This window comes from Amycolatopsis orientalis DSM 43388 (assembly GCF_000411975.1).
Classification (GTDB): Bacteria; Actinomycetota; Actinomycetes; order Mycobacteriales; family Pseudonocardiaceae; genus Amycolatopsis; species Amycolatopsis orientalis_D.
This window is the reverse complement of the sequence record NZ_ASXG01000078.1, coordinates 55135-109030: the sequence shown is the minus strand read 5'-3', so window position 1 is coordinate 109030 and position 53896 is coordinate 55135. Positions and strand designations below refer to the sequence as shown.

45 protein-coding genes and 2 pseudogenes (1 of these 47 cut by a window edge) are annotated in these 53896 nt (G+C 70.3%); 31 read left to right on the top strand and 16 right to left on the bottom strand.

Annotation, left to right across the window (positions count from 1 at the left end):
- Window positions 1–323: 323 nt before the first annotated feature.
- Both L942_RS15630 and L942_RS15625 read right to left on the bottom strand, forming a co-directional pair.
- A complete protein-coding gene (locus tag L942_RS15630; protein ID WP_081655084.1) occupies window positions 324–1679 on the bottom strand; it encodes an MFS transporter in 1356 nt (451 codons plus the stop codon).
- Window positions 1680–1940: 261 nt separating this feature from the next.
- Window positions 1941–2714, bottom strand: coding sequence for an IclR family transcriptional regulator (locus L942_RS15625; RefSeq protein WP_037360672.1), 774 nt, complete (start codon window positions 2712–2714; stop codon window positions 1941–1943).
- Between the two features lie 122 nt (window positions 2715–2836).
- On the opposite strand from L942_RS15625, the gene L942_RS15620 reads away from it, so the two are divergent.
- The 15 genes from L942_RS15620 (at window position 2837) to folP (ending at window position 20647) form a co-directional block, all read left to right on the top strand.
- Window positions 2837–3178, top strand: a complete 342-nt coding sequence (locus L942_RS15620) for a bifunctional 3-phenylpropionate/cinnamic acid dioxygenase ferredoxin subunit (protein ID WP_037360670.1) — start codon at window positions 2837–2839, stop codon at window positions 3176–3178.
- A complete protein-coding gene (locus tag L942_RS15615) occupies window positions 3178–4353 on the top strand; it encodes an NAD(P)/FAD-dependent oxidoreductase (RefSeq protein WP_037360668.1) in 1176 nt (391 codons plus the stop codon). Before L942_RS15620 ends, L942_RS15615 begins: the two co-directional genes overlap by 1 nt.
- 37 nt (window positions 4354–4390) lie before the next feature.
- Window positions 4391–5524: an aromatic ring-hydroxylating oxygenase subunit alpha gene (locus L942_RS15610; RefSeq protein WP_037360666.1), complete on the top strand. Its 1134-nt coding sequence runs from the start codon at window positions 4391–4393 to the stop codon at window positions 5522–5524.
- 49 nt (window positions 5525–5573) lie between these two features.
- Complete coding sequence (locus L942_RS15605) at window positions 5574–7859, top strand: FdhF/YdeP family oxidoreductase (protein WP_037360665.1); 2286 nt, start codon at window positions 5574–5576, stop codon at window positions 7857–7859.
- 14 nt (window positions 7860–7873) lie between these two features.
- On the top strand, window positions 7874–8962 hold the full coding sequence (locus L942_RS15600) for an S-(hydroxymethyl)mycothiol dehydrogenase (RefSeq protein WP_037360663.1): 1089 nt from the start codon (window positions 7874–7876) through the stop codon (window positions 8960–8962).
- A complete protein-coding gene (locus L942_RS15595; protein ID WP_037360659.1) occupies window positions 8959–9585 on the top strand; it encodes an MBL fold metallo-hydrolase in 627 nt (208 codons plus the stop codon). Before L942_RS15600 ends, L942_RS15595 begins: the two co-directional genes overlap by 4 nt.
- 110 nt (window positions 9586–9695) lie before the next feature.
- A complete protein-coding gene (gene glyA / locus L942_RS15590; protein ID WP_037360656.1) occupies window positions 9696–10994 on the top strand; it encodes a serine hydroxymethyltransferase in 1299 nt (432 codons plus the stop codon).
- Window positions 10991–12220, top strand: coding sequence for a sarcosine oxidase subunit beta family protein (locus tag L942_RS15585; RefSeq protein ID WP_037360654.1), 1230 nt, complete (start codon window positions 10991–10993; stop codon window positions 12218–12220). The genes glyA and L942_RS15585 overlap by 4 nt, the downstream gene beginning before the upstream one ends.
- Window positions 12221–12231: 11 nt before the next feature.
- Entirely contained in the window at window positions 12232–12513 is a 282-nt protein-coding gene (locus L942_RS15580) for a sarcosine oxidase subunit delta (RefSeq protein ID WP_037360652.1), read from the top strand.
- A complete protein-coding gene (locus L942_RS15575) occupies window positions 12510–15224 on the top strand; it encodes a 2Fe-2S iron-sulfur cluster-binding protein (RefSeq protein ID WP_037360650.1) in 2715 nt (904 codons plus the stop codon). Before L942_RS15580 ends, L942_RS15575 begins: the two co-directional genes overlap by 4 nt.
- Window positions 15217–15807 carry a sarcosine oxidase subunit gamma gene (locus L942_RS15570; RefSeq protein WP_037360642.1) on the top strand — a complete coding sequence of 197 codons (591 nt, stop codon included), beginning with the start codon at window positions 15217–15219 and terminating at the stop codon, window positions 15805–15807. The genes L942_RS15575 and L942_RS15570 overlap by 8 nt, the downstream gene beginning before the upstream one ends.
- Before the next feature lie 40 nt (window positions 15808–15847).
- The gene (locus tag L942_RS15565) at window positions 15848–18322 is read left to right on the top strand and encodes a GcvT family protein (protein ID WP_037360639.1); all 2475 of its coding nucleotides are present in this window, start codon (window positions 15848–15850) and stop codon (window positions 18320–18322) included.
- A 23-nt stretch (window positions 18323–18345) separates the two neighbouring features.
- Entirely contained in the window at window positions 18346–18966 is a 621-nt protein-coding gene (locus L942_RS15560) for a cyclodeaminase/cyclohydrolase family protein (RefSeq protein WP_037360636.1), read from the top strand.
- Window positions 18963–19811, top strand: a complete 849-nt coding sequence (locus tag L942_RS15555; RefSeq protein ID WP_037360633.1) for a bifunctional 5,10-methylenetetrahydrofolate dehydrogenase/5,10-methenyltetrahydrofolate cyclohydrolase — start codon at window positions 18963–18965, stop codon at window positions 19809–19811. Before L942_RS15560 ends, L942_RS15555 begins: the two co-directional genes overlap by 4 nt.
- Window positions 19808–20647: a dihydropteroate synthase gene (folP, locus tag L942_RS15550; RefSeq protein WP_051165998.1), complete on the top strand. Its 840-nt coding sequence runs from the start codon at window positions 19808–19810 to the stop codon at window positions 20645–20647. The genes L942_RS15555 and folP overlap by 4 nt, the downstream gene beginning before the upstream one ends.
- 23 nt (window positions 20648–20670) lie before the next feature.
- On the opposite strand, the gene L942_RS15545 is transcribed toward folP, so the two are convergent.
- Complete coding sequence (locus tag L942_RS15545) at window positions 20671–21345, bottom strand: GntR family transcriptional regulator (protein WP_037360631.1); 675 nt, start codon at window positions 21343–21345, stop codon at window positions 20671–20673.
- A gap of 110 nt (window positions 21346–21455) precedes the next feature.
- On the opposite strand from L942_RS15545, the gene L942_RS15540 reads away from it, so the two are divergent.
- From L942_RS15540 to pabB, 3 genes are read left to right on the top strand one after another with little or no spacing between them, the layout of a single operon-like run.
- Entirely contained in the window at window positions 21456–22829 is a 1374-nt protein-coding gene (locus tag L942_RS15540) for an L-serine ammonia-lyase (RefSeq protein WP_037360628.1), read from the top strand.
- A gap of 10 nt (window positions 22830–22839) precedes the next feature.
- Window positions 22840–23688, top strand: coding sequence for a formyltetrahydrofolate deformylase (gene purU, locus L942_RS15535; RefSeq protein ID WP_037360625.1), 849 nt, complete (start codon window positions 22840–22842; stop codon window positions 23686–23688).
- Window positions 23685–24842, top strand: coding sequence for an aminodeoxychorismate synthase component I (gene pabB / locus L942_RS15530; RefSeq protein ID WP_037360624.1), 1158 nt, complete (start codon window positions 23685–23687; stop codon window positions 24840–24842). The genes purU and pabB overlap by 4 nt, the downstream gene beginning before the upstream one ends.
- Before the next feature lie 250 nt (window positions 24843–25092).
- Here pabB and L942_RS15525 read toward each other — a convergent pair whose 3' ends face one another.
- Window positions 25093–26133 carry an AraC family transcriptional regulator gene (locus L942_RS15525; protein WP_037360622.1) on the bottom strand — a complete coding sequence of 347 codons (1041 nt, stop codon included), beginning with the start codon at window positions 26131–26133 and terminating at the stop codon, window positions 25093–25095.
- Window positions 26134–26206: 73 nt separating this feature from the next.
- On the opposite strand from L942_RS15525, the gene L942_RS15520 reads away from it, so the two are divergent.
- A complete protein-coding gene (locus tag L942_RS15520; protein WP_051165997.1) occupies window positions 26207–27130 on the top strand; it encodes a short-chain dehydrogenase/reductase in 924 nt (307 codons plus the stop codon).
- Complete coding sequence (locus L942_RS42505; RefSeq protein ID WP_063695776.1) at window positions 27127–29514, top strand: alpha/beta hydrolase fold domain-containing protein; 2388 nt, start codon at window positions 27127–27129, stop codon at window positions 29512–29514. Before L942_RS15520 ends, L942_RS42505 begins: the two co-directional genes overlap by 4 nt.
- Window positions 29515–29650: 136 nt before the next feature.
- On the opposite strand, the gene L942_RS15510 is transcribed toward L942_RS42505, so the two are convergent.
- Window positions 29651–31174: a succinic semialdehyde dehydrogenase gene (locus L942_RS15510; protein ID WP_051165996.1), complete on the bottom strand. Its 1524-nt coding sequence runs from the start codon at window positions 31172–31174 to the stop codon at window positions 29651–29653.
- Window positions 31171–32004, bottom strand: coding sequence for an SDR family oxidoreductase (locus tag L942_RS15505; RefSeq protein ID WP_037360620.1), 834 nt, complete (start codon window positions 32002–32004; stop codon window positions 31171–31173). Before L942_RS15505 ends, L942_RS15510 begins: the two co-directional genes overlap by 4 nt.
- A gap of 236 nt (window positions 32005–32240) precedes the next feature.
- Between L942_RS15505 and L942_RS15500 the strand changes: the two are divergent.
- The 8 genes and pseudogenes from L942_RS15500 to L942_RS15465 all read left to right on the top strand — a co-directional run bounded on the left by L942_RS15500 (window position 32241) and on the right by L942_RS15465 (window position 40788).
- A pseudogene (locus L942_RS15500) lies at window positions 32241–33034 on the top strand (MlaE family ABC transporter permease).
- Between the two features lie 3 nt (window positions 33035–33037).
- On the top strand, window positions 33038–33907 hold the full coding sequence (locus tag L942_RS15495) for an MlaE family ABC transporter permease (protein WP_037360618.1): 870 nt from the start codon (window positions 33038–33040) through the stop codon (window positions 33905–33907).
- Window positions 33904–35183 (top strand): annotated as a pseudogene (locus L942_RS15490) (MCE family protein). Before L942_RS15495 ends, L942_RS15490 begins: the two are co-directional and overlap by 4 nt.
- Window positions 35180–36214: an MCE family protein gene (locus L942_RS15485; RefSeq protein WP_037360615.1), complete on the top strand. Its 1035-nt coding sequence runs from the start codon at window positions 35180–35182 to the stop codon at window positions 36212–36214. The pseudogene L942_RS15490 and the gene L942_RS15485 overlap by 4 nt, the downstream one beginning before the upstream one ends.
- Window positions 36211–37233, top strand: a complete 1023-nt coding sequence (locus L942_RS15480; RefSeq protein WP_037360612.1) for an MCE family protein — start codon at window positions 36211–36213, stop codon at window positions 37231–37233. Before L942_RS15485 ends, L942_RS15480 begins: the two co-directional genes overlap by 4 nt.
- Window positions 37230–38420 (top strand): MCE family protein, encoded by a 1191-nt coding sequence (locus tag L942_RS15475; protein ID WP_037360609.1) that lies wholly within the window; start codon window positions 37230–37232, stop codon window positions 38418–38420. Before L942_RS15480 ends, L942_RS15475 begins: the two co-directional genes overlap by 4 nt.
- Entirely contained in the window at window positions 38417–39580 is a 1164-nt protein-coding gene (locus L942_RS15470) for an MCE family protein (RefSeq protein WP_235079149.1), read from the top strand. The genes L942_RS15475 and L942_RS15470 overlap by 4 nt, the downstream gene beginning before the upstream one ends.
- On the top strand, window positions 39580–40788 hold the full coding sequence (locus L942_RS15465; RefSeq protein ID WP_037360607.1) for an MCE family protein: 1209 nt from the start codon (window positions 39580–39582) through the stop codon (window positions 40786–40788). Before L942_RS15470 ends, L942_RS15465 begins: the two co-directional genes overlap by 1 nt.
- On the opposite strand, the gene L942_RS15460 is transcribed toward L942_RS15465, so the two are convergent.
- The 8 genes from L942_RS15460 to L942_RS15425 form a co-directional block, all read right to left on the bottom strand.
- The gene (locus L942_RS15460) at window positions 40751–41824 is read right to left on the bottom strand and encodes an AraC family transcriptional regulator (protein ID WP_051165994.1); all 1074 of its coding nucleotides are present in this window, start codon (window positions 41822–41824) and stop codon (window positions 40751–40753) included. The two genes, L942_RS15465 and L942_RS15460, sit on opposite strands and share 38 nt — an antisense overlap.
- 112 nt (window positions 41825–41936) lie before the next feature.
- Window positions 41937–43565, bottom strand: a complete 1629-nt coding sequence (locus L942_RS15455; protein WP_037360604.1) for an AMP-binding protein — start codon at window positions 43563–43565, stop codon at window positions 41937–41939.
- Window positions 43566–43617: 52 nt separating this feature from the next.
- Entirely contained in the window at window positions 43618–44421 is an 804-nt protein-coding gene (locus L942_RS15450) for an alpha/beta fold hydrolase (protein WP_158684474.1), read from the bottom strand.
- 26 nt (window positions 44422–44447) lie between these two features.
- On the bottom strand, window positions 44448–45701 hold the full coding sequence (locus L942_RS15445; RefSeq protein ID WP_235079147.1) for an acyl-CoA dehydrogenase family protein: 1254 nt from the start codon (window positions 45699–45701) through the stop codon (window positions 44448–44450).
- The gene (locus L942_RS15440; protein WP_037360598.1) at window positions 45692–46570 is read right to left on the bottom strand and encodes an SDR family oxidoreductase; all 879 of its coding nucleotides are present in this window, start codon (window positions 46568–46570) and stop codon (window positions 45692–45694) included. The genes L942_RS15445 and L942_RS15440 overlap by 10 nt, the downstream gene beginning before the upstream one ends.
- Before the next feature lie 27 nt (window positions 46571–46597).
- Window positions 46598–47458 (bottom strand): MaoC/PaaZ C-terminal domain-containing protein, encoded by an 861-nt coding sequence (locus L942_RS15435; RefSeq protein ID WP_037360595.1) that lies wholly within the window; start codon window positions 47456–47458, stop codon window positions 46598–46600.
- A gap of 10 nt (window positions 47459–47468) precedes the next feature.
- Window positions 47469–47903 (bottom strand): type II toxin-antitoxin system Rv0910 family toxin, encoded by a 435-nt coding sequence (locus L942_RS15430; protein WP_037360593.1) that lies wholly within the window; start codon window positions 47901–47903, stop codon window positions 47469–47471.
- A 31-nt stretch (window positions 47904–47934) separates the two neighbouring features.
- A complete protein-coding gene (locus tag L942_RS15425; protein WP_037360590.1) occupies window positions 47935–49128 on the bottom strand; it encodes a lipid-transfer protein in 1194 nt (397 codons plus the stop codon).
- 123 nt (window positions 49129–49251) lie between these two features.
- Here L942_RS15425 and L942_RS15420 point away from each other — a divergent pair, with 123 nt between their 5' ends.
- Window positions 49252–50256 (top strand): AraC family transcriptional regulator, encoded by a 1005-nt coding sequence (locus tag L942_RS15420; protein WP_037360587.1) that lies wholly within the window; start codon window positions 49252–49254, stop codon window positions 50254–50256.
- Between the two features lie 245 nt (window positions 50257–50501).
- Here the strand turns inward: L942_RS15420 and L942_RS15415 are convergent, their stop codons facing one another.
- Entirely contained in the window at window positions 50502–51179 is a 678-nt protein-coding gene (locus L942_RS15415) for a TetR/AcrR family transcriptional regulator (protein WP_158684473.1), read from the bottom strand.
- Between the two features lie 102 nt (window positions 51180–51281).
- On the opposite strand from L942_RS15415, the gene L942_RS15410 reads away from it, so the two are divergent.
- Both L942_RS15410 and L942_RS15405 read left to right on the top strand, forming a co-directional pair.
- On the top strand, window positions 51282–52130 hold the full coding sequence (locus L942_RS15410) for an esterase/lipase family protein (protein ID WP_037360585.1): 849 nt from the start codon (window positions 51282–51284) through the stop codon (window positions 52128–52130).
- A 1-nt stretch (window position 52131) separates the two neighbouring features.
- On the top strand, window positions 52132–53463 hold the full coding sequence (locus L942_RS15405; protein ID WP_081655078.1) for a family 1 glycosylhydrolase: 1332 nt from the start codon (window positions 52132–52134) through the stop codon (window positions 53461–53463).
- Between the two features lie 195 nt (window positions 53464–53658).
- Here the strand turns inward: L942_RS15405 and L942_RS15400 are convergent, their stop codons facing one another.
- Window positions 53659–53896, bottom strand: the 3' portion of a protein-coding gene (locus L942_RS15400; protein ID WP_037360583.1) for an AraC family transcriptional regulator. It continues 758 nt past the right edge of the window; only the last 238 of its 996 coding nucleotides appear in the window; the start codon falls outside the window, past its right edge; it ends in the stop codon at window positions 53659–53661.

Sequence of the window (53896 nt, the reverse complement as noted above, 5' to 3'; positions counted from 1 at the left end):
ACTGGGCCAACCGCGACGACCTGACCCTGGCCAAGCAGCTCGGCTGGGTTCCGCCGAGCCCGGTGTTCCTGGTCCGCATGGCGCTGGCCAAACGCCGCGCTTCCGCGTGAACCGCTTGCCGCGCGGAGGCGCGACGAGGCAAGCCGGAAGTCTCGGGAATACCGGGGCGAGCGGCCACAACTACGCGCAGCCAGGCCGCTCGGCATCGAACCGCGGGTCGGCCCGACTGCGCCGCGATGCGGAATTCGGTCCACTGCGAGAGCGCGCACGCGTCTGGCCGTCGCCCTGCCGAGCAAGTTGGCGCGCCTGCCGGTTCCGCGCCGTCAGCGCGCGGATGGGTCTTCGATCGGCACTTCGTCGCTGGTGCGGCCCGGATTGAGCAGCTCCGCGGTGGAGGCGAGGGGAGCGGACCCGGGCAAGGCGCGGCCGGCTGGCTCCTTGAGGCGCAGGGTGGCGACGAGTCCGATCACCCCGGCGCCGATGAGGTAGTAGCCGGGCCAGTCCAGGTTGCCGGTGCCGGTTACCGCGACGCCGATGACGGTCGGGGCGGTGCCGGCGAACGCGGAGACGAAGATGTTGAAAATGATCGACAGGCTGCCGTAGCGGATGAAGGTCGGGAATAGGGCAGGAAGCGTGGACGGTGTCACCGCGGCGAAGCACAGCAGGGTGAAGCCCATGATCAGCAATCCGGCGACCTGCCCGGCCAGGCCGTGGCGCAGCAGCCAGACCGAGGGGAGGCCGGCGACGACGAGCAGGAGACTGCCGGTGAGCAGGATCGGTTTGCGGCCGATGCGGTCGCTCAGCTTCCCGACGAAGAGGATCACGGCGAGCATCGCGATCATGACGATCACCTGGAGCGTGCTCGACACCGACTCGCTGGTGCCGGTCACGCCGTGGCTGGGGAGCGTGCCGGTGAGGTAGGTCGGCACGTAGTTCGTCAGCACGTAGTTCGTGACGTTCCAGGCGATGACGAGACCGCCCGCGATCAAGGCCTCCGGCCGGTGTTTCGTGACCAGGACACCGAACATGCGGCGCAGCGACATGGTGGACATGGCCGGCGACCGTCGCATCAGCTGGCGGAACGCAGGGGTTTCTTCGAGCCGCAGCCGCAGGTAGATCCCGACCGCGCCGACCGGGAGGGCGATCATGAACGGGATTCGCCAGCCCCACGACAGCAGCTCGTGCTGCGGCAGCACGGTGATCAGCAAGGCGCTGATCCCGGCGCCGAGCGTGTACCCGACCAGGGTGCCGAATTCCAGCCAGCTGCCGAAGAAGCCGCGACGGCGGTCCGGTGCGTACTCGGCGACCAGCGTGAGCGCTCCGGCGTATTCGCCGCCCGCGGAGAAGCCTTGCAGCATCCGGATGAACAGCACGATGAGGGGTGCCGCGATCCCGATGGTGCCGTAGCTGGGCACGAGTCCCAGCAGGAGGGTGGCACCCGCCATCAGCAGCACGGTCGCCGACAGCACCCGGGTGCGGCCGATCCGGTCGCCGAGCGGGCCCAGGATGAACCCGCCGAGCGGGCGGACCAGGAACGCCGCGGCGAAGGTGGCCAGCGTCAGCACCGGCGCCCAGCTGCCGGCGTCGGGGAAGAAGACCCGGTCCAGCGCGATGGCGGCGAGATAGGAGTAAATGCCGAAGTCGTACCATTCGGCGACATTGCCGACCGCGGCGGCCATCGAGGCCCGGCGGATCGTTTTCTCGTCTTCGATCGCGATCGCGCCGACGGTGCCTCCGGGGCCCTCCGTTGCCGCGGTCACCGCGCTTCCTCCGTTCGGCCGGTCATGGATTCGGGCGGCGTGCAGCGGCAGGGATTCATGATCGTCCTTGAGTCATGAGGCGGCTGATATATCTATTGACGCTATTAGGTGTGTCAGGGCTGGTCAAGGGCGGGCCGCGAGAAGTCCACTGAGGACAGTCGGGTTACCGGCGGGTTCGGATCAGGTGTCCGCCAAGCGGCGGAGGCGTTCGAGGATCTCTTCGGCGCCGTCGGCGAGAATTCGCGCGACCTCGCGGAAATCCTTGGGGCGCAGGGAGGTTTTGCCGCCTGACACGCTGAGCGCGCCGACGATCCGGCCGCCCGGGCCGCGCACCGCGACGGCGACCGAGTTGAGTTCCGGTTCGAGTTCGCCGCTCGTCGCCGCCCAGCCGCGGTCCCGCGTGCGGTTCAGATCGGCGAGCAGCACGCCGGGTGCGGTGATGGTGTGCGGGGTGAAACGTTCGCGCGGTTGTTCGAGTATTTCGCCGAGTTCTTCGAAGCCGAAGCTGGCGAGCAGGACTTTCCCGCTCGCGGTCGCGTGCAGCGGCGCGCGCAGGCCGATCCAGTTGCGTTCCGTCTCCGGCTCCTGGACGACGGCGGTGACCCCGTCGGCCTCCCGGACGCTCAGGCTCACCGTGCCGCGGAGTTCGGCGGCGAGGCGGGCGCAGACCGGGCGGCTTTCGCGTGCGATGTCCAGTTGTGCGGCAGTCGCTCCGGCGAGCCGGACGATCCCGAAGCCGAGCCGGTATCGGCCGCGGTTTCCGGTTTGCTCGACGAGCCGGAACCGCTCGAGCGCGGACATCATCCGCGACGCGGTGGACTTGTGCACGCCGATTTCGCCGGCGAGATCGGTCAATCGGGACGGTCCGTTCCGGGCCAGCAGCACCAGGATCGACAGGGCTCGTTCGACGGCCTGGGTGGTCGAGCGCGGCTCGGCTCGCTCGTTGTTGTTCATTGCGCAACTCCTCGTCCGGGTGGGCGAAGCCGGAAGTCGATCGTTGACGGATGGGGGCGGCTGCCTCATCGTGTGTTGCGGATAGTGTCACGCGTTCCGCAATACGCAACAGGAGTCGAGCGATGATCTGTGCCGGCGCGGTGTCCGACCTCCCCGACGGAGAGTCCGTCCGGATCGAGGCCGAGGTCCCGATCGCGGTCTTCAACGTCGAGGGCGAGTTCTACGCGATCGACGACACCTGCACCCATCAGGACGCGTCCCTTTCGGACGGATGGGTCGAGGGGTGCGCGGTCGAATGTCCTTTGCACGCAGCGTGTTTCGACTTGCGGACCGGAGTGCCGAGCGGGCCGCCGGCGCGTCGGCCGGTGCGGACGCACGAGGTGATCGTGTCCGACGGCCTGCTCTACGTGAACGTGCCCGCCGCCGCGCCGGCCGCCGGAACGCTCGTGGCCGAGGCCGTGTGATGCGTGCGGTGACCATCGTCGGCGCCTCGCTCGCCGGTCTCAGTGCGGCGAGGGCGTTGCGGGACAAGGGGTTCGAAGGACGGCTCGTCGTCGTCGGGGACGAACCCCACGCCCCGTACGACCGGCCGCCGCTGTCGAAGGAATTCCTCGCCGGCACCGCGTCCGAGGCGGACTTGGCCCTGGCGACTCCGGAAGACGAGTCGCTGCGTGCGGATTGGCGGCTCGGCTGCCGGGCCGTCGCGCTCGACGCCGCCGAGCGCGCGGTCGTTCTCGAGGGCGGCGAGCGCGTCGTTTCGGACGCCGTCATCGTCGCGACCGGGGCACGGGCGCGCGAGCTGCCAGGCTCGATGCCCGACGGCGTCCACACTCTCCGGACGTTCGACGACGCGCTCGCCCTGCGGAAGGCGCTGGTTCCCGGAGCCCGGCTCGTGGTCATCGGCGCCGGCTTCATCGGGTCGGAGGTGGCGTCCACCGCAGCCGCGCTCGGCGTCGACGTCGAGGTGGTCGAAGCCGCCGCGGTCCCGCTGGAGAAGCCGCTCGGCACGGAGATGGGCGCGGTGTGCTCCCGGCTCCACGCCACCCGGGGCGTCCGGCTGCGCACCGGAGCCGGTCTGGCCGAGGTGACGGGTTCTCCGCAGGCGACCGGCGTCCGGCTGACCGACGGCACGGAGTTGCCGGCGGACGTGGTGCTCCTCGGCATCGGTGCGGCGCCCCAAGTGGAGTGGCTCGCCGGCTCCGGACTCGAGCTCGACGACGGGGTGGTCACCGACGCGCGCGGCGCTACCGCCGTTCCCGGCGTGTTCGCGGTCGGCGACTGCGCGCGGTCACACCGGCCGCTGATCGGTGCGGCGACGCGGCTCGAACACTGGACCAACGCGGTGCAGCAACCCTCCGCCGCGGCGGCCGCGCTGCTCGGCCAGGAGCACACCGCGCCGGCGCATCACGAAGTGCCCTATTTCTGGTCGGATCAGTACGGCCACCGCATCCAGTTCGCCGGGCACCGCGGCCGCGCCGTGCGGGTCGAAGTCGTCGAAGGCGACCTGGATTCCTTCGATTTCCTCGCGCTTTACCGCGATCGGGACGGCGATCCGGTCGCGGTGCTGGCCATCGGCCGAGTCCGTTCCTTCGGACGCTGGCGCCGGCAGCTGGCCGCCCCGCGCGCGGCGCGGCTCTGAACCCCGAACTCTTCTCCCACGCACAGAAGGACCGCACATGAGCTCTGTCGAAACCCGCCCCGCGCAGACCGGGTCGAGCCTCATCCCGACGCTGCCTGGCGCGCACTACACCGATCCCGCGATCTTCGAGCTCGAACAGTCGCGGATCTTCCAATCGCACTGGTTCGCGGTCGCGCGCGGTTCGGACCTGCCGTCCGCCGGGAACTTCCGGAAGGTCGACGTCGGCGGCGAAAGCGTGCTGCTCGTGCGCGGCCGCGACGGCGCACTGCGCGCCTTCCTCAACGTCTGCCGCCACCGCGGCGCCCAGCTGTGCGTGGAGGACTCCGGCAGCGTCCGCCGGAACCTGCAGTGCCCGTACCACGCGTGGACCTACGGACTCGACGGTTCGCTCGTCGCTGCGCCGAACCTCAACTCGATGGCGGACGTGGACCGGAAGGAATACGGGCTGATCCCGGTCGCGCTGCGGGAATGGCTCGGCACCGCCTGGGTGTGCCTCGCCGACGAGCCGCCGTCCTTCGAGGAGACGGTGCAGGGCGCGGTGACCGCGCGGCTGGGCGACCCCGCGGCGATCGACGGCTGGGGCATCGACGACCTCGTCGTCGGCCGCCGGATCGTCTACGACGTCAAGGCGAACTGGAAGCTGATCGTCGAGAACTTCATGGAGTGCTATCACTGCGCGACGATCCACCCGGAGCTCACCGAGGTCCTGCCGGAGTTCGCCGACGGGTACGCGGCGCAGTACTACGTGGGCCACGGCGCGGAATTCGGAGACGAGGTCGCCGGGTTCACCGTCGACGGCCGGGCCGGCTTCGACACCCTGTCCGGGGTCGGCGAGAACCACGACCGCCGCTACTACGCGATCACTGTCAACCCGCAGGTGTTCATCAACCTGGTGCCCGACCACGTGATCTTCCACCGGATGCACCCGATGGCCGTCGACCGCACGATCGTCGAATGCGACTGGCTGTACCCGCGCGAGGTCGTCGACAGCGGCGCGGACCTGGCGCATTCGGTGGAGCTCTTCCACCGGGTGAACCAGCAGGACTTCGACGCCTGCGAACGGTGCCAGCCGGCGATGTCCTCGAAGGCCTATGCCAAGGGCGGCGTGCTCGTCCCGTCCGAGCACCACATCGGCGAGTTCCGGGACTGGGTCGCCGCGGCGATCAGCTGACGGCGATCAGGAAACCGATCAGGCAGCACGGAGAGGTCCGAGGTCGACGGTGTCCGACGAATACCCCGAAGAAGCCGGATTGACGGTCCGCCCGCCGGCGACGCACGCGGCCGGGCTGAAGGCGGTCCGGGTTTCGCTCCGCCGCGCACTGGCCCAGATGGGGCCGGCGAAATCGGCGAAGAACCTGTTGTCGCTCAACCAGGTCGACGGGTTCGACTGCATGTCCTGCGCGTGGCCGGATCCGCTGGAGGGCCGGCACACCGCGGAGTTCTGCGAGAACGGCGCCAAAGCCGTCTCGTGGGAGGGGCAGCGCGACACCGTCGGCCCGGACTTCTTCGCCCGGCATTCGATCTCCGAGCTGGCCGGCCGGAGCGGCTACTGGCTGGAAAGCCAGGGCCGGCTGGCGCACCCGATGGTGCGGCGGGACGGCGCCGACCGCTACGAACCGATTTCCTGGGCGGACGCGTTCGCGCTCGTGGGCGAGCATCTGCGCGCGCTCGAGTCCCCGGACGAGGCGCTTTTCTACACGTCCGGCCGGGCCTCGAACGAGGCCGCGTTCGTCTATCAGCTGTTCGCCCGCGCACTCGGCACCAACAACCTGCCGGACTGCTCGAACATGTGCCACGAGTCGACCTCCGTCGGCCTCGCCCGCGCGATCGGCGTCGGCAAGGGCACGGTGACGCTCCAGGATCTGCACGAGGCGGACCTGATCGTGATCTCCGGCCAGAATCCGGGCACGAACCACCCGCGGATGCTGTCCGCGCTCGAGAAGGCCAAGCGCAACGGCGCCAAGATCCTCGCGGTCAATCCGCTGCGCGAAGCCGGGCTGCTCAAGTTCAACAATCCGCAGACGCCGCGCGGGCTGACGATCGGCACCGGCCTCGCCGACCGGTATCTGCGGATCCGGTCGAACGGCGACCTCGCCCTGTGGCGCGGCGTCGCCCGGCTTCTGCTGGAGGCCGAGGACGCGAATCCCGGCACGATCGTCGACCGGGAGTTCGTCCGCCAGTCGACCACCGGCTGGGAAGCCTGGGAAAAGCACGTCCGCGGCGTCGGCTGGGACGAGGTCGCCGCCGCCACCGGGCTGGCCCGCGAGGAGATCGAGGCGGCCGCGGCGATGATGGCCGACTCGCGGCGGACCGTGCACTGCTGGGCGATGGGGATCACCCAGCACCGCAACTCGGTCGCCACCGTGGGCGAGATCGTCAACGTCGCGCTGATGCGCGGAATGATCGGCAAGCCCGGCGCCGGGCTGTGTCCGGTGCGCGGCCATTCCAACGTCCAGGGCGACCGTACGATGGGCATCTGGGAAAAGCCTCCGGAGTCCTTTTTGGACGCACTGGGCGCGGAGTTCGGCTTCGAGCCGCCGCGCGAGCACGGGCACGACGCCGCCGACGCGGTGCGCGCGCTGCGGGACGGGCGCGCGAAGGTGTTCGTCGGGCTGGGCGGCAACTTCGCCGAGGCGATGTCCGACACCGCGGTCACCGAAGCGGCCCTGCGGTCCGCCGCGCTGACCGTCCAGATCTCCACCAAGCTGAACCGGAGCCACCTTGCCGCGGGCAAGGATGCCCTGATCCTGCCCGCGCTCGGCCGCACGGAACAGGACCACACTGGCGGCATCGTGCAGCGGGTCACCGTCGAAGACTCGATGTCGGTCGTCCACGCGTCCCGCGGGCGGGCGAAACCGGCCGCGCCGCTGTTGCGGTCGGAGGTGGCGATCGTCTGCGGAATGGCGTACGCCGCGCTCGGCGACCGGTACGGCATTCCGTGGGCGGAATTCGCCGCCGATTACTCGCGGATCCGCGAGCGCATCGGCCGGGTGGTGCCCGGCTGCGAGGGATACGAAGAGAAAATCAGCCGGCACACCGCTTTCCCGCTTCCGCATCCGCCGCGCGACACGCGAACCTTTCCCACGCCCGAAGGCAAAGCGGTGTTCACGGTCAGCCCGCTCGAGGTGCTGACCGTCCCGGAGGGCCGGCTCGTCCTCCAGACGCTGCGCAGCCACGACCAGTTCAACACCACCGTGTACGGGCTGGACGACCGCTACCGGGGCATCCGCTCCGGACGCCGGGTGGTCTTCGTGAACGAGGCGGACCTGCGGGAGCTGGGGCTGCGCGACGGAGACCACGTCGACCTGGTCTCGGAGTGGCCGGACGGCGAACGCCGGGTGCCGCGGTTCCGTCTCGTCGCCTACGACACGCCGAAGGGGTGCGCCGCCGCGTACTACCCGGAGACCAATCCGCTCGTCCCGCTCGATTCGCAAGCCCTGGAGTCCGGCACGCCGACGTCCAAATCGGTCGTGGTCCGGCTCGAACCCGTTCGACCCGTCAAGTAAGGAGCAGTTGCGCCATGGCACAGCACGTTCAGGGCGTCGTCGCCCTCGCCGAAGGCAAACCGGTGTCGGTCGAGACGATCGTCGTGCCGGACCCGGGCCCGGGAGAGGCGGTGGTGCGCGTCCAGGCCTGCGGGGTCTGCCACACCGACCTGCACTACCGCGAAGGCGGCATCAACGACGAGTTTCCCTTTCTCCTCGGGCACGAGGCCGCCGGGACGGTGGAATCGGTCGGCGAAGGCGTGACCGACGTGGCTCCCGGCGATTTCGTGATCCTCAACTGGCGCGCGGTGTGCGGGCAGTGCCGGGCGTGCCGCAAGGGCAAACCCCAGTACTGCTTCGACACGCACAACGCGGAGCAGAAGATGACCTTGCTGTCGGGGCAGGAGCTGAGCCCGGCGCTCGGCATCGGGGCGTTCGCGGAGAAGACGCTCGTCGCGGCCGGGCAGTGCACGAAGGTGAATCCGCGGGTCCCGCCTCAGGTCGCCGGTCTGCTCGGCTGCGGGGTGATGGCCGGTCTCGGCGCGGCGATCAACACCGGCGGGGTCGGCCGCGGCGATTCGGTCGCGGTCATCGGCTGCGGCGGGGTCGGCGACGCGGCGATCGCCGGTGCGGTCCTGGCCGGCGCCACGACGGTGATCGCCGTCGACCGGGATCCCCGGAAACTGGACAAGGCCAAGGAGTTCGGCGCGACGCACACCGTCGACGCCCGGGATCTCGACGCGGTCGAGGCGATCGTCGGCTACACCGGCGGCTTCGGCGCGGACGTCGTGATCGACGCGGTGGGCCGTCCGGAGACGTGGAAGCAGGCCTTCCGCGCCCGGGACCTGGCCGGCACCGCCGTCCTGGTGGGCGTGCCGACGCCGGACATGACGGCACCGGAACTTCCGCTGATCGAGTACTTTTCCCGCGGCGGCGCGCTGAAATCCTCGTGGTACGGCGACTGCCTGCCGGAACGCGACTTCCCGGCGATGGTGGACCTGCACCTGCGGGGCCGGTTGCCGCTGGACAAGTTCGTCTCCGAGGAGATCGCGCTGGACTCCGTCGAGGACGCGTTCGAGAAGATGCGGCAGGGGGCCGTGCTGCGCTCGGTGGTGGTCCTGTGAACCCGATCGAGCACCTGGTCACCTCCGGCACCTTCTCGCTGGACGGCGGCGCCTGGGACGTCGACAACAACGTCTGGCTGATCGGCGACGACCGGGAGGTCCTGGTCCTCGACCCGGCGCACGACGCGAAGGCGATCGCGGAACAGGTGGGGGACCGGCGGGTCGTCGCCATCGTGTGCACCCACGGGCACGACGACCACATCGGCCAGGCGCCGGTGCTGGCGGACACCTTCGGCGCGCCGATTCTGCTGCATCCCGACGAAGCGCCGCTGTGGGCGCTGACCCATCCGGATCGCCGGCCCGACGGGGAACTCCGGGACGGAGAAGTGCTCACCGCGGGCGGGATCGACCTGCGGGCGTTCGTCACGCCAGGGCATTCGCCCGGCTCGACGAGCCTGTACGCACCGGAGTTGAAGACCGTCTTCACCGGCGACACCCTGTTCCGGGGCGGCCCCGGCGCCACCGGCCGGTCGTTTTCCAGCTTCGGCACCATCATCGCCTCGATCCGGGACACGTTGCTGACCCTGCCCGAGGACACCGCGGTGCGCACCGGCCACGGCGAAAGCACCACGATCGGCGCCGAGGCCCCGCATCTCGCGAAATGGCTCGCGCGCGGGTACTGAGCACCCGGAATCCGCCCGGAACGGCTCTTGACCCGGCTCTCCGCGCGGACTTAGCCTGACCCTTAACTGATATATCAATCGTCTACTACGAAGGAATCGGGGACTGCCGCATGTCCGTCACGGTCGATCGACAGGAGAGCAGCGCCGGCCAGGTGCTGGGGCTTCCGCTGGCTCAAGCGGATCCCGAGGTGCACGCGGCGGTCGGCCGGGAGCTGGGCCGGCAGCGGCGGACGCTGGAAATGATCGCGAGCGAGAACTTCGCGCCGCTGAGCGTGATGCAGGCGCAGGGCTCGGTGCTGACCAACAAGTACGCCGAGGGCTACCCGGGCCGCCGGTACTACGGCGGCTGCGAGCACGTCGACGAGGTCGAGCAGCTGGCGATCGACCGGGCGAAGGCGTTGTTCGGCGCGGAGTTCGCGAACGTGCAGCCGCATTCGGGCGCGCAGGCCAATTCGGCGGTGCTGAACGCGCTGCTGAAGCCGGGCGAGACGTTCCTGGGCCTCGACCTCGCGCACGGCGGGCACCTGACGCACGGGATGCGGTTGACGTTCTCGGGCAAGTACTTCACCCCCGTGCCGTACCACGTGCGGGAGAGCGACCACCTCGTCGACATGGCGGAGGTGGAACGGCTGGCGAAGGAACACCAGCCGAAGCTGATCGTCGCGGGGTGGTCGGCGTATCCGCGGCAGCTGGACTTCGCGGAGTTCCGCCGGATCGCCGACGAGGCCGGGGCGTACTTGATGGTCGACATGGCGCATTTCGCGGGTCTGGTGGCGGCGGGCCTGCATCCGTCGCCGGTGCCGCACGCACACGTGGTGACCTCGACGACGCACAAAACCCTCGGCGGGCCGCGCGGCGGGGTCGTGCTGGCGACCGCGGAGCTGGGCAAGAAGCTGAACTCGAGCGTGTTCCCTGGACAGCAGGGCGGTCCCCTGGAGCACGTGATCGCGGCGAAGGCGGTCGCGTTCAAGCTCGCCGGGGAGCGCGCTTTCCGGGAGCGGCAGGAGCGGACGCTGGCCGGGGCGAAGATCCTGGCCGAGCGGCTGCTGGCGGAGGAGAACGTCGGGGTGGTCTCCGGCGGGACGGACGTGCATCTGGTCCTCGTCGACCTCCGGGAGTCCGCATTGGACGGTCAGCAAGCGGAGGATCGGCTGCACCGCGTGGGAATCACGGTGAACCGCAATGCGGTCCCGTTCGACCCGCGGCCGCCGATGGTGTCCTCGGGCGTGCGGATCGGGACACCGGCGCTGGCCGCGCGCGGGTTCGGCGCCGAGGATTTCGCCGAAGTGGCCGACGTGATCGCACTGGCTTTGCGGCCGGAGACCGGAGAGTCCGAATTGGACGCGTTGGCCGCGCGGGTCTCGGCGCTGGCCGAACGGCACCCGCTCTACCCGGAGGTGGTCGCATGACCGTCGCACCCGGTGCGCACCTGCCCGAGCACCCGGATTTCCTGTGGCGCAACCCGGAACCGAAGAAGGCCTACGACGTCGTGATCGTGGGCGGCGGCGGGCACGGCCTGGCGACCGCCTATTACCTGGCCAAGAACCACGGCATCACGAATGTCGCGGTGCTGGAGCGCGGCTGGCTCGCGGGCGGGAACATGGCCCGCAACACGACGCTGATCCGTTCGAACTACCTGTGGGACGAGTCGGCGGCGATCTACGAACACGCGCTGAAGCTGTGGGAAGGGCTCGAGGACGACCTCGGCTACCCGATCCTGTTCTCCCAGCGCGGCGTCCTGAACCTGGCGCACACCGAGCAGGACGTGCGCGATTCGGTCCGCCGGGTCGAGGCGAACAAGCTCAACGGCATCGACGCGGAATGGCTGGGGCCGGACGAGGTCGCGAAGATCTGCCCGATCGTGAACGTGTCCGGCGACATCCGGTATCCGGTGCAGGGCGCGACGTACCAGCCGCGCGCGGGGATCGCGAAACACGACTACGTCGCCTGGGGTTTCGCGACCCGCGCCGACGAGGCCGGAATCGACCTGATCCAGGACTGCGAGGTCACCGGGTTCACCGTGGACGGCGACCGCGTCACCGGCGTGCGGACCAGCCGCGGCGACATCGGGTGCGGGACGGTCGCGTTGTGCGCGGCCGGGCACACCTCCGTGCTGCTCGACCAGCTCGGCGTGCGGTCGCCGTTGCAGTCGCATCCCTTGCAGGCGCTGGTGTCCGAGCTGCTGGAACCGGTGCACCCGACGATCGTGATGTCGAACGCGGTGCACGTCTACGTTTCGCAGGCGCACAAGGGCGAGTTGGTGATGGGCGCGGGCGTGGATTCCTACAACGGCTACGGCCAGCGTGGCGCGTTCCACATCATCGAGCGGCAGATGGCCGCGGCGGTGGAGCTCTTTCCGGTGTTCGCGCGGGCACACCTGCTGCGGTCGTGGGCCGGGATCGTGGACGTCACGCCGGACGCGTCGCCGATCGTCGGGCACACGCCGTACGAGAACGTGTTCGTCAACGCCGGGTGGGGAACCGGCGGGTTCAAGGCGACGCCGGGACTGGGCTGGTGCTTCGCGCACACCGTCGCGCACGGCGAGCCGCATCGCTACGTCGCCCCGTTCGGCCTCGACCGTTTCGCCACCGGTGCGCTCGTCGACGAGCACGGCGCCGCGGCCGTCGCGCACTGAGAGGACTTGCCATGCAACTGATCCGCTGCCCGTGGTGCGGGCCGCGCGAGGAAACCGAGTTCCACTACGGCGGACAGGCCGAGGTCGCCTATCCCGCCCGGCCCGCGGACCTGTCCGACCAGGAATGGGCCGAGTTCGTGTTCTACCGCGACAACCCCAAGGGGCCGTTCGCCGAACGCTGGAGCCACGCGACTGGGTGCCGCAAGTGGTTCAACGCCGTCCGCGACACCCGCAGCTACGAATTCCTTGCCACGTACCGGATCGGCGAACCGCGCCCGGAGGTGACCGCATGAGCCGAGTCAACGGCTACGGCCGCATCGACCGGAGCAAGACGCTCACGTTCACCTTCGACGGCCGTACCTACACCGGGCATCCCGGCGACACGCTCGCGTCGGCATTGCTGGCCAACGGCGTGCATTGCCTCGGGACCAGCGTGAAACTCGGCCGTCCGCGCGGGATCGGCGCGGCGTGGACCGAGGACCCGACCGGCTTGGTGCAGATCGAGGAACCGTTTCCCGAACCGATGCTGCAGGCGTCGGTCGTGGAACTGGTCGAGGGACTCGTCGCGCGTGGCGTGCCCGGGCAAGGGCGGCTGGCCGAAATCGCCGACACCGCGCGCTACGACCGCAAGCACACCCACACCGACACTCTCGTGATCGGCGCCGGTCCGGCCGGACTGCACGCCGCCCGGTCAGCCGCGCGGACGGGGCGGAGCGTGGTGCTGGTCGACGACCGCGCCACACCCGGCGGGACGCTGACCGGCACCGAAGAGCTGGACGGCAAACCGGCACCGGAGTTCGTCGAAAACGTCGTGGCCGAGCTGGCGGCGAACCCGGACGTGCTGCACCTGCAGCGCACCACGGCGTTCGGACAGTACGACGACGGATTCGTCCTCGCGCTGGAGCGGCGCACCGACCATCTCGGACCGGACGCGGCGGGCGCCCGGCAGCGGGTCCACCGGATCCGCGCGCAGCACGTCGTCGTCGCGACCGGCGCGCACGAACGGCCGATCGTGTTCGAGGACAACGACCGGCCCGGGATCATGCTCGCTTCCTCGGCGCGGGACTTCCTGCACCGCTACGGCGTTCTCGTCGGCCGCGAGATCGTCGTGTTCACCAGCGACGACCGTGCCTACGCGGCGGCGATCGACCTCGCCGGCGCCGGGGCGCGCGTGACCGTCCTGGACGCGCGTGACACGCTGCCGCGCGAGGAAGAGGCGCGGGCGAACGCGCACGGCGTGACCGTGCATCCGTCCACTGTGGTCACCGGAACCGAAGGCGGCACCCGGGTCTCCGCGGTGCTTGCCACGACCCCGGACGGACGGGTGCGGCTGCCCGCGGACACGCTGCTGGTGTCGGGCGGCTGGAATCCGACCGTGCATTTGTTCAGCCACATCAAGGGCGCGCTGGCCTATGACGCGGCGCTCGGCGCGTTCCGCCCGGCCGCTCCGCTGCCCGGGGTCACCGTGATCGGGGCCGCGAACGGGGACTTTGACCCGGCCGCTCCGACCAAGGTCCTCTGGCGCACCGACGGCGATCCGGCACGGCAGTTCGTCGACATCCAGCGCGACGCGACCGTCGCCGACATCCAGCGCGCGGTCGGGGCCGGGCTGCGTTCGGTGGAACACATCAAGCGCTACACCACGATCGGCACCGCGCACGACCAAGGCAAGACGTCCGGCGTGCTCGCCTCGGGCATCACCGCCGAACTGCTCGGCCGCCCGATCGAGGAACTCGGCACGACGACCTTCCGCCCGCCGTACACACCGGTCGCCTTCGCGGCGCTGGCCGGACGCGAGCGCGGCAGCCTGTTCGACCCGGAACGGGTCACCTCGCTGCACGACTGGCACCTCGAGGCCGGAGCGGTGTTCGAGGACGTCGGCCAGTGGAAGCGGGCCCGCTACTACCCGCAGCCGGGCGAGGACATGGACGCCGCGGTGCTGCGCGAGTGCGCCGCGGTCCGCGGCGGGGTCGGCATTCTCGACGGGTCCACCCTCGGCAAGATCGACGTGCAAGGACCGGACGCGGGCGAGTTCCTCGACCGGCTCTACACGAACATGATGAGCACGCTGAAGGTCGGCCGGGTCCGCTACGGCGTCATGTGCGGCAACGACGGCATGGTGCTCGACGACGGCACGGTCCTGCGCATCGCGGAGAACCGGTATCTGGTCACCACGACCACCGGCGGCGCGGCGGCCGTGCTGGACTGGATGGAGGAGTGGCTCCAGACCGAGTGGACCGACCTGAAGGTGTATCTGACGTCGGTCACCGAGCACTGGTCGGTGTTCCCGATCGTCGGTCCGCGCTCGCGCGACGTGCTCGCCGAAGTGTTCCCGGACGTCGACGTCTCCAACGACGCGTTCCCGTTCATGTCCTGGCAGGACACCGTGCTGGACGGAGTGCCGGTGCGGCTGGCGCGGATCTCGTTCTCCGGCGAGCTGGCGTGGGAAGTGAACGTCAGCTCCTGGTACGCGCCGGCGTTGTGGGAGCGGCTGCTGGCGGCGGGCGAGCGGTACGGGATCACGCCCTACGGCACCGAAACCATGCACGTCCTGCGCGCGGAGAAGGGCTACCCGATCATCGGCCAGGACACCGACGGCACGGTCAGCCCGCAGGATCTCGGCATGAGCTGGGCGGTGTCGAAGAAGAAGGAAGACTTCATCGGCAAACGCTCGTTTTCCCGGCCGGAGAACCACAATCCGCTGCGCAAGCAGTTCGTGTCGCTGCTGCCCACCGACCGCAGCACGCGGCTGCCGGAGGGATCGCAGATCGTGGAGCGCTGCCCGGACGGGAAGCTGCCCGCGCCGCCGGTGCCGATGCTCGGACACGTCACCTCCAGCTACCGCAGCGCGGAGCTGGGCCGGCCGTTCGCGCTCGCCCTGGTGAAGAACGGACGCGCCCGCGTCGGGGACGTCGTGCACGTCCCGGTCGGCGGCGTCCTCGTCGAGGCCGAAATCGGCAGCACCGTGCTGGTCGACCCGGAAGGAGCCCGCCGCGATGGCTGACGTCCTGTATCGCACCCCTCCGCTTTCCGCGTGGCAGCCCGCCCTCGAGGCGCTCGGCGAAGAGATCGCCGGCTGCGCTGTCGAGGCCGAGAATCCGGTGGCCGCCGTCGATGTCCGCGTCGACCCGGACGGATGCGGCCTCGCGGCGCTGGGCCGGGTGCTGGGCGCGGCGTTGCCGACCGAACCGAACACCTGGACGCCGACCGGTCAGGGGCAGCTGGTGTGGCTCGGTCCCGACGAATGGCTGGTGACGGACGCGAACGCGCTGCCGCACGAGCTCGAGGAAGACTTGAGCTGGGTCGTGTCCGCCTACGACGGCGCGGTCGTCGACGTGTCCGCGCAACGGACCAGCCTGCGGCTGCGCGGGCCCAAGGCGCGGGAGCTGCTGTCCTTCGGCTGTTCGCTCGACCTGCGGCCGGCGAAGTTCCCCGCCGGCGCCTGCGCGCAGACCGCCGTCGGCCAAGCCGGCGTGCTGCTGCTCGCCCTCGGCGAGGACGACCTGCGGCTCTTCGTCCGGCCGTCCTTCGCCGGCTACCTCGCCGAATGGCTGCTCGACGCGGCCCAGGAATTCCGCGCCCGCTAGCACTTTTCCCGCAGCGGCCGTCCCCTTCAGGAGAGATCCCATGCGCACCACCCCCCGCGTCGTCGTCATCGGAGCCGGGATCGTCGGCGCCAACCTCGCCGACGAGCTCACCGCACGCGGCTGGACCGAGGTCACCGTTCTCGACCAGGGCCCGCTTCCGCTGACCGGCGGTTCCACCTCGCACGCGCCCGGACTGGTCTTCCAGACCAACGGGTCCCGGACCATGACCCGGTTCGCGACCTACACGGTCGAGAAGTTCAAAACCCTCGACGTCGACGGCGCCTGGTGTTTCAACCAGGTCGGCGGACTGGAGATCGCGACCACGCCGGAGCGGCTGGCCGACCTGCACCGCAAGCAGGGCTGGGCGACCTCGTGGGGCGTGCCCGGCGAGGTCGTCGGACCGGAGCGCTGCGCGGAGCTGTACCCGCTGCTCGACCGCGACCAGGTGCTCGGCGGGTTCCACACGCCCACCGACGGCCTGGCCAAGGCGTCCCGGGCGGTCACGGCGCTGGCCCGGCGCGCGCAGTCGCGCGGCGCGGTTTTCCGAGGCTCGACGCGCGTTACGGAAGTCCTCCAGCAGGGCGGGCGCGTCACCGGCGTGCGGACCGCCGCCGGGGACGAGATCCCGGCCGACATCGTCGTGTCGTGCGCCGGGTTCTGGGGACCGGCGGTGGGCGAACTCGTCGGGATGCGGGTGCCGCTGCTGCCGGTGGCGCACCAGTACGCGCGCACCGGGCAGGTCGCCGGGCTCGTCGGCCGCAACGACGAGCAGAGCGAAGCGCGTCTGCCGATCCTGCGCCACCAGGACCGCGACCTGTACTACCGCGAGCACAACGACCGGCTGGGCATCGGCACGTACGCGCACCGCCCGATGCCGGTGCGGCTGGGCGACTTGCCCGAGGTCGAGGACGGCGACCTCACCGAGGCGGCGATGCCGTCGATGCTGCCGTTCACCGAGGAGGACTTCGCGCCGTCGTGGGAGGCCAGCAAGCAACTGCTGCCCTCGCTGCGGGACAGCAAGATCGACACCGGGTTCAACGGGATCATGTCGTTCACCCCGGACGGCGGCCCGCTCGTCGGCGAATCCCCGGACGTGGCCGGGTTCTGGATCGCCGAAGCGGTGTGGGTGACCCATTCCGCCGGCGTCGCGCGCTCCGTCGCGCAGCTGCTGGTCGACGGCCGCAGCGAGATCGAGCTGCACGGCTGCGACGTGCACCGGTTCGACGAGATCGAAACCACTCAGTCCTATGTGGACGAAACCGCGCAGCGGAACTTCGTCGAGGTCTACGACGTGCTGCACCCGTTGCAGCCCAAGCTGTCGCCGCGCGACCTGCGGGTGAGCCCGTTCCACGCGCGGCAGAAGGAACTCGGCGCGTTCTTCCTCGAAGCGCACGGGTGGGAGCGGCCGCACTGGTACGAGGCCAATGCCCGCCTAGTCAAGGAGCTGCCGGCCGAATGGCAGCCGCCGTCGCGCGACGCATGGTCGGCGATGTTCCATTCGCCGATCGCCGCGGCCGAAGCGTGGAAGACGCGGACGGCGGTGGCGATGTACGACATGACGCCGCTGAAGCGGATCGAGGTCTCCGGCAGCGGCGCGGTGGCGTTCCTGCAGCGGCTGACCACGGGGAAGATGGACAAGTCGGTCGGGTCGGTGACCTACACGCTGGCGTTGGACGAAGCCGGCGGGATCCGCAGCGACCTGACCGTCGCGCGGCTCGGCGAGCAGCTGTTCCAGGTCGGCGCCAACGGAAACCTCGATCTGGACTACTTCCGCCGGCAGGCGCCCGCGGACGGCAGCGTGCAGCTGCGCGACATCACCGGCGGCACCTGCTGCGTCGGGGTTTGGGGGCCGTTGGCCCGGGACCTGGTCCAGCCGTTGACCGGCGACGACTTCTCCCACGAGGCGCTGAAGTACTTCCGGCTCAAGCACGCGACCATCGCCGGGATCCCGGTCGTCGCGATGCGACTGTCCTATGTGGGCGAACTGGGCTGGGAGATCTACACCAGCGCCGAATACGGGCAGCGGCTGTGGGACGCGCTGTTCGAAGCCGGTCGTCCGCTCGGAGTGATCGCCGCGGGCCGGGCCGCGTTCAACAGCCTGCGCCTGGAAAAGGGCTACCGCGCCTGGGGTTCGGACATGAACACCGAGCACAACCCGTACGAAGCCGGCCTGGGTTTCGCGGTCAGCGCCAAGAAGACCGGCTATGTCGGCTGCGGCGCGGTCGCCGAGCTGAGCAACGACACCGTGTCCCGTCGCCTGGCCTGCCTGACCGTCGACGACGGCCGCAGCGTGGTCCTCGGGCACGAGCCGGTGTTCCTGGACGGCGAACCGGCCGGGTACGTCACCTCCGCGGCGTTCGGGCACACGATCGGCAAACCGGTCGCGTACGCCTGGCTGCCCGCGTCGGCGACGGTCGGCACCCAGGTGGAAATCCAGTACTTCGACCGGCGGGTGCGGGCGACCGTGACCGCGGAACCGCTGGTCGACCCGGAAATGGCGCGGATCCGTCGCTGAGCGGCGAGAACAGGACGACACCCATGCGCACGGAAACCCTCGACGCGTTCCTGGATTCGCTGGCCGGGCGGGTGCCCGCGCCGGGCGGCGGAGCGAGCGCGGCACTGCACGCCGCTCAGGGCGCCGCGCTCGCCGGCATGGTCGCCCGGTACAGCGACGGCCCGAAATACGCCGAGCACGCCGGAGCGATCGCGAAAATCCGCGACTGCGCCGACGACCTGCGCGAGCAGGCCTCGGTGCTCGCCGAACAGGACATCGCCGTCTTCAGCCGGGTCGGTGCGGCCTACGCGCTGCCTCGCGCGACCGACTCCGACAAGGCGGCCCGCTCCGCCGCGATCGCGGACGCACTGATCGCGGCGGGGCGAGTCCCGGCCGCGGTGCTCGCGGTCGCGGAGCAAGTGCTCGGGCTCGCCGAGCAACTGCTGCCGATCGGCAACCGGAACGTGGTCAGCGACGTCGCGGCGTCCGCCGACGCGGCCCGGGCCGCGGCCTCCACTGCCCGGGTGAACGTCGAGATCAACCTCGCCGGCGTCACCGACGCCGAGGCGCGCGCGGAACTGTCCGGTGCGCTCGCGCCGGTCGACGATCTCCTCGCGCGTGCCGACGCGCTGACCGTCGCGGTGCGGGAGGTGATCGCCCGATGACCGCGGTGCTGAGCGGGACCGAACTGGCCCGGAACCTCCGCGCGGAAGTCACCGCGGCCGCGGCGGAGCTGACCGGGGCCGGGACCTCGGCCCGGCTCGCGGTGGTCGTCGCCACCGACGACGAGTCGAGCGCGTGGTACGTGCGCTCGATCGCCGGCGCGGCGCGGAAAACCGGCATCGACTGCGAGGTCGTCGATCTCGGGCCGCAGGCGAAGCCCGGGCAGATCCGCGCCGCGCTGGCGGCCTTGAGCGAGGACCCGGCTGTGCACGGGATCATGCTCCAGACGCCCCTGCCGGACGGCGCTCATTTCGAGGACCTCGCCTCGGCGATCGCCCCGGAGAAGGACGTCGACGGAGCGAATCCGCTTTCGCTCGGCAGGCTGAGCGCGGGGCTTCCGGCGTTCGCGCCCGCGACCGCCGCCGCGGTGCTCGCGCTGCTGGACCACTACGACGTCCCGCTCGCCGGGCGCACCACGGTCGTGGTCGGGCGGTCGAACGTCGTCGGGAAGCCGGCCGCGCAGCTGCTGTTGCGGCGGGACGCGACCGTGGTCGTCTGCCACCGCCACACCAAGGACCTCGCCGCGCTGACCCGCCCGGCCGACGTCCTCGTGGTCGCGGTCGGCCGACCGGGCCTGATCAAGGCCGAGCACGTCGGCCCGGACGCGATCGTCGTCGACGTCGGCACCAATCCGACGGCCGACGGCGGGCTCGTCGGCGACGTGGACGAACGGGCCGTCTCCGGACGGGCGGGCGGGCTCACCCCGGTGCCCGGCGGAGTCGGACCGGTGACGACCGCGCTGCTGCTTCGGCAGACCATCCAATCGGCAGCCGGGAGATTCCCGTGACGACCGGAACGCTGCGGTCTCCCGCCCACGAGACCCTGCTCGGGAAGCTGCGCCGGCCGGGGCGCCTGGTCTGCGGAATCGTCAACGTCACGCCCGATTCCTTCTCCGACGGCGGGCGCGACCCGGCCGCCGCCCTCGACCACGCGCTCCGGCTCGCCGACGAGGGCGCCGACCTGCTCGACATCGGGGGCGAGTCCACCCGGCCGGGCGCGCATCCGCCCTCGCCCCAGGAAGAATTGGACCGGGTCACCGGCGTCGTCGAGCAGCTGGCCGCCCGCGTGCCCGTGCCGTTGTCGATCGACACCTCCCGGCCGCAGGTGATGGACGCCGCGGTCCGGGCGGGAGCCGTCTTGATCAACGACGTGCGGGCGCTGCGGTACCCGGACGCGGTGGCGACGGCGGCCCGGCTCGGCGTGCCGGTCTGCCTGACGCACATGCTGCGGCCGCCGCACGCGATGCAGCAGGACCCGCGCTACGGCGACGTCGTGGCCGAGGTGCGCGAATTCCTGCGGGACCGGATGGCGGCGTGCCTGCGGGCCGGGATCCCGCGCGAGCACCTGGTCGTCGACCCGGGGTTCGGGTTCGGCAAGACGCTGGAGCACAACCTGGCGCTGCTGCGGTCCCTCGACCGGTTCGCCGACCTCGGCGTGCCGGTCATGGCCGGGCTCTCCCGCAAAGCGATGCTGGGCCAGCTGACCGGCCGCCCGGTCGCGCGGCGGGAGGCGGCCTCGGTCGCCGCGGCGATGGTGGCGGCGCAGCGCGGGGCCAAGATCCTCCGCGTCCACGACGTGGCCGCGACAGCCGACGCGCTCACCGTCCTGGCGGCGGCGACATGACCACGGCAGCCGCGCCGGCGGCCTCAGATGACCGCGCGGACCGCTTTCTCGAAGCCGGTCACGTGCTCGCGAGCCAGCCGTTCGGCGGTCTTCGCCTTGCCGCCGGCGATCGCGCGCAGCAGGCCGACGTGTTCCTCGACGTGCTGGTCGAAATGCGGCATCCGGTCGAGGAAGAGACAGAAGATCCGGGTCGCGAGGTTGTTGTACCGGACCAGGGTGTCCTCCAGATGCGGGTTCCCGGCCGCCCGGTAGATCGCGCGGTGCACGCGCAGGTCCCACTTCATCAGGGTGTCCCGGTCCAGGGCGCGGGCGTCGGTGTCCTGGAGGTCGTCGGCGAGCTCCGCGAGGCGGGTCCGCACCGGTCCGGCCGCGCTGTCCGCGGCCCGGCGGGCGGCCAGCGGCTCGAGCTGGACGCGGATTTCCGAGATGTAGGCCAGGTCCGTGATGTCCACGGCGGTGGCGAACGTCCCGCGGCGCGGGTAGGACACCACGAGCCGGTCGGTCTCCAAGCGCTTGAGCGCCTCGCGGACCGGCGTGCGGCCGACGCCCAGCGAGGCGCTCAACGCGGCGTCGTCGATCGCGGACATCGGCGGGATGTCCAGCATGATCAGCTGGTCCTGGATGGCCGCGTACGCGCGGTCGGCGAGCGACGCGGGCAGCTGGTCGGGTTCATCGCGAGCAAGGGTCACGAAACCCATGGTAAGCCCGGGAAACCCGGGATCGGCGGCGTGATGTCCACCGCGGCGAGTGTTGATACATCAATCCGGTATCCGCGGGAACCGGTGCCGCCCGAACTCCGGGAGCGACGATGACGATCAGCGTGTTCGATCTGTTCAAGGTCGGGATCGGCCCGTCGAGCTCGCACACGGTCGGGCCGATGCGCGCGGCGTACGAGTTCGTCGAGCGGCTTCGCGCGGCCGGCGAGCTGCCGCGGGTGCGGCGCGTCCGATGCGAGCTGTTCGGCTCGCTCGGCGCCACCGGGCACGGACACGGCAGCGTGCAGGCGGTGGTGCTCGGGCTGTCCGGGGAACAGCCGCATCTCGTCGACCCGGTCGCGGCCGGGCCGGCGGCGGACGCGGTGCGCGCCGAGGGGCTGCTCTGCCTCGGCGGCGAGCACAAGATCGCGTTCTCGCCCGAAGACGACGTGGTGCTGCATCGCCGCGAACGGCTGGACTTCCACAGCAACGGCATGGTGTTCGAGGCGTTCGACGCGGACCGGACGCGCATCGAGCGGCGGGAGTACTACTCCGTCGGCGGCGGATTCGTGCTGGACGAAGACGAGGCGGGCCAGCCGGTTCTGGTCGCGGACGCCACGCCGGTCCGGTATCCCTTCACGACCGGCGACGAACTGCTGGCGCTGACCGCCGAGTCCGGGCTGCGGATCAGCGATCTGATGCTCGCGAACGAGCTCGCGTGGCGCACCGAGGACGAGATTCGCGCCGGACTGCTGGAGATCTGGGCGGTCATGCGCGAATGCGTCGACCGCGGTACGCGCGCCCGGGGAGTGCTGCCCGGCGGGCTCAAGGTCCGGCGGCGCGCGGCGCGGCTGCGCGAACGGCTCGAATCCGGAGTGGACGAAGACGATCCGTTGCGCGCCATGGAATGGGTGACCTTGTTCGCGCTCGCGGTGAACGAGGAGAACGCCGCGGGCGGCCGGGTCGTGACCGCGCCGACGAACGGCGCCGCCGGGATCGTGCCCGCGGTGCTGCACTACGCCGCGAAGTTCCTGCCGTCGTTCTCGCCTGAGCAGGCGGTGCGCTTCCTGCTCACCGCGGGCGCGATCGGCCTGCTGTTCAAGGAGAACGCGTCGATCTCGGGGGCCGAGGTCGGGTGCCAGGGGGAGGTCGGTTCCGCGTGCTCGATGGCCGCCGCGGGACTCGCCGAACTGCTCGGCGGCACGCCCGAGCAGGTGGAGAACGCCGCCGAGATCGGGATCGAGCACAACCTCGGCCTCACCTGCGACCCGGTCGGCGGGCTCGTGCAGATCCCGTGCATCGAACGCAACGCGGTCGCGTCGGTGAAGGCGATCACCGCCGCGCGGCTGGCCGTGCGCGGCGACGGCGCGCACCACGTGTCCCTGGACAAGGCCATCAAGACCATGCGCGAGACCGGCGCGGACATGAAGGACAAGTACAAGGAGACCGCCCGCGGCGGGCTGGCCTTGAACATCGTCGAATGCTGAGGAGCTTCCGATGACCCATTCGTTCACGCTCACCCTGAGCTGCCCCAACCGCACCGGCATCGTGCGCGCCGTCAGCGGCTTTCTCTACGAGCACGGGTGCGACATCGGCCAGCACCAGCAGTTCGACGACGCGATGAGCGACCGGGTGTTCATGCGTACCCAGGTCAACGCGCCCGGGGAAACGGACCTGGCCGAGCTGTCGCGCGGCTTCTCCGACATCGCTGCGGAATTCCAGATGACCTACGCGTTCAACGCGAACCGGAACGCGCGCGTGCTGGTCATGGTCTCCAAGCTCGGGCATTGCCTCAACGACCTGATTTTCCGCTGGCGCGCGGGAAGTCTCGGGGCGGACCTGGTCGCCGTGGTGTCCAACCACGAGGACCTGCGGCCGATGGCGGAGGCGGCCGGGCTGCCGTTCGTGCACGTGCCGGTCACGCCGGAGACCAAGGCCGACGCCGAGGCGCGGCTGCTGCGGCTGGTCGACGAGTTCGACGCCGAACTCGTCGTCCTGGCCCGGTACATGCAGATCCTGTCGGACGAGACCAGCAAGGCGCTGTACGGCCGGGCGATCAACATCCACCACTCGTTCCTGCCCGGGTTCAAGGGCGCCAAGCCCTACCACCAGGCGTACGGCCGCGGCGTGAAGCTGGTCGGCGCGACCGCGCACTATGTCACCTCCGACCTCGACGAGGGGCCGATCATCGAGCAGGAGGTCATCCGGATCGACCACACCTACGATCCCCGCGCGCTGCAGACAGTCGGCCGCGACGCGGAGGCACTCGCGTTGTCGCGGGCCGTGCGATGGCACTGCGAGCGACGAGTCCTGCTCAACGGCCACAGCACGGTCGTCTTCCCATGACGCCGCCCGGCCCGGCACGCTTCGACGACCTGCGCGCCGGGACCGGACTGCGGTTCAGCGCGCCCAGCCGGGTCCTGGCCGCGTACCGGCCGGCGGATGTGGTGCCGGTGCTGGAAGCTGTCGAAGCGGCGACTGCGCGGGGAAAGTGGGCCTACGGGTTCGTTGCGTACGAGGCCGCGGCCGCGTACGGGCTGGACGTGCATCTCCAGCCGCCGGAAGGCCTGCCGCTGGTGTGGTTCGGGGTGACCGACCAGCCGCAGGAGGCGATCTCGCCGACGTCCGTCGGCGAGTACGACGTGCATTGGCGTGAGCATTGGTCGCGTACCGAGTACTGCGGCTTGGTACACCGAGTGCGCGAGAAGATCGCCGCGGGGGAGACGTACCAGACCAATCTGACGGTGCGCATGCGCGGACCGTTCTTCGGCGACCCCTATGCGTTGTACCGGGATCTCTGCTCGGCACAACGCGGTTCCTGCCACGCCTGCCTCGACACCGGCCGGTTCGTGATCGTCAGCGCCAGTCCCGAGTTGTTCTTCGAACGCCGCGGCGACGAGCTGCTGCTGCGGCCGATGAAGGGAACCGCGCCCGCCGGGCCGGCCCCGTCCGACGATCGGGCCCGAGCGCGCGAGCTGCGCGGCGACGAGAAGGAACGCGCCGAGAACATCATGATCGTGGACCTGATGCGCAACGACATCGCCCGCGTCGCGGTGCCGGGCAGTGTGGCGGTTCCGTCGTTGCTGCGAGTGGAGCGGTATCCGACCGTGCTGCAGCTGACCTCCGAAGTGACCGCGAGACTTCGGCCCGGGACGGGATTGCCGGACCTGTTCGCCGCGCTGTTCCCGTGCGGATCGGTCACCGGAGCTCCGAAAGCCCGCACCATGACGCTGATCCGGGAACTGGAGAACACGCCACGAGGTGTCTACTGTGGAGCAATCGGCTGGGCGGCGCCGCCGAGCGCCCCGGTCCGGTCCCGGTTCGGCGTCGCGATCCGCACCGCGGTGATCGACCGGAAGGCCGGCACGGCGGAGTACGGAGTGGGCGGCGGAATCACCTGGGGATCGAGTGCGGACCCGGAACATCGCGAGCTGCTGGCCAAGGCACGGATCTTGCGGTCGGGCGAATGGGTTGCGCGGCTGCCCGTCGCCGGAGGCTGAACGGGGCCTAGCCGGGCGAAAGCCGGAACCACCGGGGCGGCGGGCCGATATTCGCTCGGCGAGCGGGCGACGTGGCTGACCGGGTGGTGCCAACGGCAGCCAGCTGGGCACGTCCTGGCTTCCCGGAATAGCTCGACGGGCGACGGTTCGGAGTCTCGAGTCCGCGCCTCGCGACCAACGGGTTGCCCGGGCTGCGCCGCCGGCAATGGTCGGACGTGTCGCGCCCGGCGAGCCGGTGGCTTCTCGCTGGTCAGTCTCGGGCCGGTGCCCGTCCGTCCCGGTAGCGGCTCGGCGGAATCCCGTACCAGCGGGTGAAAGCGTGCGTGAAGCTCGCGGTTTCGCTGTAGCCGAGCCGCCGGGCGACCTCTTCCACGGTGAGGCCCACCTGGTCCAGCAGTGCCTGGGACATCGTCGCCCGCACCTCGTCGACCAGCGAGCGAAACGAGGTTTGCTCGGCGGCCAGCCGTCGCCGCAGGGTGCGGGGGTCGATGTGCAGTTCCGTCGCCACCTGCGCCATCGAAGGCAGTTCGCCCGGGTCGCGCAGGAGGCGGGAGCGGATCTGCCCGGCGAGTCCTCGGTGATCCGTCCGGCGGCGGAGGAGGTCGGCGCACTGTTCCTCGCAGATGCGCGCGGTGTGTTCGTCGGCCTGCGGCAGCCGTTCTTCCAGCAGCGCGCGGGGGAACACCAAAGCCGAACGTTGATGGCCGAAGCTGACCGCGGCGAGCGGGGCGATCTCTCCCAGCGCCTCGGCCGTTTCGAGGGAGAGCTCGACCCGCGCGTCCGCGGCGTAGCGTTCCAGCCGCGGGCCCAGCAGGCTCGGGACGAACCCGGTGAGCGCGGCGATGTCGCGTTCGAGCAGGAACCGGCGGACGTCGGGCGGGATTTCCCGGTCGTCGAGGACGATCCGGGCCTGTTCGCCCGATTCTTCCAGAGACACGCGGATGAACGCGTAGCTGAGCGTGAGGTAGCGCAGGCCCACGACGAGCGCGGCGCGCAAGGTGGGACTGGACAGGACCGCGAAGCCCAGCAGGCCGTAGTTGCCCAGTGCGAAACGGCTGCCGATCTCGGCGGCCAGCCCGGGCCGGTCGCCCAGCGCAGCCACGAGGTTGCGGACGACCGTCAGCTCTTGGCGCGCGTCGATCTCGACGCCGGGATCATCGAGATCGCTCGCGGCAAGTCTCGTCCCGGCCAGTGCCTCGCTGACGGCGAGACCGTGCTCGGCGGCCACTTCGGTCATGATCCGGACCGCGACCGGGTTGCGCCGGAAGTCCCACCACGCGCCCGCTTCCATGCGTCCGAAAATAACAAATCCGTGTCCCGCGCGAGCATTCGATCGGCGACGCCGCTCCCTTAGCGTCGCAAAGATGCGAACGCTGGGCAAAGCCATCACCGGACTCGGGCGGCGGCCGGACGGCCGCTTCCGGCGGGCGAAATTCGATCTGACCGGCCGAGTCGTGTTCCTGACCGGCGGCGGCCGGGGCATCGGCGCGGCGACGGCCGAACTGCTGGTCGGCCGGGGCGCGCGAGTCGCGCTCGTCGACCGGGACGCGGACGCGGTTCAGCAGCTCGCCACGAGGCTGGGCGCACGCGCTCGCGCTTATGTCGCGGATGTGCGCGACCTCGACGCGCTCGAGAACACGGCTACGGCCGTCGTGGACCAGTTCGGCGGAATCGACGTCACCGTGGCGAACGCGGGCGTGCTCGGTCCGGTGCGCACGATCGGGTCCATCGACCCGGCAGCGTTCCGGCAGGTGATCGAGGTCAACCTGCTGGGTGTCTGGCACACGGTGCGCGCGACGCTCCCGCACGTCCTGGAACGCGACGGCTATCTCCTTTCAGTGGCGTCGGTGGCGGCTGCGCTTCCCACGCCCTCCGCGGCGGCTTACGGCACCAGCAAGGCGGCGGTCGAGGCCTTCGGCCGGGCGCTCCGCCTGGAACTCGCCGCCACCGGCACCCGGGTCGGCATCGCCTATTTCGGGCTGATCGAGTCCGATCTGGTGCGCGGCGCCCGCACCCAGCCGGCCGGCGCGACGATGCTCGACGTGGTACCGGCGGTGATGCGGCCAGCCCCGACAAGGGTCGCGTCCGCCGCGATCGTGCGCGGGATCGAACGGCGCTCGGCCCGGGTCCACGCGCCCGGCTGGGTGCCGGGCCCGCTCGCCGCGCGAACGCTCCTCGAACCGGTGCTTTCCGTCTTGCCCGCAGTGCCGCGCCTGGTCGCTTCGGCGCAGGCGAGCCGCGAATCAGCTGTCACTGAACGGACCAATGCTGAACGGACTAACGCATGACCACCAATTCGGGGACGCGCGCTCCCCGCGTCGCCATCATCGGCGCCGGGATGTCGGGCATCTGCATGGCCGTCAAGCTCAAACAGGCGGGCATCGACGATTTCCGGATCTACGAAAAGGCGGACCGCCTCGGCGGAACCTGGCGCGACAACACGTATCCCGGCTTGCACTGCGACATCCCGTCGCGGATCTACCAGTACTCCTTCGCGCTCAATCCCGACTGGACGCAGTTCTTCTCCGGCGGAGCCGAAATCTGGTCCTATTTCGATCGGGTCGCCGACGATTACGACGTCCGCAGGCATATCTCTTTCGGAACCGAGATCAGCGAAGCCCGATACGCCGACGGGCGTTGGCATTTGCGCGCCGTGGCGGGCGACGAGGACACCGTCGACTTCCTGATCGCGGCCACCGGCATCCTGCACCATCCGCGCTATCCCGACATCGAAGGCCTCGACAGCTTCACCGGCGACGTGTTCCATTCCGCCCGCTGGGACCACGACGTCCCGCTCGAGGGCCGCCGGATCGCCGTCCTCGGCACCGGCTCGACCGGCATCCAGATCGTGACCGCGCTGGCCGGGACCGCGGGCAGGCTGAAGATGTTCCAGCGCACGCCGCAGTGGATCGTGCCCGCGCCGAATCCGTCGACTTCGGCGGCACTGCGCGCCGCATATCGGCACGTGCCCGGGCTTCAGCAGGCGAGCTACCGCGGCATGGAGAAAGTCTTCGGCCATCTGACGCAGGCGGTCGTCCGGGACGGCTGGCAGCGCCGGCTCATCAACTGGACGGTGCGCCGGAACCTCGCCACCGTGCGGGATCCCGAACTGCGCCGGAAGCTGACGCCGGACTACCAGCCCATGTGCAAGCGCTTGGTCCTCTCGCCGTCGTTCTACTCCGCGATCCAGCGGGACAACGTCGACCTGGTGACCGACGCGATCGACCGGATCGAACCGGACGGCCTTCGCACCCGCGACGGCGTCCTGCACGAGGTCGACGTGCTCGTTCTCGCCACTGGCTTCGACGCACACGCCTACGTCCGTCCGATCGAGCTGATCGGGGAGGGCGGCCGCACCCTTTCCGAGGCCTGGCGGGACGGGCCGCGCGCTTACCAAACCGTTGCCCTGCCCGGATTCCCGAACTGCTTCCTGCTGATGGGACCGCACAGCCCGATCGGGAACTTCCCGCTCACCGCGATCGCCGAGAGCCAGGCCGGTTACGTCCTGCGGTGGATCGAACGCTGGCGCGCGGAAGAGTTCACCGCGGCGGCGCCGACCGCACAAGCCACCGACCGGTTCAACCGGGCGATGCGGGCGGCGGCTCCCACGACGATCTGGTCCAGCGGCTGCACCAGCTGGTACCTGGACAAGGACGGAGTGCCCGAGCTGTGGCCGTGGCATCCGGGCAAGCACCGGAAGATGCTGCGCACGATCGAGGACGGGGACTTCGCACTGACCGGCGCGCGGGCGGCGCGCCGCGGCCCGCGTTCGCTGCCGCCGATGAAGCTCGCCGCCCTCGGGGTTCGCCTGGCGAGCACGTTCGTGCTTTCCCCGGCGCTGCCAGTGGGGGTGCAGCGCCGGATGTGCGACCTGGCGGGGGCCGGGCGGCTGCCCCGGGACGTCAGCGTGGCACGGGCCGGTCTGGGCGGCCGCGCCGCACTGCGGGTCGAACCCGCTGGTGCCGACCCGGCGAAGGCCGTGTTGCTGCTGCACGGCGGCGGGTACCACCTCGGCTCGCCGCGCTCGCACCGCGCGCTGGCCGCGCATTTGGCCGCCGGGGCTGGCGCGCCGGTCTACGTGCTCGACTACCGGCTGGCACCCGAACACCCGCATCCCGCCGCGCTCGACGACGCCATCGCGGCGTACCGGGCGCTCCTGGAGTCCGGTGTCGAGGTTTCGCTGGCCGGCGATTCGGCCGGTGGCGGGCTCGCGCTCGCGCTCGCGATACGGCTGCGCGAGGAGAGGACCGAGCTTCCGGCGGCGCTGGCGCTGATCAGCCCCTGGGCCGACCTCAGCCAGGGCTCTTCGGGCAGCTCCGGACGGGATCTCCTGCTGCGCTCGTCGTCGCTGCGCGCCTGGGCACGCCGCTACGGGGCCGGCCGGGACCTTCAGGAGCCCGCGGTCTCCCCGTTGTACGGCGATCTGACCGGGCTGCCGCCGACCCTGATCCATGTGAGCGCCGGGGAAATCCTCGAGCCCGACGCACACCGGCTGGCCGACCGCCTCCGCACGGCCGGCGTCGCCGTGCGGTGCCGCACCATTCCGGACGCCTGGCACGACGTCCACTTGCACGCCGGTTTGCTCGCGCCTGCCGGGGAAGCGGTGCGCGAACTCGGGTCTTTTCTCGCGGACCCGCGGGCAGCCGCTCGCGAGTGGCAATTCCGGTGCTGACCGGTGCCATGTTTCACGAATTCGTGGACGGGGGTGTTCCTCGTCCGGTATTAGTCGAGAAGCCGTTGCAGGCCGGCCCAGGCTTCCTCGGTGCGAGCAGCCGTGGGGGTCGGCGTCCTCGAACCGGCACCGCCACTCACGACCGCCTCCCCAGCAGAGCGGTTCCTTCCGCCACCCCTCGGCCGTACCAGCCGCGGGGGAGTCCGAAGCGGCTGTCCATCGAGACGAGCCGCTGGGTGGCCACGGTCTGGGATTCGGTGTAGCGCAGCAATCCTTGCTCGCCGTGCCGCCGTCCCAGACCGGAGGCTTTCCAACCGCCCATCGGCGCCGGATGGGACGCGAAGGCCGCCGAGTAGCAATCGTTGACGCCGACTCCGCCGGCCTCGATCCGGGCGGCGAGCTGTTCGCCCGCCCGGACGTCGCGGGTCCATACGCTCGCGGTGAGTCCGTACTCGGAGTCGTTGGCCCGCGCGAGGACATCCGGGATGTCGTCGAACGGGTACACCGACACGACCGGCCCGAACACTTCCTCCCGGTGCAGCCGAGCCGCAGCGCTGACGTCGGTGAGCACAGTCGGTTCGTAGAACAGCGGTCCGAGATCTGGCCGGGGACGTCCGCCGGCCACGATTGTCGCGCCGCTCGCGCGCGCCTGGTCGACATACTCCTGCACCCGAGCGAGCACCGCGGGGGTGGTGAGCGATCCGACATCTTTGCTGAAATCGAGTGCCGCGCCCAGCCGGACGCCGCGCACCCGTTTCCGGAGCAGCGTAAGGAATTGTTCGTACACTGTGGACTGGACGTAAAGCCGTTCCGCGGTCATGCACAGCTGCCCGGCGTTGGCGAAACTGCCGCGGACGACCGCGCGGGCAGCTCGGTTCAGGTCCGCGTCGGCCAGCACGATCATCGGGTTTTTCCCGCCCAGTTCCAGCGAAGCGCCGATGAGCCGCGCACCGGCGCGGGCGCCGATCTGGCGTCCGGTCGCGGTGGAACCGGTGAACGCGACGTAGTCGGCTCCGTCGATCAGGGCGTCGCCGATGTCCGCGGGCTCGCCGGTGACGACCTGGAACACCCCGGGCGGGCAGCCTGCCTCGGCGAGCAGCCGATCGAGCAGAAGTGTCGAGAGGGCGGTCTGGTTGTCGGGCTTGACGATGACCGCGTTTCCGGCAAGCAGGGCGGGCACGGCGTCGATGACCGCCAGCGCCAGCGGGAAGTTCCAGGGCGCGATCACCGCCACTACGCCGCGCGGGTGGCGGATCTCGACGGTCTTCGTCAGCCCGGGAACCGCGCCGCGGTGTCGTCGGGCAGCCAGCAGCCGCTCGGCCTGCCGGGCGTGGTGGACACTGCCGAGGACGGCCTCGCCGAACTCGAACACCGCGTCGATGCGGGCTTTCCCGGTCTCCTGCTGGAGCACGTCGAAGACAGTTTCCCGGTGCTGCTGCAGCAAATGCACCAGCCTGCGAACCACGGCGCGACGGTCGCGCACCGGCGCGGCCGCCCAGGCGGGCTGCGCCTGCCGTGCTCGCTCGAACGCGGCGCCGACGTCTTCGGCGGTCCACTGTGGAATCTTCGCGAGCGGCTCCGCGGTGCAGGGCGCGAGAATCTCCACGGGGATGCCGTGCGCGGGCGGAGCGTTTTCGACGAGGCAGGTGAAGTCCTTCATCCGAGGTCTCCTTGGTTCGCCGCGCGCGCGTGGTACCGATCGCGGGCTGCCTGGTCGACGTTGAGGTACAGCCGGTCGGTCCGCAGCAGCGAATTAGCCTTGTGCCGCACCGGTTCCGGCAGGGCCAGCATCGCGCGAAGGGCGAGCCCGAGCCGAGCGGGGGTATACGTGCGGGCGCGGTTCCGGTCGACGGCGCGCAGGACGGACGCCGCGATGTCTTCCGGGTCGCAAGAACCGAACATCTCCACCAAGGGGGAGAGTTTCAGCCCGGCGGACAGCTCGGTGCGGACGATCCCGGGCAGGACCGCCGACACCCGCACCCCGGACGGCCGCAGCTCCTCGCGCAGCGCATGGGACAGCCCGACGACCGCGAATTTGGTGGCGCAATAAGTGGCGACGCCGGGGAAACCGGCGACGCCCGCCATCGACGCGATGTTGACGAGGTGGCCGCGTCCGCGGGCGGCGAACCGGTCCGCGGCGAGCCGGCATCCGGTCAGCACCCCGCCGAGATTGACCGCGAGCATGCGGTCCGCGTCGTCGGGCGCTTCCTCGAGGAATCCGCCGCTGAACATCAGCCCGGCGTTGTTCACCAGCACGTCCACCGGGCCGAGGACCGCCTCGGTTTCGTCGAGAAAGCTCCGGAACGAGGCCGGGTCCGCGACGTCCAGCCGTACCGCGACGGAACCGGCCGGCAGGCCGGCCGCGGCCTGCTTCGCGAGATCGAGGTCGAGGTCGCCGATCGCGACGCGGGCGCCGCGTGCGGCGAATGCCCTGGCGACTGCGTTTCCGATTCCCCTGGCGGCGCCGGTCACGGCGACGGTGTCGGTCACGAGCGATTCCTTTCGGCGGCGGAAAACTGGGCGCACGCCCATCGGTCGAGGCTAGGCAGCACCGCGTGGCCGCGGAATGTCCTCAGCAGACAGATAATTGACAATGCCGGACACCCGCGCCGCCGCGGGAACCGCCGTGCGCGGTCCGGTCATCGACAGGCGCGATCGAGTCCTCGGAAACCGCAGTTCCCCGGCCTAATCTCGGCTCACTGCGCACCTGAGGAGGTACCGGCCCGATGAGCACGCGATCGAACGGCACGGCTTTTCCCGGCGCCGCGGCATTCGGCAGATCGGGCGGTTGGCCGCGTTGTTTCTCGACATCGCGCGCTGCACATTCCGGCGTCCGTTCCAGACGCGCGAGTTCCTCCACCAGTCCTGGTTCTTCGCCAGCGTGACGATCCTGCCCGCCGCGCTCGTTTCGATCCCGTTCGGCGCCGTCGTGGCGCTGCAGCTCGGTTCGCTGACCACGCAGATCGGCGCGCAGTCCTTCACCGGCGCGGCGAGCGCCCTCGCCATCGTGCAGCAGGCCAGCCCGCTGGTCACGGCATTGCTCGTCGCCGGGGCGGGAGGAAGCGCGGTCTGTGCCGATGTGGGCGCCCGCACCATCCGCGAGGAGATCGACGCGATGGAAGTGCTCGGGGTCAACCCGGTGCAACGGCTGCTCGTGCCGCGCGTGCTGGCGGCCATGGTCGTCGCCGTGCTGCTCAACGGGCTGGTCAGCGTGGTCGGCGTGATCGGCGGGTACGCCTTCAACGTGCTCGTCCAGGGCGGCACGCCCGGCGCGTACCTGGCCAGTTTCAGTTCGCTCGCGCAGGTGTCGGATCTGTGGATCTCGTCGGTCAAGGCGGTCCTCTACGGGCTCGTCGCCGGGGTCGTGGCCGCCGACCGCGGCCTGCATCCGAAGGGCGGGCCCAAAGGCGTCGGCGACGCGGTGAACCAGTCCGTGGTCGTCACCTTCCTGCTGCTGTTCCTGATCAACGTCGTGCTGACCGGGATCTACCTGCAGGTCGTCCCGCCGAAGCTGGGGTGAGCGATGACTGCCAGCCCACCCCTGCCTCCGGTCGTCGCGCGCCTGACCCGGGCGGCCGGCCGGGCCTTCGGCGGCCCGTCGGACAGCCTGGCCGACCTCGGCAGGCAATTCGCCTTCTACGGCAAGACGATCGCCTGGATCCCGCGCACTCTGCGCCGTTATCTGCGGGAAACGCTGCGGTTGCTCGCCGAGGTGACGTTCGGCAGCGGCGCGCTCGCGGTCATCGGCGGGACCCTCGGCGTGATGATCGGCATGACGTTGTTCACCGGGACCATCGTCGGCTTGCAGGGCTACTCGGCGCTCAACCAGCTCGGCACCGGCGCGCTGACCGGATTCTTCACCGCCTATTTCAACACCCGCGAGGTCGCTCCGCTCTCAGCCGGGCTGGCGTTGTCGGCCACGGTCGGCTGCGGGTTCACCGCGCAGCTCGGCGCGATGCGGATCTCCGAGGAAATCGACGCGCTGGAGGTCATGGCGATCCCCAGCCTGCCTTACCTCGTCACGACGCGGGTGCTGGCCGGGCTGGCCGCGGTGATTCCGCTGTACGTCGTCGGCCTGTTCACCTCCTACCTGGCGTCGCGGCAGATCACGGTCTGGATCTACGGCCAGTCGGCCGGGACCTACGACCACTACTTCACGCTCTTCCTGCCGCCGCAGGACGTGCTGTGGTCCTTCGGAAAGGTGCTCGTCTTCAGCCTCGTGGTGATCCTCAGCCATTGCTATTACGGCTACAAAGCGTCCGGCGGCCCGGCGGGCGTCGGCGTCGCGGTCGGCCGGGCGGTGCGGACCTCCATCGTGTCGCTGACTGTTCTCGACTTCTTCCTCAGCCTGGCGATCTGGGGCGCCGACACGACCGTGCGGATCGCCGGATGAAAGCGGTGCGGCGAATGCGATACCACCTGCTGGGCGTAGCCTTCCTGCTCGTCATCTGCTGCTTCGTCACGCTGACGATCGCCCTCTACCGCAAGGCTTTCACCGCCACGGCGCCGGTGACGGTCCGGACCAGTCACATCGGCAACCAGATGCGCGTCGGCTCCGACGTCAAACTGCGCGACGTCGTCGTCGGGACCGTTTCCGGGGTGTCGACCGACGGCCAGTCGGCGGAGCTTTCCCTGGCGCTGCAACCGGATCAGCTCCGCCACATCCCGGCGAACGTCCAGGTGCGGCTGCTCCCGAAGACCTTGTTCGGCGAGCGGTACGTCGCGCTGGAGATCCCCGGCCAGGCCGCCCCGGAGCCGCTCCAGGCCGGTGCGGTGATCGGGCAGGACCGCAGCCAGGACGCGATCGAGACGGAGAAGGTGCTCGACGATCTGATGCCGGTGCTGCAGGCCGTGCAGCCGGAGAAACTCGCGGCCACGCTGCCGCGGTGTCCAGCGCGCTCGACGGACGGGGCAAGGACATCGGCAGCACCGTCCGGTCTCTCGACGAGTACCTCCGCCGGGTCATGCCGGGACTGCCGGACCTGACCGCGATCGTCGCGGATCTCCCTGCTGTCGCCGACACCTACGACCAGGCCGGCCCGCAGCTGCTGCAAGCCCTCGCCGATCTGACCGTGCCCAGCCGGACCCTGGTCGAACAGCAGAACCGGCTGCGGGAGCTGTATTCGGCCGCCACCGCCGCGACGAACGACCTCGACGCCTTTCTCGCCGCCAACAAGGACAACATGATCAACCTGATCGCGGCCAGCCGGCCCGCCGCCGAAGTGCTCGCCAAGTACGCGCCCGAGTATCCGTGCGTGCTGCGGCAGGTAGCCGACCTGGTTCCGCGCGCCGACCAGTTCGTCGGCAAGGGAACCGACCATCCCGGCGTCGCTTCGTTCACCATGGAGATCACCCAGAGCCGCGGCCAGTACCTGCCCGGGGTGGACACCCCGCGTTACGACGACAAACGCGGGCCGCGCTGCTATCAGCTGCCCGCGCCCGGAACCAAGCCCCCGGCCTTCCCGCCCGACGGTCCGTTCGCCGACGGCACTTCCCATCCGGCCGGTTCCGGGGGCGGCGGTGGCGCGCCCGCGGCCTCGGCGGGGGAGCAGCACCTGCTCGACACGCTGCTCGGCGCTCAGCTCGGCGTGCCCCCGGCTCAGGTGCCGGGCTGGAGCGGGCTGCTCGTCGGGCCGCTGTACCGCGGGACGGAGGTGACGGTCCGATGAGGGCGTCGACCGGCCCGGTGCTGAAGCTCGGGATCTTCGTCGCGGTCACCGTGCTGTGCTCGGGACTGCTGGGCATCACCCTCGCCAACACCCGATTCGGCCCGGAAAACGCCTATGTCGCCCAGTTCAGCGATGTGCTCGGCCTCAACCCGGGCGACGACGTGCGCATGTCCGGCGTCAAAGTCGGCTCGGTGACCTCGGTCGAGCCGAAGGACCCGAAGTATGCCGAGGTGCGGTTCACCGTCGACGAGAACCGGCCGCTGTCGGTCGACGCCCGCGCCGCACTGAAGTTCCGCGACCTCATCGGCCAGCGTTACCTCGCACTGGACTCCGACGTGCCTTCCCCGGGCCGGGAACTCCCGCGCGGCGGCACGATCCCGCTGTCGCGGACCACCCCGGCGGTCAATCTCACCGCGCTGCTCAACGGGTTCCGCCCGCTGTTCCAGGCCATTCGGCCGAACGACGTCAACCAGCTCGCCAACGAGATCATCCAGGTGCTGCAGGGCGAGGGCGGGACGATCGACAGCCTGCTCGCGCACACCGCGTCGCTCACCTCCGCGCTCGCCGACCGCGACCAGGTGGTGGGCAAGGTCATCGACAACCTCAACGCCGTGCTCGACTCGGTCAACGCGCACGGCGGCGAACTGGGCACGCTCATCGACCGGACGCAATCGCTCGTGTCCGGTCTCGCCCAGCAGCGCGGGCCGATCGGCAGCGCGATTTCCGGGCTCGGCGAGCTCACCGGGGCCACCGCCGGTCTGCTGGACCAGGCCCGGGCCCCGCTGAAGGACAGCATCGCCGGGCTGGGCCAGCTGAGCTCGAACCTCAACGATTCGTCCCCGCTGGTCGAGAAATTCCTGCAGACGCTGCCCGGCAAGCTCTCGAAGCTGACCCGCATCGTCGACTACGGCAGCTGGCTCAACTTCTACCTGTGCGATCTCACCGGCACCGTCGGCATCGATTCGCTCGGCGTGAAGGTGCCCATGCTGCCCCTGCCCGCGACCGCGGCCGCCCCGAGGTGCCGATCATGAAACCCTTCAAGGACCGCAATCTTCCCGTGCTCGGCGTGCTCGCGACCGCGGTCGTCGGGCTGTGCGTCGTCACCGCGCTGAACGCGGACAAGCTGCCGTTCCTCGGCGGTGGCGGCACCACCTACGCGGCCGACTTCGCCGAAGCCGCCGGGCTCACCGACAGTGCCGAGGTCCGGGTGACCGGCGCGAAGGTGGGCACGGTCGACCGCGTCTCGCTGGACGGCGACCACATCCGGGTCGAGTTCACCGTGCGCGGCGTCGCGATCGGCGATCAGAGCACGGCGTCGATCGAGGTCAAAACGCTGCTGGGGCAGAAATACCTGTCGGTCAGCCCGGCCGGCGGCTCCCCGCAGGACCCGCGCACGCCGATCCCGCGCGACCGGACTCGCGTGCCGTATGACCTCAGCCCGGTACTCAACGACCTCAGCACCACTGTCGGGCAGATCGACACCGGCAAGCTCGCGCAGAGCTTCCAGGTGCTGTCCGAGACGTTCGCGGGCAGTTCTCCCCAGGTGCGCGGCACCCTCGACGGGCTGTCCCGGCTGTCGGAGACGATTTCCTCGCGGGATTCCCAGCTCGCCACGTTGCTGCACAACACCCGCCAGGTCAGCTCCGCGCTCGGCAGCCGGGACGAGCAGTTCCGCAAACTCCTGACAGACGGCAACGCGCTGCTGACCGAGGTGCAGCACCGCAAGGACGCGATCGACCGGATGCTGACCGCCACCGTGTCGCTGTCGGCGCAGCTGCACGGCGTGATCGCCGACAACCAGAGCCAGCTCGGACCCGCGCTCGGCGAACTGGACAAGGTCACCGCCCTGCTGCAGCGCAACCAGGACAACCTCGCCCAGGGCCTGCACAACCTCGCCCCGTTCGCCCGGCTCTCCGCGAACGTGCTCGGCAGCGGCCGCTGGTTCGACGTCTACATGTGCGGGCTGCTCCCGCCGACCGCGGGCGCGGGGCCGCTCTCGGTCAACCCGCAGGGATGCCAGCCGCCGTCGGCCAAGGGAGCCGGGAAATGACCGCGCGAACCCGCAACACCGTGCTCGCCTACCGCCTCGGCGCGCTGCTCTGCGTCACCCTGCTCGTCGTCGCGACTGCGCTCTGGTGGTTCGACCGGCAGTCCGCCGGAACCAAGGTGACCGCCTACTTCGGCCAGGCGGTCGGCGTGTACCCCGGGTCCGACGTGCGGGTGCTCGGGCTCAAAGTCGGCAGCATCGACGCCGTCGTGCCGGAAGGCGCCCAGGTCCGGGTGGACATGACCGTCGACTCGGGGGTCGATATCCCGGCGGCCGCCAGCGCCGTCGTGATCGCGCCCAGCCTGGTCTCCGACCGGTACGTGCAGTTCACCCCGGTCTACACCGGCGGTCCGGTCCTCGCCTCCGGAGCGGTCGTGCCGCGCTCGCGTACCGCGACGCCGGTGGAGGTCGACGATCTGTCCCGCAGCCTCGAACAACTCTCGAGCGCGCTCGGGCCCAACGGAGCCAACAAGAACGGGGCGCTGTCGAACGCGCTCGACACCGGCGCGCAGAACCTCGCGGGCAACGGGCAGAACCTCGGCGCCACGCTGGACAAGCTGTCCGGGCTGGCATCCACTTTGGACAAGTCCAAAGGAGACTTGTTCGGCACGGTGGACGGCCTGGCGCAGTTCACGAAAACGCTGGCCGCGTCCGACGAGCAGCTGCGCACGGTTTCCGGCCAGCTCGCCGACGTGACCGGATTCCTCGCCGACGAGCGGCAAACTCTCGGCACCGCACTGGGTTCTCTCGCCGGCGCGCTGGGGGAGGTTCGCGACTTCATCACCCGCAACCGAGGGCAGATCCAGTCCAACGTGGCGAAAATGACCGGGATCACCCGGGCGCTCGCGGACCAGCGCGCGGCACTGGCCGAGGTGCTCGACGTCGCGCCGCTGGCCGCGTCGAACGCGGTGAACACCTACGACCCGGTGTCCGGAACGGTGCAGGTGCGGGCGAATCTCAACGAGCTGACCGGACCGCCCGTCCTGATGGTGTGCCGGCTGCTGCGGCAGTCCGCGCCCGCCCAGATCCCGCACGTGCTGTCCGACGCGTGCGACAAACTGGCCCCGGTCCTCGACGGCACGCTGAAGCTGCCCTCCGTCGCGGAGACCCTGCGCGGGATCCAGGAAGGGAAACTGCCGCCGTTGCCGCTCGTCGAGTCGGCGAATCCGCCCGCCGGAGGCGGACGGTGAACCGGGCGCGCACGCTGGCCGCGCTCGGCATGGCCGCGGTGCTCGCCACGACCTCGGGCTGCGGCGGCGGTTTCACCGGGGTCTACGACCTCCCGCTGCCCGGCGGGGCCGACCTGGGGAACCGGCCGTACCGGGTCGACGTCGAGTTCTCCGACGTGGCCGATCTCGTCCCGCAGGCCGCGGTCAAGGTGAACGACGTGCCGGTCGGCCGGGTCAGCGCCATCGCGCTGGGCAAGGACAACCACACGGTCACGGTGACGCTCTCGGTCAACCGGTCGGCGGTGCTGCCGGCGAACGCGACCGCGCGGCTGCGCCAGTCCAGCTTGCTGGGCGAGAAGTTCGTCGACTTGTCTCCGCCCGCGAACGAGCCGCCCGAGGGCCGCCTCTCCGACGGCTCGGTCGTCAAGCTCGACCGCACCGCCAAGAGCACCGAAGTCGAGCAGGTCCTCGGCGCGCTGTCGCTCCTGCTGAACGGCGGCGGCCTGGAACAAGCCCGGACCATCACCACCGAGCTGAACAAGGCCTTGGCGGGCAACACCGGACACGTCCGGTCGCTGCTGTCCTCAGTGCACACCCTGGCGTCCACTTTGGACGCGCAGAAGGCCGGGATCACCCGCGCGCTCGACAGCGTCGCCAAACTGTCCGGCACACTGTCGGCGCAACGCGCGAACATCACTACCGCGCTGAAAGACCTCGCACTCGGCATGAAGGTGCTGACCGATCAGCGCGACCAGCTGGTCGGGCTCTTGCAGGCGATGGACCGGCTCTCCGGCACCGCCGTCGACACGATCAACAAGAGCCAAGACGACCTCGTGGCCGATCTCCGCGCGCTCGCTCCCACGCTGCACCAGCTGGCCGCGGCGGGCGACGCGCTCCCGAAGTCGCTGCAGCTGTTGCTGACCTTCCCGTTCCCCGACGCCGGTCTCGACGTCGTCAAGGGCGACTACGCCAACGCCAAGATCAACGCCGACCTCAAACTGGATTCGATCCTGGCCAACCTCGGCCCGGCGAAACCGCAGCCGGTTCCGTCGGCTCCGGCTTCCGGTCCCGGGGCTCCGACGGCAGCACCGCCGCCCCCGCTGGGCACTGCGCCCGGACCCGCTTCCTCGCTCGGCGGACCGCTCGGCGGCTTGCTCGGCACGATCCTCGGAGGCGCGTGATGCTGCTGCGCAGAATCAAGATCCAGATCACCGTGTTCGCAGTGCTCGCGGCGGTCGGGGTCGGCTACGCGGGGTGGCGTTACGCGGGCCTCGACCGGCTCTTCGGGCACCGCGGCTACCAGGTCACCGTGCAGCTGAGCACCGGGGGAGGCCTTTTCGCCGGTGCGGACGTCACCTACCGCGGCGTGGGTGTGGGCCGGGTGAGCGCGCTCGAGCTCACTTCCGCCGGGGTGGACGCCCGCCTGGACATCGACCCGGACGCGCCGCGGATCCCGGCGAAAACCCAGGCCGTGGTCGCCAACCGGTCGGCAGTCGGCGAGCAGTACCTCGACCTGCGCCCCAGCACCGACGCCGGTCCGTATCTCGCCGACGGTTCCCGCATCGCCCAGCAGGACACCGCCCTGCCGGTCCGCCCGGAAACACTGCTGTCCAGCGCCGACGCCCTGCTCAGCCATCTCCCCGCCGATTCGCTGCGCACCGTGGTCGACGAACTCGACAAAGCCTTCGCCGGCAAAGAACACCAGCTCAGGCAGCTCCTCGACGCCACCGGCTCCCTGGTGGCCGCCGGAACCGAGCACGCGCCCCAGACCCGCTCGCTGCTTTCCGACGGCCGCACCGTCGTGCAGACCCAGAAAGACCTCGCCGAACCCATCACCTCGTTCGGCTCCGACCTGCACGCCCTGGCCGCGCAGCTGAAGACGTCCGATCCCGACTTGCGCAAGCTCATCAACGTCACCCCCGACGTCGCCCGGCAGGTTTCCGACGTCCTCCGGCAGTCCGGCTCCGACCTGTCGGTGCTGACGGCGAACCTGCTGACGACGGCGAACGTGGTCAAGACCCGGGTGAACGGGATCGAGCAAACGCTCGTCGTCTCCCCGTATCTGCCGGTGCTCGGCTCGGCTTTGCTGCCGGGCGACGGCACCGCGCACATGGGCTTCATCCTCAACTTCTTCAACCCGCCAGCGTGCACGAAAGGCTACGAGAACACGACCGCCCGGCCCGGCTCGGACACCCGGGAAGCCGCGCCGAACCAGCAGGCGTACTGCGCGGAACCGCCCGGCAGTCCGGTCAACGTCCGCGGCGCGCAGAACGCGCCGTACGGCGGCCAGCCGCAAGCAGCGGCCGCGCCTGCCGCCCAGCCCGCCGCGCCCCCGGTGCCGGTCGCCCCGATCACCAGCCTGGGCGGTCTGCTCGGCCTGCCAGGCTGAGCTCGTGCACCCGGCGATACGACCCCGGAGAACTCCCGGTCCACCGGCGAAACGCCCTCCGGAACGCGCTGGGTTCGGAGAAACCCAGCCGTTGCGACAGCGCGGAAATCGGTTCGTCCCCGCGGACCAGGCTCGCGATCGCCGCGTCCCGGAGGATGTTCTCCTTGAGCTGGCTGATCGACGTTCCTTCTTCGCGCAGCAGCCGCCGCACGTGCTGCAGGCTGAACGAAAGGCGGGCGGCGACTTCCTCGGAAGTGGGCCAGCCTTCGCACAGTCCGCGCTCGAGGAGCTTGCGCACCTCGCCGGCGATGCCGGGGTCGCCGTCCCGTCCGGTCAGCAGCCCGAAGGGAGACCGGCGCAGGAAAGCGAGGAGTTCGGCCTCGGTCCGCACGACCGGCACCGCCAGCAGGCCGGTGTCGAACAGGAGCGCCGCCGACGCGGCATCGAACCGCAACGGGCAGCCGAAGACGAGGTCGTACTCGATCGGGCGCAGCGGCTCCGGATGCGGCAGCTCCACCCGGTCGACGCGCACCGTTGTCCCGGTGAGCCATCCGGCGAACCGGCAGAGGGTGAACAGGACGATCTCGGTCGCGAGCTGGTCGGCGGCGGACCGGGCCGTCGCGAGTTCGAGCCGGGACCCGGTCTCCGCGATCCGGAGCCGCGCCGAGGGCAGGCCCGGCAGGACCCGGGAGAACTCGCAGAGCCTGACCAGCACCGAACCGAGGTCGCGCAGCTGGATGAGGCCGAGCGTGACCAGCCGGAGCGAACCGAGCGGCAGCGGGTGCGCGCCGAGCCCGAACAGGTCGTCGCCGGTGACCTGCCACAGCTTCCGGATCACGGCGCACGCCTGCCCGATCGTGAGCCGTGCCCGATCGAACTCGAGCACCTCGTGCGGGATTCCGGCCCGCTCGAGCACCGCCGCGACGTCCACCCCGAGCTGCTCGACGGCGCCGATCAGGGCCCGGATGAAGTGGACGGCCACCGTCCGGCTGCCCGCGCCCGGCTCCCGGTCGAGAATCTCCGCGGCTGTCGTCATCCCTCCGTCTCCTTACGCGACGTCACACCCGCCGGCTCCGCGCCGTGCCGGATCGTCCTCGAGGGCCACCTTCGCCCGCCTCCGCTGTCCGCTGCAACCTGAAGCCGCTCCGTCACCCGGGAGGGGCGGCGAGCTCGCGCTTGATGATCTTGCCGGTGGCAGTGCGCGGCAGGTCCGCCAGGAAAACGACCTCGCGGGGCACTTTGTAACGGGCGAGATTGTCTTTCACATACGCCTGGACGGCGTCGGCCGCCAGGCGGTGTCCAGGCCGGAGGACCACGAACGCGCGGAGCCGCTCGCCGAACTCCGCGTCGGGCACGCCGACCGCCGCGGCGTCCGCGATCGCCGGGTGGCTGACGAGCAGCTCTTCGATTTCCTGCGGGAAGACGTTTTCGCCGCCGGACACGATCATGTCGTCGTCGCGGCCGTCCACGTGGAGCCTGCCCGCCTCGTCGAAATGGCCGACGTCGCCGGTGGCGATGAGCCCGTCGACGGTTTCCTTGCTCCCGCCGCCGGTGTACCCGTCGAACGGCAGCGTCGAGCCGACGAAGATCCGCCCGGTCCGCCCGCGCGGAACTTCCTTCCCGTGGTCGTCGAGGAGCTTCACCCGCGATCCGAGCGCTGGTTTGCCGACCGACGACGGGGCTGCTCGCACGTCCTCCGGGGTCGCGAGCGTGGCGACCGAGCATTCGGTGGAGCCGTAGAGGTTGTAGATCACGTCGCCCAGCAGCCCGGTCACCTTGCCCGAGACCTCGGCGGAAAGCTGCGAGCCCGCGCAGAACACCACGCGCACCGCGGAGAGATCGTGCTGCCGGACAACGTCTTCGCCGAGCGCGAGCATCCGCTGGAGCATCACCGGCACGACGCACCAGGCAGTCGCGCCGGTCGCCTCGCTGTCGGCAAGGAACTGCGCGGCGTCGAAGCTGCGCCGCAGCACGATCTCGGAACCCAGCGCGATCGAGAGCAAGGACGTGGTCAGCCCGGTGCCGTGGAAGAGCGGCGGGCCGATCAGGGTGGTCTCGCGCGCCCGCAGCGGCATCCGCTCGAGCAGCGCGCCGGCGGTGCTCAGCGACTTCGGTTCGGCCCGCGGCGCGCCCTTCGGCGTCCCGGTCGTCCCGCTGGTCAGCAGCACGACCCGGCCGGGCTTCGCGGGAGGCGGCGGGGCGGTCGCGGCACCCTCGGCCAGCAGGGCGTCGAACTCGTCTGCTTCGTCCGGGCCGAACTGGCACGCGTAGCGCGCGCGAGCGACCTTGACGCCGTCCGCGGCTTCGGCCAAGTCCGCGTCGTACACCAGTACGTCCGCGCCCTCGCGTTCGGTGACCTCGCCGGCCTGGCGGGGAGAGAACCCGGTGTTCAGCCAGACGGTGGTCATGCCGAGGCGCGAGGCGGCGAACGCGGCGAGCAGCGGGCCGCGGTGGTTGCGGCACAGGATCGCCAGGCGCGTACCAGGCCCGTAACCCCGCGCCCGGAACGCGCCGGCGAGCCGGTTCACTCGCTCGTCCAGCTCGTCGAAGGCGAGCACCCCGCGGTCGTCGCGGATCGCCGTGCGGCCGCCGTGCCGGATCGCGGCGACCCGAGGGGCCGCGCCGAACGGGCCGTACTCCCGAAGGGCACGCACGACTTGCCCTGTCTTCCTTGGCGAGTCGAATCCGACCGCGCCAGCCCGGACCAGGGCGGCGAGCGAGCGCGCCTCGAGCGACGCCCGGCGCGCGGTGCCGGACACCTTCCGAACCAAGTCCACGGCAGATCTCCTCGCAGTCGCCGGAGGGGTTCTCCGGCAGAGCCGGAAACGGTCAGGAACCAGAGCGGAGAAACGGGGCCACCACGGCGTGCAGCTCGCCCGGCCGCTGCAGCTGCGGCAGGTGGCCGCACCCCGGGATGATCCGCACCTCGCAGCCCGGTCGCATCCGCAGCAGCCGGGCGTGCCGGGCCGGGGCCGGCAGGTCGTGGCGGCCCCACACCGCGAGCACCGGAACCGGGGCCGATTCGACGAGTTCGGGCAGCCGCAGTTCCGCGACCGACCGGACGGTCCGGTGCAGCTCGGCGAGCAGCGCCTCCGGCGTGCCCAACCCGTCGAGGTAGCTGTCGCTGATGCCGGGAGGCAGCGGCCGCCGGCCGAATCCGACCGCGCCGTACCCCCTCGCCAGGATTCCGCGGATCAACGCCGGGCTCAGCCGCCGGGACAACGCCGCGAGCACCGCGGTCGTGCGGCTGGCGGTCAACGCCTGCCAGTACCACCGGATGCCCGCGACCCCGGGCATCCCGATGAGCACGACCCGCTGTACGCGCTCCGGAGCCCGGTGCGCGTACAGCAGCGCGGTGATCGCGCCGAGGGAGTTGCCGACCACGCTGACCGGCCCGTCGACGCCGGCCTTGCCGAGGACTTCGTCGATCGCGTCGAGATAGCCGTCGAACTGCGGGCCGTCCCGGCGCGCCGAACCACCGAAACCGGGAAGATCCAGCGCCAGTACGCGATGATCTTCCGCGAGCCTCGGCGCCATCCGGTTCCAGGTGGCCAGGTTGTCGGAGAATCCGTGCAGCAGCACGACCGCCGAGTCCCCGGCGCCGGTGTCGGTGAAGCAGACCGGTTCGCGCACGATGTGCCCCTCCCGCCGCGGCCCGGTCACCGGCCGAGCAAGCCCTTCGCGATGTGCGTGACCTGGATTTCGTTGCTGCCGGCGTAGATCATCAGCGACTTGGCGTCCCGGGCGAGCTGTTCGACGCGGTATTCGGCCATGTACCCGTTGCCGCCGAACAGTTGCACCGCCTCCATCGCCACCTCGGTAGCCGCCTCCGACGCGTACAGCTTCATCGCCGAGGCCTCGGCCAGCGACGGCAGCGACTTCTCCCGGACGTGCTCGAGGGTCTGGAAGACCATGTTCTGCACGTTGACCCGGGCGATCTCCATCTTCGCGAGCTTGAGCTGGACGAGCTGGAAATCGGCGATCGGCTTGCCCCACAGCTCGCGCTGCTTCGCGTACTCGACCGAGAGCCGCTGGCACTCGTTGATGATGCCCAGCGCCAGCACCGCCACGCCCATCCGCTCGCCGGCGAAGCTGGCCTTGACCGCGCCGCGGCTGTCGCTGCGGCCGTCCGGTTCGCGCTCGCCGAGCAGCCGGTCGCGGCCGAGGCGGACGTTGTCGAAGAACAGTTCCCCGGTGGGGGAGGACATCATGCCCATCTTCTTGAACGCCTTGCCCTGCACCAAACCCGGCATGCCCTTGTCGAGCACGAACGGGAGCACCGTGCGGTCCCGGACCGGCGTGCCGTCGCCCTCGTCGAGCTTGGCGTACACCACGAGCACGTCGGCGTCCGGGCCGTTGGTGATGAACGTCTTCTGTCCATTGAGGACGAACCCGTCGCCGTCCCGCCGGACCGAGGTTTTCATCCCGCCGAAGGCGTCCGAACCCGAATCCGGTTCCGTGATGGCCCACGCGCCGATGTGCTCGAAGGTGGCCAGCTTCGGCAGCCAGCGTTCCTTCTGCGCGAGGGTGCCCTTGGTGGCGATGGTCGCCGCGGCGAGCCCGAGCGAAACGCCGACCGAGGCGACCAAGCCCAGGCTGACCCCGGCGAGTTCGCTGACCACGATCGCGGCGAGGCTTTCCGCGCCGTCCAGCGGCATGCCCCCGCCATCGCGTTTCGGCTTGGCCTCGCCCGCGGCCTTCGCCCGCTCCGCGGACAGCAGTTTCTGCACTCCTTCGGCGGCCATCGCGTCCACCCCGAACGCGGCGAACAGCTTCCGGATCGTTTCGTACGGCGGCAGTTCGCCGGATTCGAGAGCGTCGGTGTTCGGCCGGATCTCCTTGTCCACGAACTCGCGGACCGCTTCCTGGACGGCCAGATCGGATTCGGACCAGCGGATCATGCTCAGCCCCATTCCTCGACGCTGTCGCGGATCCCGTCGATCGTCCACGCGTCCTCGGTTTCGGCCGTGCGGTCGACCGACCAGCCGGTCAGCCGCTGCACGGATCCGCCCTGCACCGCGTAGACGCGGCCGGTGATCGGGCACTTCTCGGTGGCGAGGTAGGCCACGAGAGGGGAGATGTTGGCCGGGTGGAAGGCGTCGACGACCCCCTCCTCGATCGTCGAGCGCATGACGTCGCCGAAGCCCGGGGTGGCTTCGGTCAGCCGGGTGCGCGCGACCGGCGCGATCGCGTTGACCCGGACGCCGTAACGCGCGAGTTCGTCGGCGGCGATCAGAGTCAGCGCCGCGATCGCGGCCTTGGCCGCGCCGTAGTTCGCCTGCCCGGCGTTCGGCAGTGTCAGCCCGGAACCCGACGCCGTGTTGATCACCGACGCCACCGGCTGCTCCCCGGCTTTGCTGCGCTCCTTCCAGTACGTCGACGCGTGGTGCAGCACGGCGAAATGCCCGCGAAGGTGCACGGTGAGCACGGAATCCCACTGCTCTTCGGTGAACCCGGGAATGAACCCGTCCCGCAGGATGCCCGCGTTGTTGACCACCACGTCCAGCCTGCCGAACTCGGCGACTGCCTGGTCGACCAAGCCCTTCGCGCCGTCCCACGTCGCGATGTTGCCGGTGTTCGCCACGGCGGTGCCGCCCGCGGCGGTGATTTCGTCGACCACCTGCTGGGCGGGGCCGGCGTCGGCGCCGGAGCCGTCGTTGCCGCCGCCGAGGTCGTTGACCACGACACTCGCGCCCTCGCGGGCGAACAGCAGCGCGTGCTCGCGGCCGATGCCCCTGCCCGCGCCGGTGATCACCGCGACGCGTCCGTCTAGCTGTCCCATGTGTTCGACTCCTTGGAAAAAGGTGGATCAGTCGGCGATTTCGGCGAGGCCGTCGGTGAGCACGATCGTGTCGCCGGCGGTCGTTTCGAACGCGTAGGTCGTGGCGCCGTTCGCGGTGCCGGTGCGCCACACGCGGGTGGCGAGGTCCTGGCCCGGGAAGACCATCTTCGAGAAGCGGACCGCCAGCCGCCGCAGCCGCGTCACGTCGGACTCGCCGACCGCGGAGAGCACGCCCCAGGAAGCCATCGCCATCGTGCACAGCCCGTGCGCGATGATCCCCGGCAGTCCCGAATCCTTGGCGACCTGCTCGTCGAGGTGGATCGGCATCGGGTCGCCGGAGGCCTCCGAATACCGGAAGGTCTGGTCGTCGTCCACGTGCGCCTCGACGGTGGCGACGGCGGCCTGCTCGCGAAGGGCCGGGTCGAGCTTGTGCGGCGGACCCGCTTCCCCGACCTTGCGCCCGGCGTCGTGGCCGCGGATGAAACACGTGACGTACTGCTCGTTGACCAGGGCGTCGGTGTCGTCCCGGCACTCGAGCCGGATCGTCAGCCGCGTGCCGTTGGAGAGGCCTTCGTACCCGATCACGCAGGCCCGCGAGCTCAGCACGTCGCCGGGCCGGATCGCGCGGTGCACGACGAAGTCCTGCTCGCCGTGCACCACCAGGCCGAACAGCGATGTGGGGACCACGTCGACCACCGGCTCCAGCATCGATTCGAACACCGGGACGATCGCGAACACCGGCGGTGCGACAGTGCCTTTGCGATGGTCCTCGATCGGGTCGTTGGTCGCCGCCGCGTAGGCCGCGATCCGGTCCGCGGTCACCTCGAAGGGCACCGGGTCGGTCCAGACGCCGATCGCGCTGTCGTCGAACGAAAGATCGTCAGTCATGACCGCCGCCTCAGGCGGCCGCGAAGGTCGCGAGCTTGTCCAGGCTCGTGACCAGGTTCTTGTTCGCGTCCTTCTCCACCGCCTTGCCGAGCGCGCCCACGACCAGCGATCCGGAGAAGTCGGCGTCGATGCTGACGAGGGAGCCGGAGCCGGCGGCCTCCAGCGCGAAGACGAACTGGCAGGTCACCCCGGCCATGCCGACGCCGGAAATGGTCGCCTGCTTGCCTTCCTCGATGGATTCGACGGTCCACTCGATCTTGTTCGCCATGCCGAGCATGACGACCTTCTGCACCAGCTTCGTGCCCGGGGCGAGCTGGGCGGGCGGCTCCGACAGCCAGCCGCCGTGGATCGTCAGCCAGTTCTCCCAGGTGGACGTGTCGGAGAGGACCTCCCACGCCTTGTCCGGCGAAACCGGCAGTTCCTTGGTCGCGCTGGTGTGTCCCATGATGCTTCTCCTTTTCGGTGGGTTTTCCGGTTCAGCGCACGGCGCGCTGGTAGATGCTCACGACGGCGGTGCCGCCGATCCCGATGTTGTGCTGCAGGGCGGCCTGTACTCCGTCCACCTGCCGCTTGCCCGCGTCGCCGCGCAGCTGCCAGGTGAGCTCGGCGCACTGGGCCAGGCCGGTCGCGCCCAGCGGGTGGCCCTTGGAGATCAGGCCGCCGGAAGGATTGACGACCCACTTTCCGCCGTAGGTCGTGTCGTCGTTGTCCAGCAGCTTGCCCGCTTCTCCTTCGCCGCAGAGCCCGAGCGCCTCGTAGAGCAGCAGCTCGTTCGCGGAGAAACAGTCGTGCAGTTCGATGACCTGGATGTCCTCCGGGCCGAGACCCGCCTGGTCGTAGGCTTTCCGGGCCGCCTGGACGTTCATGTCGTGGCCGATCAGGTGTTTGCAGGTGCGCGCTTCGAACGTCGAGGCGTAGTCGGTGGTCACCGCTTGCGCGACGATCTCCACCGCCCGGTCCGCGAGCCCGTGCCGCTCCACAAAGGACTCGCTGGCGAGCACCGCGGCACCGGACCCGTCCGAGGTCGGCGAGCACTGCAGCTTCGTCAGCGGCTCGTAGATCATCGGCGAGTCCATGATCTCCTGCAAGGTGTAGGAATCCTGGAACTGCGCGTACGGGTTGTTGACCGAGTGCCGGTGGTTCTTCTGCCCGATCTTGGCGAAGTGCTCGAGGGTGGTGCCGTGCTCGCGCATGTGCTCCCGGCCCGCCGCGCCGAACATCCACGGCGCGGGCGGGAATTTCACCTCGGAAATCTCCGCCAGCAGCTGGAAGTGGTTGCCGTTGGGCTGTTCCCGGTCCTCGAAAGTGACCCCGAGCGAGCCCGGCTGCATCTTTTCGAAGCCCAGCGCCAGCGTCAGGTCGCTTTGCCCGGTGCGCACCGCGTTGGCCGCGAGGTAAAGGGCGCTCGATCCGGTGGAGCAGTTGCTGTTGACGTTGAAGATCGGGATGCCGGTGAGACCCAGTTCGTAGACCGCCCGGTGGCCGGAACAGCTCTCCCCGTAGACGTAGCCGACGAACGCCTGCTCGATCTGCTCGTAGCCGACGGCCGCGTCGGCGAGCGCTTTGGCGCCCGCTTCCTTCGCCATCTGCGGGTAGTCCCAGTTTTCCCGGCGGCCGGGCTTTTCGAACTTCGTCATGCCGACGCCGATTACGAAGACCCTGTTGCTCACGTTTCGACTCCTTGTCCCTGCCGTCTGCTCCGACGCTACGAGTCGCGGCGGCCGCGGCCGATGACCGCGGCCCACGGCTTCGTTGACCGAAATCCACAGCGCCGGCTGATAACGTCACGAGCCGTGAGTCCCCGCACGTTGCCGATCGACCTGGTGCAAGCCGCGGTGGCGTTCGCGCGTGCCCGCGGCTGGGACATCGACCGGATGCTGGCCGAAGTGGGCGTCTCCCCGCTGCTGCTCGGCCAGGACCAGGCGCGGGTGACCGAGGACCAGCTCGTCCGCCTGGTCCAGAAGCTGTGGCGGGAAACCGGCGACGAACTCCTCGGCCTGGGCACGCATCCGCTGCCCCGCGGGTCGTTCCGCCTGCTCGTCTACGGCCTGATCGGCGCCGCCGACCTGCGCGAGGCGCTGGAACGGCTGCAAGGTTTTCTCGGCGCGTTGCCGGCTTTGACGCTCCGCGTCGAGATCGGGCCGGACACCACGCGGGTCGGGCTCTCCGCCCCGCCGCCCGCGCGGGTCGACCCGGACGCCGTGCTGACGCTGGTCGGCCTCTCCGCCGCGCACCGGGTGCTGGCCTGGCTGGTGAAGCGGCCGATGCCGCTGGAGCGCGTCGAGCTGCCTTCCGGCGGACGCGATCCCCGGCCGTCCGCGGAAGCGCTTTTCGGGGTGCCGATCCGGTTCGGCGCGTCCTCGCCGGGCATCGTGTTCGACAGCGCGCTCCTGTCGTCGCCGGTGCTGCGGCACGAGCGCGACGTCGACGAGCTGGTGGCCCGCTCGCCGCGGGACCTGCTGTCCGCGCCGCGCTACACGGTCACCCTGGCCGAACAGGTCCGCCGGCTGCTGGAACCGGGGCTGACGACCGGCGTCTGGCCCTCCGCCGAGGAGATCGCGCGAAGGCTGGCGATGAGCCAGGAAACGGTGCGGCGCAAACTCGCCGACGAAGGAACGTCGGTGCGCCGCCTCACCGAGGACCTCCGCCGCGACACCGCGATCGCGAGCCTGGTGCAGGGCGGAGAATCGACCGCGGAGCTCGCCGCCCGGCTCGGTTTCTCCGAAGTCAGCGCGTTTTCCCGGGCGTTCCGCCGCTGGACCGGAAGCACTCCGGGCGCCTACCGCCGGGCGGGCTGACGCCGGCCGGTCCGGGGGTCCTCGTCGCTGGTGCGGTGGGACGGTTTGCGTGGGGTGGTTGCGGTGCCTGCCGCCGGGCGGGCTGACGCCGTGATCGGTCCGGCGTGCCGGGCACCCGAGGTCCTCGTCGCTGGCGCATTCGGTGCGGTACAAGGGTTTCCGCAGAGCATTCGCAGAGCCTGCCGCCGCTGTCCGGCAGCCGGACTGGCCGCCCGGGTCTGCCTCGCCGGGCGCGGTACGCCCGATCAGCTCTCCGGAGCGCTCCGGCGTCGCCTGGACCGCTTCCGTTCTCCCTGCGGGTTTTCCGCCTCTCGGGTCTTGGCGAGGGCGGTGAGTGCCTCGGTGAGGAGCTGCAGACCGTCCAGAAAGGAATGCTGGGGGATAGCCTCGGGGTCGGCGTGCGAGAGGGTGGCGATGCCGTTCTCCAGCGCGAGGACCATGAGCGCGATGGTGTCGGCCGGGGCGGGCGGAGTGAGCCCGGCTTGCTCGAAGGCTTCGGCAACGGCGGTGCGGTACCACTGCCGGGAGGCCTTTTCGTATTCGCGGAGCCGGTCGGCGATGTCGGGGTGGCGCAGTGCGTAGAGCCGGAACTCGGTGATCAGGAGGTACCGTCGCCGGTCGGCGAATCGGTTGCCGCCGTGGCCGCGGAGCGCCTCGATGGTGGCTTCGGGCGTGCCGTGCCGGTCCCGGAGATCGCGGCCTTCGGCGATGTCGTCGGCGAGCCATCGGTCGAGCAGGGCGAGGAAGAGCTCGGCCTTGTTGGCGTAGTTGGCGTACACCGCGCCCCGCGTGAAGCCGGCTTCATCGGCGATCTGGTCGAGGGTCGCGTCGGTGAATCCTCGGTCCGCGAACACCTTCTCTGCGGCGTCCAGCAACAGTTGGCGGGTGCGTGCCGCGCTCTCCGCCCGGGTCAGTCGAGCCACGATCGCCTCTCTGTGGATGTTGACACCGCCACGGTAGTACATGAATAGTACTCACATGCATGGGTGTATCTGAATACCCGCGCGAATGTGAGGGACGGGATCATGCGAACGAGCCTGACGGTGCTGGTGCTGCTGCTGATCGCGGCCCTGAGCGTGGCGGCACCCGGCGCCGCGTCGGCGGCCGACGACTGGTCCTGCCGTCCATCGGACGCGCATCCGTACCCGGTGGTGCTGCTGCACGGAACCGCCGACAGCACGGCCGCCTGGCGCGATCTCGAACCACCGCTCGCCGCGCGAGGGTACTGCGTATTCGCGGTGAATTACGGCGCTGACTGGTTCACCGCTTACCAGGTCAACGCCATGGGGCCGGTCGCGCGCTCGGCCCGGCAGGTCGCCGTGTTCATCGACCGAGTGCGCGCGGCGACGGGCGCTTCCGCTGTGGACCTCGTCGGCCATTCCCAGGGCGGGATGATCGCGGAGTACTACGCCCAGCAGTATCCCGGCCGGGTGCACGCCGAAGCCTTGCTCGCCCCGGTCACCCACGGCACCACGCTGAACGGGCTGGTCACCTTCGCCGATACGTCGGTCGTGCTGCGCCCGCTGGTCGATCTCGGCATGTACCTGACCGCCTGCCCGGCCTGCGCGGACATGGAACAGGGCTCGCAATTCGTGCGCGCGCTCAATGCCGGGCCGATCACGCGGTCCGGCGTGCGGTACTCCGTGCTCGCCACGCGCGCCGACACCACTGTCACTCCGGCCGGCACCGCGTCGTTCATCCGCGAACCCGGCGTGCGCAATCACTTCGTCCAGGATTACTGCCCGGCAGCCACCACCGAACACGCGACCTTTCCGCAAGACCCGATCGCGATTTCCTGGGTGCTCAACGCACTCGATCCTGCCCACTCCCAGCCGATCCGCTGCCCCGCGACCGCGCGACAAGACGGGAACTGACATGGCCTCACGCATCCGGCAAGCCCTCCTGGCGATCGTCCTCGCCGCCACCCCGCTCGCGGCGATCGCTCCGACGGCCGCGGCTGACGAAAGCGGATGGGCGCGCTCGTTCTACTGGGGCGTGGCGACCTCCGGTTTTCAAAGCGAGGGCGATGCCCCGGACAGCAACTGGAAACGCTACGTCGACGCCAACGCCGGCAAGAACAACATCGACCCGTACGGCAACGCCGTCGATTTCCGGCACCGCTATCCCAGCTATATCCAGCTCGCCAAGAACCTCGGAGTGAACACCTTCCGGCTCGGCATCGAATGGGCGAGGGTCGAACCGAAACCCGGGGTGTGGGACACCGCGGAACTGGCCTATTACGACGATGTCATCAAACACGTCACCGACGCCGGCATGACCCCGATGATCACTCTCAACCACTTCACCGAACCCGGCTGGGTCACCGACCAGGGAAGCTGGGCGTCCGGCGAAACCATCAGCGCCTTCCTCGACTACACGCGGCACATCGTGCAGCGCTACCGCGACCGCAACATCCTGTGGATCACCTTCAACGAGCCGGTGGTCTTGCTGCAGGACGAAATCAAAGTCGGCGCCATCCAGGCCTGGCAGCTTCCCTGGGCCGACGCGAACGTGATCACCGCGCACCGGCGCGCCTATGACCTGATCCATCAGCTCGATCCCCGGGCGAAGGTCACCTCCAACCAGGCCTTCATCAGCGGCTTCAACGCGTTGACCGACTTCGCTTTCCTCGACCACGTCAAAGACAAAATCGACTACGTCGGCATCGACTACTATTACGGACTGAGCCTGGACAACCTTTCCGCCATTTCCGCGGCCTCCGGAGAATTCTGGAAGGTCAAGCTCCAGCCGGAAGGCATCTACTACGCACTGCGCGAATACCACAACCGATTCCCCGAGCTGCCGCTGTACGTCGTGGAAAACGGCATGCCGACCGACAACGGAAAACCCCGCGACGCCGACTACGCCCGCGCCGACAACCTGCGCGACACCGTCTATTGGGTCCAACGCGCCAAAGCGGACGGCATGAACGTGATCGGCTACAACTACTGGAGCCTCACCGACAACTACGAATGGGGCAGCTACCGGCCCCGGTTCGGGCTCTACACCATCGACGTCCTTACCGACCCCACTCTCACTCCGACCCCGACTGACGCCGTCACCGCGTACACGGAGATCACCGCCCAAGGCGGCGCACCCGGCGACTACCGGCTCAAACGCCAGCCAGGCGCTTGCTCGCTCGTCGAACCGCTCAGCAGTTGCCTCAACCCCGCGGACCCGAACGGCCCGCGCGAACCCCTCAAGTAGCCAAGCGCTGCGGGCCGGTGCGATCACTGATTACGCGGTTTACTGGCGTGACGACAGCAGACCGCGCCAAGCACTAGCACTGTGCCGTTTGGGCCGCACCCGTGGCTGTGCCTGCGAAAGCTCGGACGGGAGGACGCTCAGAAGCTGGCGGTCGACTCGATGACGCGAGAATCGGAGACCGGGCTGCCCCCAGGCCTAGCTGCGCAGCGTGTGCGAAGGAAGCTGCCCGTAGCGTTCCCGGTAAGCGGCGGCGAAACGGGGCACGTGCCCGAATCCCCAGCGGAAGGCGATGTCGGCGACCGAGAGTCCGTCGCCGGGTGATGCGTTTTGCAGGTCTTGGTGGGCTCGGGCGAGCCGTACCCGGCGGAGGTATTCCGTCGGGGTGAGCCCGAGGTGTTCGGAGAAGGCGCCCTGCAGGGACCGGACGCTGGTT

Bases quoted from the DNA above. Each gene is read 5' to 3' on its own strand.
- L942_RS15630 (WP_081655084.1), bottom strand. From the start codon at position 1,679: ATGGCCGCCGCGGTCGGCAATGTCGCCGAATGGTACGACTTCGGCATT.
- L942_RS15625 (WP_037360672.1), bottom strand. From the start codon at position 2,714: ATGAACAACAACGAGCGAGCCGAGCCGCGCTCGACCACCCAGGCCGTC.
- L942_RS15620 (WP_037360670.1), top strand. From the start codon at position 2,837: ATGATCTGTGCCGGCGCGGTGTCCGACCTCCCCGACGGAGAGTCCGTC.
- L942_RS15615 (WP_037360668.1), top strand. From the start codon at position 3,178: ATGCGTGCGGTGACCATCGTCGGCGCCTCGCTCGCCGGTCTCAGTGCG.
- L942_RS15610 (WP_037360666.1), top strand. From the start codon at position 4,391: ATGAGCTCTGTCGAAACCCGCCCCGCGCAGACCGGGTCGAGCCTCATC.
- L942_RS15600 (WP_037360663.1), top strand. From the start codon at position 7,874: ATGGCACAGCACGTTCAGGGCGTCGTCGCCCTCGCCGAAGGCAAACCG.
- glyA (WP_037360656.1), top strand. From the start codon at position 9,696: ATGTCCGTCACGGTCGATCGACAGGAGAGCAGCGCCGGCCAGGTGCTG.
- L942_RS15585 (WP_037360654.1), top strand. From the start codon at position 10,991: ATGACCGTCGCACCCGGTGCGCACCTGCCCGAGCACCCGGATTTCCTG.
- L942_RS15580 (WP_037360652.1), top strand. From the start codon at position 12,232: ATGCAACTGATCCGCTGCCCGTGGTGCGGGCCGCGCGAGGAAACCGAG.
- L942_RS15575 (WP_037360650.1), top strand. From the start codon at position 12,510: ATGAGCCGAGTCAACGGCTACGGCCGCATCGACCGGAGCAAGACGCTC.
- L942_RS15570 (WP_037360642.1), top strand. From the start codon at position 15,217: ATGGCTGACGTCCTGTATCGCACCCCTCCGCTTTCCGCGTGGCAGCCC.
- L942_RS15565 (WP_037360639.1), top strand. From the start codon at position 15,848: ATGCGCACCACCCCCCGCGTCGTCGTCATCGGAGCCGGGATCGTCGGC.
- L942_RS15560 (WP_037360636.1), top strand. From the start codon at position 18,346: ATGCGCACGGAAACCCTCGACGCGTTCCTGGATTCGCTGGCCGGGCGG.
- L942_RS15555 (WP_037360633.1), top strand. From the start codon at position 18,963: ATGACCGCGGTGCTGAGCGGGACCGAACTGGCCCGGAACCTCCGCGCG.
- L942_RS15545 (WP_037360631.1), bottom strand. From the start codon at position 21,345: ATGGGTTTCGTGACCCTTGCTCGCGATGAACCCGACCAGCTGCCCGCG.
- L942_RS15540 (WP_037360628.1), top strand. From the start codon at position 21,456: ATGACGATCAGCGTGTTCGATCTGTTCAAGGTCGGGATCGGCCCGTCG.
- purU (WP_037360625.1), top strand. From the start codon at position 22,840: ATGACCCATTCGTTCACGCTCACCCTGAGCTGCCCCAACCGCACCGGC.
- pabB (WP_037360624.1), top strand. From the start codon at position 23,685: ATGACGCCGCCCGGCCCGGCACGCTTCGACGACCTGCGCGCCGGGACC.
- L942_RS15525 (WP_037360622.1), bottom strand. From the start codon at position 26,133: ATGGAAGCGGGCGCGTGGTGGGACTTCCGGCGCAACCCGGTCGCGGTC.
- L942_RS15520 (WP_051165997.1), top strand. From the start codon at position 26,207: ATGCGAACGCTGGGCAAAGCCATCACCGGACTCGGGCGGCGGCCGGAC.
- L942_RS42505 (WP_063695776.1), top strand. From the start codon at position 27,127: ATGACCACCAATTCGGGGACGCGCGCTCCCCGCGTCGCCATCATCGGC.
- L942_RS15510 (WP_051165996.1), bottom strand. From the start codon at position 31,174: ATGAAGGACTTCACCTGCCTCGTCGAAAACGCTCCGCCCGCGCACGGC.
- L942_RS15495 (WP_037360618.1), top strand. From the start codon at position 33,038: ATGACTGCCAGCCCACCCCTGCCTCCGGTCGTCGCGCGCCTGACCCGG.
- L942_RS15485 (WP_037360615.1), top strand. From the start codon at position 35,180: ATGAGGGCGTCGACCGGCCCGGTGCTGAAGCTCGGGATCTTCGTCGCG.
- L942_RS15480 (WP_037360612.1), top strand. From the start codon at position 36,211: ATGAAACCCTTCAAGGACCGCAATCTTCCCGTGCTCGGCGTGCTCGCG.
- L942_RS15475 (WP_037360609.1), top strand. From the start codon at position 37,230: ATGACCGCGCGAACCCGCAACACCGTGCTCGCCTACCGCCTCGGCGCG.
- L942_RS15465 (WP_037360607.1), top strand. From the start codon at position 39,580: ATGCTGCTGCGCAGAATCAAGATCCAGATCACCGTGTTCGCAGTGCTC.
- L942_RS15460 (WP_051165994.1), bottom strand. From the start codon at position 41,824: ATGACGACAGCCGCGGAGATTCTCGACCGGGAGCCGGGCGCGGGCAGC.
- L942_RS15445 (WP_235079147.1), bottom strand. From the start codon at position 45,701: ATGGGGCTGAGCATGATCCGCTGGTCCGAATCCGATCTGGCCGTCCAG.
- L942_RS15440 (WP_037360598.1), bottom strand. From the start codon at position 46,570: ATGGGACAGCTAGACGGACGCGTCGCGGTGATCACCGGCGCGGGCAGG.
- L942_RS15435 (WP_037360595.1), bottom strand. From the start codon at position 47,458: ATGACTGACGATCTTTCGTTCGACGACAGCGCGATCGGCGTCTGGACC.
- L942_RS15430 (WP_037360593.1), bottom strand. From the start codon at position 47,903: ATGGGACACACCAGCGCGACCAAGGAACTGCCGGTTTCGCCGGACAAG.
- L942_RS15410 (WP_037360585.1), top strand. From the start codon at position 51,282: ATGCGAACGAGCCTGACGGTGCTGGTGCTGCTGCTGATCGCGGCCCTG.
- L942_RS15405 (WP_081655078.1), top strand. From the start codon at position 52,132: ATGGCCTCACGCATCCGGCAAGCCCTCCTGGCGATCGTCCTCGCCGCC.